Source organism: Proteus hauseri (assembly GCF_004116975.1).
GTDB classification, from domain to species: Bacteria; Pseudomonadota; Gammaproteobacteria; order Enterobacterales; family Enterobacteriaceae; genus Proteus; species Proteus hauseri.
The window spans coordinates 1,960,829-2,018,499 of record NZ_CP026364.1 but is presented as its reverse complement, the minus strand read 5'-3'; the positions used below and the strand labels follow the sequence as shown (position 1 = coordinate 2,018,499).

Annotated in this window: 46 protein-coding genes, 1 tRNA gene and 3 rRNA genes (2 of these 50 running past the window's edge); 10 read left to right on the top strand and 40 right to left on the bottom strand. The window is 39.8% G+C overall.

Translation table 11 applies throughout. The features are described 5' to 3' along the window. Window positions 1–705 carry the 3' portion of a kdo(2)-lipid A phosphoethanolamine 7''-transferase gene (gene eptB, locus PH4a_RS09260; protein ID WP_129039322.1) on the top strand. Its footprint begins 987 nt before the window's first position, so only the last 705 of its 1,692 coding nucleotides appear in the window; its start codon lies beyond the left edge, outside the window; it ends in the stop codon at window positions 703–705. Between the two features lie 536 nt (window positions 706–1,241). Here the strand turns inward: eptB and PH4a_RS09255 are convergent. The 7 genes from PH4a_RS09255 to PH4a_RS09225 all read right to left on the bottom strand — a co-directional run bounded on the left by PH4a_RS09255 (window position 1,242) and on the right by PH4a_RS09225 (window position 11,732). Continuing rightward, on the bottom strand, window positions 1,242–2,435 hold the full coding sequence (locus PH4a_RS09255) for a lactate oxidase (RefSeq protein WP_129039320.1): 1,194 nt from the start codon (window positions 2,433–2,435) through the stop codon (window positions 1,242–1,244). Window positions 2,436–2,557: 122 nt separating this feature from the next. Then, the gene (gene ycaC, locus PH4a_RS09250) at window positions 2,558–3,181 is read right to left on the bottom strand and encodes an isochorismate family cysteine hydrolase YcaC (protein WP_064718779.1); all 624 of its coding nucleotides are present in this window, start codon (window positions 3,179–3,181) and stop codon (window positions 2,558–2,560) included. 390 nt (window positions 3,182–3,571) lie between these two features. Beyond that, on the bottom strand, window positions 3,572–4,249 hold the full coding sequence (narI, locus tag PH4a_RS09245) for a respiratory nitrate reductase subunit gamma (RefSeq protein ID WP_064718778.1): 678 nt from the start codon (window positions 4,247–4,249) through the stop codon (window positions 3,572–3,574). Then, complete coding sequence (gene narJ, locus PH4a_RS09240) at window positions 4,246–4,971, bottom strand: nitrate reductase molybdenum cofactor assembly chaperone (protein WP_164971537.1); 726 nt, start codon at window positions 4,969–4,971, stop codon at window positions 4,246–4,248. Before narJ ends, narI begins: the two co-directional genes overlap by 4 nt. After that, window positions 4,971–6,524, bottom strand: coding sequence for a nitrate reductase subunit beta (gene narH / locus PH4a_RS09235; protein WP_129039316.1), 1,554 nt, complete (start codon window positions 6,522–6,524; stop codon window positions 4,971–4,973). Before narH ends, narJ begins: the two co-directional genes overlap by 1 nt. Then, window positions 6,524–10,285 carry a nitrate reductase subunit alpha gene (locus PH4a_RS09230; RefSeq protein WP_129039314.1) on the bottom strand — a complete coding sequence of 1,254 codons (3,762 nt, stop codon included), beginning with the start codon at window positions 10,283–10,285 and terminating at the stop codon, window positions 6,524–6,526. Before PH4a_RS09230 ends, narH begins: the two co-directional genes overlap by 1 nt. Before the next feature lie 52 nt (window positions 10,286–10,337). After that, window positions 10,338–11,732 carry a NarK family nitrate/nitrite MFS transporter gene (locus tag PH4a_RS09225; RefSeq protein ID WP_064718773.1) on the bottom strand — a complete coding sequence of 465 codons (1,395 nt, stop codon included), beginning with the start codon at window positions 11,730–11,732 and terminating at the stop codon, window positions 10,338–10,340. 283 nt (window positions 11,733–12,015) lie between these two features. Here PH4a_RS09225 and narX point away from each other — a divergent pair, with 283 nt between their 5' ends. Beyond that, a complete protein-coding gene (narX, locus tag PH4a_RS09220) occupies window positions 12,016–13,860 on the top strand; it encodes a nitrate/nitrite two-component system sensor histidine kinase NarX (protein WP_425273732.1) in 1,845 nt (614 codons plus the stop codon). A gap of 1 nt (window position 13,861) precedes the next feature. Then, the gene (narL, locus tag PH4a_RS09215; RefSeq protein ID WP_109406178.1) at window positions 13,862–14,515 is read left to right on the top strand and encodes a two-component system response regulator NarL; all 654 of its coding nucleotides are present in this window, start codon (window positions 13,862–13,864) and stop codon (window positions 14,513–14,515) included. On the opposite strand, the gene PH4a_RS09210 is transcribed toward narL, so the two are convergent. Continuing rightward, entirely contained in the window at window positions 14,512–15,414 is a 903-nt protein-coding gene (locus tag PH4a_RS09210; RefSeq protein WP_064718767.1) for a LysR family transcriptional regulator, read from the bottom strand. The genes narL and PH4a_RS09210 overlap by 4 nt on opposite strands. A gap of 110 nt (window positions 15,415–15,524) precedes the next feature. Here PH4a_RS09210 and PH4a_RS09205 point away from each other — a divergent pair, with 110 nt between their 5' ends. Then, the gene (locus PH4a_RS09205) at window positions 15,525–15,965 is read left to right on the top strand and encodes a PACE efflux transporter (RefSeq protein ID WP_129039312.1); all 441 of its coding nucleotides are present in this window, start codon (window positions 15,525–15,527) and stop codon (window positions 15,963–15,965) included. Between the two features lie 38 nt (window positions 15,966–16,003). On the opposite strand, the gene PH4a_RS09200 is transcribed toward PH4a_RS09205, so the two are convergent. From PH4a_RS09200 to PH4a_RS09170, 7 genes are all read right to left on the bottom strand, one after another. Next, entirely contained in the window at window positions 16,004–16,234 is a 231-nt protein-coding gene (locus tag PH4a_RS09200) for a hypothetical protein (RefSeq protein WP_129039310.1), read from the bottom strand. Between the two features lie 104 nt (window positions 16,235–16,338). After that, the gene (locus PH4a_RS09195; protein WP_129039308.1) at window positions 16,339–17,133 is read right to left on the bottom strand and encodes a sulfite exporter TauE/SafE family protein; all 795 of its coding nucleotides are present in this window, start codon (window positions 17,131–17,133) and stop codon (window positions 16,339–16,341) included. A 199-nt stretch (window positions 17,134–17,332) separates the two neighbouring features. Continuing rightward, window positions 17,333–19,078, bottom strand: coding sequence for an acetyl/propionyl/methylcrotonyl-CoA carboxylase subunit alpha (locus PH4a_RS09190; protein ID WP_129039306.1), 1,746 nt, complete (start codon window positions 19,076–19,078; stop codon window positions 17,333–17,335). 16 nt (window positions 19,079–19,094) lie between these two features. After that, window positions 19,095–20,672: a 5-oxoprolinase subunit B/C family protein gene (locus tag PH4a_RS09185; RefSeq protein WP_129039304.1), complete on the bottom strand. Its 1,578-nt coding sequence runs from the start codon at window positions 20,670–20,672 to the stop codon at window positions 19,095–19,097. 14 nt (window positions 20,673–20,686) lie between these two features. Next, a complete protein-coding gene (locus tag PH4a_RS09180) occupies window positions 20,687–21,493 on the bottom strand; it encodes a putative hydro-lyase (RefSeq protein ID WP_129041864.1) in 807 nt (268 codons plus the stop codon). 3 nt (window positions 21,494–21,496) lie between these two features. After that, the gene (locus PH4a_RS09175) at window positions 21,497–22,282 is read right to left on the bottom strand and encodes a LamB/YcsF family protein (protein WP_129039302.1); all 786 of its coding nucleotides are present in this window, start codon (window positions 22,280–22,282) and stop codon (window positions 21,497–21,499) included. 13 nt (window positions 22,283–22,295) lie between these two features. Next, window positions 22,296–23,546, bottom strand: coding sequence for an NRAMP family divalent metal transporter (locus PH4a_RS09170; protein ID WP_129039300.1), 1,251 nt, complete (start codon window positions 23,544–23,546; stop codon window positions 22,296–22,298). A gap of 468 nt (window positions 23,547–24,014) precedes the next feature. On the opposite strand from PH4a_RS09170, the gene PH4a_RS09165 reads away from it, so the two are divergent. Continuing rightward, window positions 24,015–24,677 (top strand): GntR family transcriptional regulator, encoded by a 663-nt coding sequence (locus PH4a_RS09165; protein ID WP_129039297.1) that lies wholly within the window; start codon window positions 24,015–24,017, stop codon window positions 24,675–24,677. Between the two features lie 274 nt (window positions 24,678–24,951). On the opposite strand, the gene rrf is transcribed toward PH4a_RS09165, so the two are convergent. The 8 genes from rrf to pepQ all read right to left on the bottom strand — a co-directional run bounded on the left by rrf (window position 24,952) and on the right by pepQ (window position 34,569). Continuing rightward, window positions 24,952–25,067 (bottom strand): 5S ribosomal RNA (gene rrf, locus PH4a_RS09160). A gap of 118 nt (window positions 25,068–25,185) precedes the next feature. Further along, window positions 25,186–28,090 (bottom strand): 23S ribosomal RNA (locus PH4a_RS09155). A gap of 366 nt (window positions 28,091–28,456) precedes the next feature. Then, window positions 28,457–28,532 (bottom strand) — tRNA-Glu (locus PH4a_RS09150). 84 nt (window positions 28,533–28,616) lie between these two features. After that, a 16S ribosomal RNA gene (locus PH4a_RS09145) occupies window positions 28,617–30,159 on the bottom strand. Together the 16S, 23S and 5S rRNA genes with 1 tRNA gene alongside form the textbook arrangement of a ribosomal RNA operon. A gap of 422 nt (window positions 30,160–30,581) precedes the next feature. Next, on the bottom strand, window positions 30,582–31,112 hold the full coding sequence (gene hemG / locus PH4a_RS09140; RefSeq protein ID WP_064718748.1) for a menaquinone-dependent protoporphyrinogen IX dehydrogenase: 531 nt from the start codon (window positions 31,110–31,112) through the stop codon (window positions 30,582–30,584). Between the two features lie 19 nt (window positions 31,113–31,131). Continuing rightward, the gene (gene trkH / locus PH4a_RS09135; protein WP_064718747.1) at window positions 31,132–32,583 is read right to left on the bottom strand and encodes a Trk system potassium transporter TrkH; all 1,452 of its coding nucleotides are present in this window, start codon (window positions 32,581–32,583) and stop codon (window positions 31,132–31,134) included. 25 nt (window positions 32,584–32,608) lie between these two features. Beyond that, on the bottom strand, window positions 32,609–33,229 hold the full coding sequence (locus PH4a_RS09130; protein WP_129039295.1) for an IMPACT family protein: 621 nt from the start codon (window positions 33,227–33,229) through the stop codon (window positions 32,609–32,611). Next, window positions 33,229–34,569 carry a Xaa-Pro dipeptidase gene (gene pepQ, locus PH4a_RS09125; RefSeq protein ID WP_129039293.1) on the bottom strand — a complete coding sequence of 447 codons (1,341 nt, stop codon included), beginning with the start codon at window positions 34,567–34,569 and terminating at the stop codon, window positions 33,229–33,231. Before pepQ ends, PH4a_RS09130 begins: the two co-directional genes overlap by 1 nt. A 267-nt stretch (window positions 34,570–34,836) precedes the next feature. Between pepQ and fadB the strand changes: the two genes are divergently transcribed. Then, on the top strand, window positions 34,837–37,017 hold the full coding sequence (fadB, locus tag PH4a_RS09120; protein WP_129039291.1) for a fatty acid oxidation complex subunit alpha FadB: 2,181 nt from the start codon (window positions 34,837–34,839) through the stop codon (window positions 37,015–37,017). Window positions 37,018–37,028: 11 nt separating this feature from the next. Continuing rightward, window positions 37,029–38,192: an acetyl-CoA C-acyltransferase FadA gene (gene fadA, locus PH4a_RS09115; protein WP_129039289.1), complete on the top strand. Its 1,164-nt coding sequence runs from the start codon at window positions 37,029–37,031 to the stop codon at window positions 38,190–38,192. Between the two features lie 158 nt (window positions 38,193–38,350). On the opposite strand, the gene fre is transcribed toward fadA, so the two are convergent. From fre to pepE, 3 genes are all read right to left on the bottom strand, one after another. Next, entirely contained in the window at window positions 38,351–39,052 is a 702-nt protein-coding gene (gene fre, locus PH4a_RS09110; RefSeq protein ID WP_064718742.1) for an NAD(P)H-flavin reductase, read from the bottom strand. A gap of 15 nt (window positions 39,053–39,067) precedes the next feature. Then, window positions 39,068–40,537, bottom strand: coding sequence for a 4-hydroxy-3-polyprenylbenzoate decarboxylase (ubiD, locus tag PH4a_RS09105; RefSeq protein ID WP_064718741.1), 1,470 nt, complete (start codon window positions 40,535–40,537; stop codon window positions 39,068–39,070). A gap of 119 nt (window positions 40,538–40,656) precedes the next feature. Then, window positions 40,657–41,382, bottom strand: a complete 726-nt coding sequence (gene pepE, locus PH4a_RS09100; protein WP_064718740.1) for a dipeptidase PepE — start codon at window positions 41,380–41,382, stop codon at window positions 40,657–40,659. Between the two features lie 290 nt (window positions 41,383–41,672). Between pepE and rfaH the strand changes: the two genes are divergently transcribed. After that, window positions 41,673–42,167 carry a transcription/translation regulatory transformer protein RfaH gene (gene rfaH, locus PH4a_RS09095; RefSeq protein WP_129039287.1) on the top strand — a complete coding sequence of 165 codons (495 nt, stop codon included), beginning with the start codon at window positions 41,673–41,675 and terminating at the stop codon, window positions 42,165–42,167. Window positions 42,168–42,238: 71 nt separating this feature from the next. Here the strand turns inward: rfaH and tatC are convergent, their stop codons facing one another. The 10 genes from tatC to udp all read right to left on the bottom strand — a co-directional run bounded on the left by tatC (window position 42,239) and on the right by udp (window position 50,816). Then, on the bottom strand, window positions 42,239–43,027 hold the full coding sequence (gene tatC, locus PH4a_RS09090) for a Sec-independent protein translocase subunit TatC (RefSeq protein WP_064718738.1): 789 nt from the start codon (window positions 43,025–43,027) through the stop codon (window positions 42,239–42,241). A gap of 3 nt (window positions 43,028–43,030) precedes the next feature. After that, on the bottom strand, window positions 43,031–43,558 hold the full coding sequence (gene tatB, locus PH4a_RS09085; protein ID WP_064718737.1) for a Sec-independent protein translocase protein TatB: 528 nt from the start codon (window positions 43,556–43,558) through the stop codon (window positions 43,031–43,033). 3 nt (window positions 43,559–43,561) lie between these two features. After that, on the bottom strand, window positions 43,562–43,834 hold the full coding sequence (gene tatA / locus PH4a_RS09080; RefSeq protein ID WP_064718736.1) for a Sec-independent protein translocase subunit TatA: 273 nt from the start codon (window positions 43,832–43,834) through the stop codon (window positions 43,562–43,564). 125 nt (window positions 43,835–43,959) lie between these two features. Next, the gene (gene ubiB / locus PH4a_RS09075; protein WP_129039285.1) at window positions 43,960–45,597 is read right to left on the bottom strand and encodes a ubiquinone biosynthesis regulatory protein kinase UbiB; all 1,638 of its coding nucleotides are present in this window, start codon (window positions 45,595–45,597) and stop codon (window positions 43,960–43,962) included. Then, window positions 45,597–46,238 carry a ubiquinone biosynthesis accessory factor UbiJ gene (locus tag PH4a_RS09070; RefSeq protein WP_129039283.1) on the bottom strand — a complete coding sequence of 214 codons (642 nt, stop codon included), beginning with the start codon at window positions 46,236–46,238 and terminating at the stop codon, window positions 45,597–45,599. Before PH4a_RS09070 ends, ubiB begins: the two co-directional genes overlap by 1 nt. A gap of 1 nt (window position 46,239) precedes the next feature. Continuing rightward, window positions 46,240–46,995, bottom strand: coding sequence for a bifunctional demethylmenaquinone methyltransferase/2-methoxy-6-polyprenyl-1,4-benzoquinol methylase UbiE (ubiE, locus tag PH4a_RS09065; protein ID WP_129039281.1), 756 nt, complete (start codon window positions 46,993–46,995; stop codon window positions 46,240–46,242). A gap of 84 nt (window positions 46,996–47,079) precedes the next feature. Next, window positions 47,080–48,420 carry a DNA recombination protein RmuC gene (rmuC, locus tag PH4a_RS09060; RefSeq protein ID WP_129039279.1) on the bottom strand — a complete coding sequence of 447 codons (1,341 nt, stop codon included), beginning with the start codon at window positions 48,418–48,420 and terminating at the stop codon, window positions 47,080–47,082. Between the two features lie 102 nt (window positions 48,421–48,522). Beyond that, entirely contained in the window at window positions 48,523–49,053 is a 531-nt protein-coding gene (locus PH4a_RS09055; RefSeq protein WP_064718731.1) for a DedA family protein, read from the bottom strand. A gap of 70 nt (window positions 49,054–49,123) precedes the next feature. After that, window positions 49,124–49,906 (bottom strand): tyrosine-protein phosphatase, encoded by a 783-nt coding sequence (locus tag PH4a_RS09050; RefSeq protein ID WP_129039277.1) that lies wholly within the window; start codon window positions 49,904–49,906, stop codon window positions 49,124–49,126. Window positions 49,907–50,057: 151 nt separating this feature from the next. Further along, window positions 50,058–50,816 (bottom strand): uridine phosphorylase, encoded by a 759-nt coding sequence (gene udp / locus PH4a_RS09045; RefSeq protein WP_129039275.1) that lies wholly within the window; start codon window positions 50,814–50,816, stop codon window positions 50,058–50,060. A gap of 365 nt (window positions 50,817–51,181) precedes the next feature. On the opposite strand from udp, the gene PH4a_RS09040 reads away from it, so the two are divergent. Then, entirely contained in the window at window positions 51,182–51,574 is a 393-nt protein-coding gene (locus tag PH4a_RS09040) for a YidB family protein (protein ID WP_129039273.1), read from the top strand. Window positions 51,575–51,671: 97 nt separating this feature from the next. Here PH4a_RS09040 and PH4a_RS09035 read toward each other — a convergent pair whose 3' ends face one another. Both PH4a_RS09035 and metE read right to left on the bottom strand, forming a co-directional pair. Then, window positions 51,672–52,499: a hypothetical protein gene (locus PH4a_RS09035; protein ID WP_129039271.1), complete on the bottom strand. Its 828-nt coding sequence runs from the start codon at window positions 52,497–52,499 to the stop codon at window positions 51,672–51,674. Between the two features lie 190 nt (window positions 52,500–52,689). Beyond that, window positions 52,690–54,963, bottom strand: coding sequence for a 5-methyltetrahydropteroyltriglutamate--homocysteine S-methyltransferase (gene metE / locus PH4a_RS09030; protein WP_129039268.1), 2,274 nt, complete (start codon window positions 54,961–54,963; stop codon window positions 52,690–52,692). A 106-nt stretch (window positions 54,964–55,069) separates the two neighbouring features. On the opposite strand from metE, the gene metR reads away from it, so the two are divergent. Then, window positions 55,070–56,023 carry an HTH-type transcriptional regulator MetR gene (metR, locus tag PH4a_RS09025; RefSeq protein WP_129039266.1) on the top strand — a complete coding sequence of 318 codons (954 nt, stop codon included), beginning with the start codon at window positions 55,070–55,072 and terminating at the stop codon, window positions 56,021–56,023. Here the strand turns inward: metR and PH4a_RS09020 are convergent. Together PH4a_RS09020 and PH4a_RS09015 are read right to left on the bottom strand one after the other, a co-directional pair. Then, a complete protein-coding gene (locus PH4a_RS09020) occupies window positions 55,938–56,810 on the bottom strand; it encodes a carboxylate/amino acid/amine transporter (RefSeq protein ID WP_129039264.1) in 873 nt (290 codons plus the stop codon). The two genes, metR and PH4a_RS09020, sit on opposite strands and share 86 nt — an antisense overlap. Before the next feature lie 2 nt (window positions 56,811–56,812). Further along, window positions 56,813–57,671: the 3' portion of a Na+/H+ antiporter gene (locus tag PH4a_RS09015; RefSeq protein WP_064718723.1), read on the bottom strand. Its footprint extends 791 nt past the window's final position; 859 of the gene's 1,650 nt are visible here — the last part of the coding sequence; its start codon lies off the right edge, out of view — the gene reads right to left on this strand; its stop codon occupies window positions 56,813–56,815.

Sequence of the window (57,671 nt, the reverse complement as noted above, 5' to 3'; positions counted from 1 at the left end):
CTAGGTATGACATCTGAACTTTATTCTATGCAAAGCGAGCTTTGGTTTTACAATAAACTCGATTTAAATAATTACGCAATGAAAGAGATGATGACAGCAAAAAACAGTAATTTTGGTAAAGAATTAGATGATACATTGCTCATTGCTGAAACGGCTAATTCTGTGGCTAATTACCCTAAAGGAAACCATTTAGTTATCTTACATACTAAAGGTTCTCATTTTATGTATTCACAACGTTATCCTGAATCATTTAAAAAATACCAACCAGAATGTTTAAATGTCGATGATGAGTGCACTAAAGAACAATTAGTTAATGCTTATGATAATTCTATCCTTTATACGGACTATTTTATTGATGGTGTATTAGATACATTGCGCGATAAAAAAGCGATAGTGTTTTATACCTCTGATCATGGTGAATCAATTTCTGAAAATGGCGGCTTACACGGTACACCAAAAGAAATTGCACCAGAAGAGCAATTTAAAGTGCCATTCTTAGTATGGATGTCTGATAGCTATTTAGCTGAACCAGAAAACAAAAAACTATTTGATAATTTAAAACGTAACCAAGAACAAGAACGCGTTTTTTATCATCACAATATTTTTGATTCAATGCTAGGTTGTTTAGGTTATACCTCTACTGATGGGGGGATAAATAACAAAAATAACCTCTGTTTTGGTGATACACCATCGGCCAAAGAATAAATATTTTAAATTGAAAACATTTTTTAAATAGATAAATAAAAACCACACTCAATATTCAGTGTGGTTTTTTTATTATTTAATAAAATAAGCTCTTTCTGTTTATTTTTTACAACCATAAATTATCCTCATTATAAATAGAATTATTGGTTCGAGTAATAAGACCTTAGCTGGGCCATTCTCTTTAGTATCATCAACCATCTCCCAACCAATTGATTTACTTTTAAATCCCATCCAAATATGTCCAAATGTAGATTCCTTTGATTTCTCATTATTTCAGGAATAAAATGTACCCGACGGAGCCATTTTTACTGTGATTTTTTCTCTAATTGTATAATTTTTTCCTTTTATTTCATCTCGCGCTATAAGACCAAAATCTTTTCCAATATTATTATTCATAACATAATCTATCATAAGAATAGTGAAGTAAAAATATGACGATATGCTTGGTGTTTTGACTTTTACATAAAAGAAAAACCTCACTTAATTTATTTATAAAATGAGGTTTTTAATGAATTAAATAAACGATAACAGAAGGATTATTTAAAATCAGCCTCTGTATAAAGTTGAGTGGCTTGAATATCTTTCACTGTTTTAGTACCACCTAACATCATATTAATTTTCAATTCTTTATTTAATTGTTGGATAACTGAATTTACACCTTCAGCACCCCCTAAATTTAAGCCATAAAGAATTGGACGACCTATCGCAACAACATCAGCACCACTTGCTAATGCTTTAAATACGTGAGAGCCACGACGTACACCACTATCGAAAACGATAGGTACACGCTTGTTCACAACTTTTGCAATAGCAGGTAATACATCAATCGTTGCTGGCGCACTATCTAATTGACGACCACCATGATTTGATACCCAAATTGCATCTGCACCGGCTTTAATTGCAGTGTCAGCATCTTCTGGTGATTCGATACCTTTCACAATAACAGGTAAACCAGACATTTTTTTCACATACTGAATATCTGCTGGGGTAAATGCTTGCTTAGCTTGCGCGTAAATTTCGCTAATACCCGCACCTTTACCCGTTTTCGATTTATCATCACTAATTTTGGCAAATGCTTCTAAGTTGGCAAAACCTAATGGGAATTGAAAATTATTTTTCACATCATCCTCACGATAACCACCCACTGAAGAGTCGATAGTCATAATGATCCCTTTAGCACCATACTGTTTCGCTTGAGACAAAATATATTCATTAAAAGCGTCGTTCTTACTCATATAAAGTTGGAAGAAGAACGGATATCCTGGCTTAGCATCAGCCACTTCTTTAATGGTTTTATTACCATAAGTACTTAATGAGAAAATAGAACCTGCTTTAGCCATACCTTTTGCTGTGGCGACTTCGCCTTGTTGATGAGCAAGCCCTTGAGCTGCCATCGGTGCCTGAATAATAGGCGTATCTAATTTAATACCTAAGAATTCTGTTTTTAAATCTAAATCAGAAAATTCGATGCCTTGTAGTGCGCGTGGCATTATATATTTTTTATCAAATGCTTTTGTGTTGGCACGTAAATTATTTTCATCTTCAGCACCACCGCGAATATAACCAAAGGCGCCTTTTTCCATATTTCCTTTAACTTGATTTTCCATTGCATTCAAGTTAACTATTTTTATTGGACCTTCAGCTGTACTTGCTTTATATTCCGCAGCTTGTGCAACGCCAATGCTTAATGCCATTGCAATAGCCGTTGTCTTTAATATTTTGTTTTTCATTTCTTATCCAGCGTATTATAAATAAAGGGCTTACACTTATTAATTAATAAAATAGTTTTATTAACTAACATCTGTAGTGATAAATATAAGCCCTATTTTTACGGCGAACTTAAATTAATCGCTTATTTTTTTGTTAAAGCATCATAGCTTGTCATTAAATTACGATAGTCAGGAATATGATTTGCAAATAGCGTTCCTAACCCTTCAACATCATTACGCCAATCACGGTGTAATTCACAGGCTAAACCAAACCAGTTAATCAGTTGAGCCCCCGCTTTTGACATTCTGTCCCATGCTGAATCGCGAGCTATTGAGTTAAAAGTACCTGAAGCATCGGTGACAACAAAAACCTCAAAACCTTCTTCAAGTGCTGATAACGCTGGAAATGCAACACAAACCTCAGTAACGACACCAGCAATAATCAGTTGCTTTTTACCTGTTGCTTTTACTGCTTTGACAAAGTCTTCGTTATCCCATGCATTAATTTGACCTGGACGGGCAATATAAGGTGCATCAGGAAACATCGCTTTAAGTTGAGGCATTAATGGACCGTTAGGGCCATTCTCAAAAGAGGTAGTTAAGATAGTTGGTAAATTAAAATATTTTGCAGCATCGGCTAATGCTAAAACATTATTATTAAATTTATCAGGCTCGATATCTCTTACTAAAGAAAGTAATCCAGCTTGATGGTCTACCAAAAGAACGGCGGCATTATCTTTATCAATACGATGATATTTATAGCTCATAATAATCTCCGATAGTTTAATAGGGTAAGACTCAAATAAATGATAGCAGAAAATCTATATTCAAATACTCCTCAAATATTAAGATTAATTTAAATTTATATGTAAATTTACTTTCTTATTAATTAATAAGAGATTTATCAATCTTTAATTTTAATTAAATATCACGATATTTAATTAAATATTTATTTGGTTTATATACATTTTCTTGTTTCGTTGAAAATAATTATAGTGCAATAATTGTTAAATGAATCTAAAGATTATTGTTTTAACCCTTCAAATTTTTTGTTCAAGATTTTTAGGTAATGAAGCATAAAAAAACCCCCGGCGGGCGGGGGGGAGATAAGCGCAATTAAAAGGTCTCTAAATTACTATCAGGAGATGGGTCGTTGCTTAATGACGATTACGCACGATTTGATAGCGGCGAGTTAAATATTCAACAGGTACGCTCCAAATATGTACTAAGCGGCAGAATGGAAATAATAAGAAAATCGTCATTCCTAAGAAGATATGCAATTTAAACACTAATGCCACACCTTCTAAATTGGCTGATGCACCACCGTGGAATGTCACAATAGATTGTGCCCAAGCCACCAGCTTCATCATTTCGCTGCCATCCATATGCTGAGCAGAAAATGGAATTGTGAGCAATCCTAACGCTACTTGAATAACCAAGAGTGTTAAGATCATGATGTCACCAAATGACGATGTCGCACGCACTCGTGGATTGGTTAAACGGCGCTTTAGTAGCATTACACCACCTATTAGCATTAACACACCACAAGTACCGCCCCCAACCATAGCCATTATCTGTTTGTATTCTATCGGTAAGAAAGATTCATACATCCAATGAGGCGTTAACATACCGAGAAAGTGACCAGCAAAAATACCAATGATCCCAATATGAAACAGGTTAGACGCTAAACGCATGTTTTTCTTATCTAACATCTGGCTAGAGCCAGCACGCCATGTGTATTGTCCGTAGTCGTAACGTAACCAACTACCAATAATAAACACCGCACCTGCAATATAAGGATATATATCAAACAATATCATATTGATGTAATTCATTTTTGTGCTCCCGTATCCAATGAACTCCCAAGATTGAGATATTGCACTGTCGTCTCTTTTGCAAAGCGACGTTGATGTTGGCTGATATCACTACTGCCACACTGAGCGCCCTCACCAAGGAAGGTAACTTGTTCTTCTTCCCAAACTGCATCTAAAGCGGCTGGCGTATCATCTTGAGGTTCATTTTCTACCTGACCTGCCAGTTGAGATGCTTCTAATCCACTTTCCGATAAGCATAGCAACACATCAAACAGCACATGATAATCACTGCCGCGCTGTGTTAAACGTTGCCCTAGCAGAGCCAAAATAGGGGCAATATTATTTAAGCCTTCAATACCTTCTTTGGCTGGCAGCAAAGTTAAGTATTCAAGGTAAGTTGGTAAGTAATCGGGTAATTCACGGCTATTTAGGGTGATCCCTGCTTGTTGATATTGATTTAACAGATCAACCATTGCCTGACCTCGGGAGCGAGATTCACCATGAACATGTTCAAATAGCAGCAAAGATCTTGCTCTGCCTCTATCAAATAATTCGCTGTAACTAGATTGTGCATCTAATAATTCTTGTTGCGTTAAAGTGCGAATAAACGCCATTAATTTTGCAACCTGAGTCACAGGAAGCTCATCAGCTTCCTGTAATGCATCAATCAATTCATTGCGATTTTCCCATAAATCTTCTGTGGGATAATCCAACAAGTGAGAGATAACTTTCAGAGAGATCATTATATTTTCTCCTCTGAACGACGTTCGTCTTGTGGTGTTTTCGACGTAATATCGATAGCATCAATACGATGGCTATTAAACAAATTAAATTTACTGTCGCTACCATGACAACCATCGCCAAAGCTAAAACCACAGCCATTACGTTCAGGGAATGCTTCTCTTGCTAATTCACGATGACTTGATGGAATAACAAAGCGATCTTCATAATTAGCTATCGCAAGGTAACGATACATCTCTTGAGCTTGAGCTTCAGTTAACCCAACTTGCTCTAATGCGCTCAGATCTGTAATACCTTCAACGGTTTCAGCGCGTTTATAATGACGCATTGCCAACATACGTTTTAATGCTAATAAAACAGGTTCCGTATCACCCGCAGTGAGTAAATTCGCTAAGTATTGAACCGGAATACGTAAGCTTTCAACATCAGGCAATACACCTGTATGAGGTAATACACCCGCGTCTGCCGCTGATTGAATCGGTGACAAAGGTGGCACATACCACACCATAGGGAGGGTGCGATATTCAGGGTGAAGCGGTAATGCTAATTTCCAATCTACCGCCATTTTATAAACAGGTGAACGCTGTGCCGCATCTATCACACTAAGTGGGATCCCTTGTTCTTCCGCTGCTGCAATAACTTCAGGATCAAAGGGATCTAAGAAGATATCTAATTGGCTTTGGTACAGATCTTTCTCATTATCAGCACTTGCTGCTTGTGAGATCTTATCCGCGTCATAGAGCATGACACCAAGATAACGAATACGACCCACACAGGTTTCAGAACAGAGAGTCGGCTGACCGGCTTCAATACGTGGATAACAGAAAATACATTTTTCTGATTTACCGCTTTTCCAGTTGAAGTAGATTTTTTTGTATGGGCATCCGGTTAAACACATGCGCCAACCACGACATTTATCTTGGTCGATAAGCACAATGCCATCTTCAGCGCGTTTATAAATCGCGCCACTTGGGCAAGTTGCAACACAAGCCGGATTCAGACAGTGTTCACATAAACGTGGCAAATACATCATAAATGTATTTTCAAACTGTCCATACATCTCTTTTTGCATATTAGCAAAGTTAGTATCCGCTGCACGTTTGCTAAATTCGCCGCCTAAATCATCTTCCCAGTTAGGGCCTCTTTCGATTTTAGTCATGCGCTGACCTGTTATCAGCGAACGTGGTCGTGCTGTTGGTAATGAGCCTTCTGGCGCATTTTTCAGATGCTCGTAGTCATAATCAAATGGCTCGTAATAATCATCTAATGCAGGTACATCTGGGTTTGCGAAGATTTTAGACAATAGACCAACACGGTTACCCATTCTTGGTACTAATTGGCCTTTGATATTTTTGATCCAGCCACCCTTCCACTTTTCTTGGTCTTCCCAATTTTGTGGATACCCTATACCCGGTTTGGTTTCAACGTTATTAAACCAAGCGTATTCAACACCCTCACGACTAGTCCAAACGTTTTTACAGGTAACAGAACAGGTATGGCAACCGATACATTTGTCGAGGTTCAGTACCATGCCGACTTGTGAACGAATTTTCATTATGCCTTCTCCTGTCCATTCAGGGTTTGTTGATAAGCATCGCCTTCACCATCAAGCCAATCAATCTGTTTCATCTTACGTACCACAACAAATTCATCGCGGTTAGAACCCACAGTGCCATAATAGTTAAAGCTATAAGAAAGCTGCGCGTATCCACCAATCATATGAGTTGGTTTTGGACATACACGCGTTACCGAGTTATGGATCCCACCACGCATGCCGGTTATTTCAGAACCAGGTAAATTAATTTGGCGCTCTTGCGCGTGATACATATAAATCATGCCATCTGGAATACGCTGGCTGACTATCGCTCTCGCCGTTAATGCACCATTACTGTTATAAGCTTCAACCCAATCGTTATCACGAATTCCCATCTCTTTAGCATCATCTTCACTTAGCCAAACTACAGGGCCACCACGACCTAGCGTTAACATTAATAAATTGTCGCTATAAGTAGAGTGAATACCCCATTTTTGGTGAGGAGTCAGGAAATTCAGTGCTTTTTCAGGGAAACCATTTGGTTTTTTACCTTTTACTGAATCTATTGCTTTAGTATCAATAGGTGGACGATAAACTACTAGGCTCTCGCCGTAAGCACGCATCCACTCATGATCTTGATACAATTGCTGACGACCACTAATGGTACGCCAAGGGATCATTTCATGAACGTTGGTATAACAAGCGTTATAAGAGACATGTTCATCTTCTAAACCAGACCATGTTGGGCTAGAGATAATTTTGCGTGGTTGAGCAACAATATCGCGGAAACGAATTTTTTCATCTTCTTTAGCGCTCGCCAAATGAGTATGGTCACGCCCTGTGACTTTACTCAGCGCATCCCATGCTTTTACGGCAACTTGACCGTTAGTTTCAGGGGCTAAAGAAAGGATCACTTCGGCAGCATCAATAGCGGTTTCTATCGCAGGACGTCCTTTGGCGACGCCATCATGACGTACACGATTGAGTTTCTTCAGGAAATCAACTTCAGTTTGTGTATTCCAACTAATACCTTTACCGCCATTACCTAATTTATCCATCAATGGACCCAATGAGGTAAATCGCGCATAAGTATTTGGATAATCACGCTCTACAGGAATAAGGTGCGGCGCTGTTTTACCCGGAATAAGTTCACACTCACCTTTTTTCCAATCTTTGACATCAAAAGGTTGCGCCATTTCAGCAGCAGAGTCATGCTGAATAGGCAGTGTCACTAAGTCTGTTTCCACACCTAAATGACCGACACATAATTCAGAGAAAGATTTCGCTATCCCTTTATAGATTTCCCAGTCTGTTTTTGATTCCCAAGCGGGATCTACAGCGGCAGTTAATGGATGAATAAATGGATGCATATCCGATGTATTCATATCGTCTTTTTCATACCATGTTGCCGTTGGTAACACGATATCAGAGAACAAGCAGGTGCTTGACATACGGAAGTCCAAAGTCACCACTAAATCGACTTTACCCTCGCCACCTTTGTCTTGCCATTCCACTTCTTCTGGTTTGACTTGGCCTTGCTCGCCTAAATCTTTACCTTGTAATCCATTTTCTGTACCCAGCAGATACTTCAGCAAATACTCATGCCCTTTACCGGCTGAACCCAACAAGTTTGAACGCCAAATAAATAAGTTTCGAGGGAAGTTCTGTGGATTATCGGGTTGTTCAGAAGCAAAGCGAATTTCGCCTGATTTCAGAGCATTAACAGTATAGTCAGCCGCACTCACGCCCGCTTGTTGCGCTTTTTTCGCAATCGATAATGGGTTTAAATTTAATTGTGGTGCAGAAGGCAACCAGCCCATACGTTCAGAGCGCACATTCATATCTACCAAGCTGCCGCTAAAGCGTGATTTATCTGCTAACGGCGATAATAATTCAGTTGGTGATACCGTTTCATAACGCCACTGACTTGAGTGGTTATAAAAAAACGAAGTACTATTCATATGACGAGGAGGACGCTGCCAATCTAGACCAAAAGCTAATGGCAACCAACCTGTTTGTGGACGCAGCTTTTCTTGTCCAACATAATGTGCCCAACCACCACCACTTTGACCGACACAACCACAGAAAATCAGCATATTGATAATGCCGCGATAGGTCATATCCATGTGGTACCAATGGTTAATACCAGCCCCCACAATCACCATTGAGCGACCGTGTGTTTTTTCTGCATTATCAGCAAACTCGCGCGCAATACGGGTGATATCTTGACGGCTAACACCTGTTACTTTTTCAGCCCATGCTGGGGAATAAGCTTTTACTTCATCATAAGTGGCTGCACAATTTTCATCATTTAAACCACGATCAACGCCATAGTTTGCTAACAATAAATCATAAACAGTGGTGACATACTTCTCTTCACCATTTGCAAGCGTGATACGTTTCGCTGGCAGTTTATGAACTAACACATCATCAAGAGCAACACCTTCAAAGTATTCACTTTTAATGCCACCAAAATAAGGAAAAGCGACCTCAACAACATCATCGTGGTTATCTAATAACCCCAATTGGAATGTGATTTTTTCGCCTGTTTTGCCATCTTTAGGTTCGAGATCCCATTTAGCTGCACCTTCCCAACGAAAACCCATAGAACCTTGAGGAACCACTAATTGCTGAGTTTTTTCATCAATGGCGATAGTTTTCCACTCAGGGTTTTTCTCTTGCTCGAGATTATTCACTAAATCAGAGGCACGCAGCATACGACCTGCAACTAAATTGCCAGAGTCATGTTTGTCTAACATCACCAACATTGGCATATCAGTGTAAGTGCGCACATAGTTGCGGAAATACTCCGCTTGGCGCTTAACGTGGAATTCGTTAAGAATAACGTGTCCCATCGCCATCGCCATTGCACTGTCTGTACCTTGTTTTGGATTTAACCATTGGTCACAAAGCTTAGCGATTTCAGCGTAATCCGGCGTTACTGCAACTGTTTTAGTTCCTTTATAACGCACTTCTGTGAAGAAATGCGCATCCGGCGTACGTGTTTGTGGAACGTTAGAACCCCAAGCAATTAAATAAGAAGAGTTGTACCAATCAGCCGATTCAGGAACGTCAGTTTGCTCACCCCAAGTCATTGGTGATGCAGGTGGTAAGTCGCAATACCAGTCATAGAAACTTAAGCAAGCCCCACCAATCAGTGACAAATAACGTGCACCTGCGGCATATGACACCATCGACATTGCTGGAATTGGCGAGAAACCGATAATACGGTCAGGGCCAAACTCTTTTGCCGTAAATACGTTAGAAGCAGCAATGATCTCATTAACTTCAGACCATGAGGAGCGAACAAAACCACCACGGCCACGCGCTTGTTTATAGCTTTTTGTTTTTTCAGGTGAGCTAACAATAGAAGCCCAAGCATCAACAGGATCACGGTGCTCTGCTTTTGCTTCACGCCATAATTTAATTAGGCGTTTACGCACCATTGGGTATTTAACGCGGTTAGCACTATATAAATACCAAGAATAACTTGCACCACGAGGACAACCGCGAGGCTCATGATCTGGCAGATCAGGGCGTGTACGTGGATAATCCGTTTGTTGCGTTTCCCATGTCACCAAGCCGTTTTTAACATAGATTTTCCAGCTACATGAGCCGGTACAGTTTACACCATGCGTAGAACGCACAATTTTGTCATGTTGCCAGCGGCTACGATAACCATCTTCCCAATCGCGATTAACATTTAACTCTTGCCCGTGATCCTTAGAAAAAGTATCACCAAGCTGCTTAAAATAGCGAAATCTATCGAGAAACTTACTCATCAGATGCTCTCCCAATGCGCACGATAGCGCTCACATTGCATATAATTTGTCATTATTTTTTGTTGTGATTGCGTCCGTAGACCAACCAAGTAATCAGAACGCAGGCGATATAAAACAGGACAAAAATTTTCATTGCCCCAGCAGGTGAGCCTGTCATTGCTAACGAAGTACCAAATGCTTTTGGAATAAAGAAACCGCCTATCGCACCAATGGCTGAGATAAAACCAAGGGCAGCAGCACTTTCTGTTACTGCTTCTTTTTGAGCAGCCTCATCTGTTGCACCTTGTGCTTTCATACGGTCAACAGTGATCTTGCGAAATACGACAGCAATCATTTGGAAAGTAGAGCCACTGCCTAAACCTGCGGTTAAAAACAGCACCATAAATACGCCATAGAAAGCGATAAAAGAGCCACCAGCACCGTGTTCAGGTAAGGTTAAGAAAAGCAGAGCGGAGAAAATAGCCATAAGAATAAAGTTAATCAGCGTGACTCTAATACCACCAAACTTATCAGATAACGCGCCGCCAACCGGGCGTGCCAAAGCACCTAATAAAGGTCCAAAGAACGCATAGTGCAAAATCACCACATCAGGAAATTGGGTTTTTGATAACATGGCAAAACCGGCAGAGAACCCAATAAACGAACCAAATGAACATAAATATAAAATGCTCAATAACCACAAGTGACCACGTTTCAGTACCGGTAATTGTTGGCTTAATGAGGCTTTATTTGCGGCTAAATCATTCATGCCAAACCAAGCAGCAAAGGTGAAAATTAATAAAAAGGGTACCCAAACCCATGCTGCATTTTCTAGCCATAAACGAGAACCATCTGGCTGTAGAACACCAGGGCCACTAAACATAGCAAAAACACCCACACCAATAACTAATGGTGCGATTAACTGCATAACGCTAACACCCAGATTACCTAAACCCCCATTTAAACCTAATGCACCACCTTGGCGTGCTTTAGGAAAGAAAAAGCTGATATTGGCCATACTTGATGCGAAATTTGCGCCAGCAAAACCACACAATAGTGAGATAACAATAAAGGTAGAATAAGAGGTGTTAGTATCTTGAACTGCCATGCCTAACCATAAGCAAGGAATAATCAAGAAAATGGTGCTAATTGCAGTCCAACGACGGCCACCAAAGATAGGAATAACAAAGGAATAAGGAACGCGTAAAATCGCGCCTGACACAGAAGGCAGAGCCGTCAGCATAAATAGCTGATCAGTGGTAAAATTAAAACCGACCTTGTTTAAATTAACTGCCACAGCACTAAAAAGCATCCATACGCAGAATGATAAAAGTAAACAAGGAACTGAAATCCATAAATTACGTGAAGCGATTTTTTGACCTGTTTTTTCCCAAAAAGCCTTATCTTCAGGATGCCAGTCTTCGATCACCCCTTTTCTCATTTTTTCCGGGTGTTGAGTGAGTGCCATAGCGACCTCTATTAACAATTAAATTGGCACCTTTTTACGATTAGAATTGTTAACGAGTCATGATCTGAATCAAGCAAACATTTGTTTGATTTTTAAGCTAAAATGCTAATACCCACCTAAGTATTAATAGGATTACATTAATATTTGTATTAATAATCAATAAATTAAAGTAAAGTCATTATAATTTACCAATGAAATTATTCACCTTGTCTATTAAGGGGTAATACTTTAGTAGTATGTGACTTTTAATGAGTTTTTAAGGCAAGATAGCAGCAGAATAAATATGGGAAATATAGAGATGACAGTAAACCGAGTACGATGGAATTACCGTTTTTCAATAATTAATCAAATCGCAATATTAATGCTGCTATTCACCTTATTAGGTGTCGTGGGCATGGCTATCTCTAACCATATTGTTTTAAGTGTTCAAGGAAATGCTCATGCGATAAATAAGTCTGGCTCTTTACGTATGCAGAGCTACCGCTTGTTAGCATCTTTGCCTTTAGATAAAGCTCATCGTTATTATATTGATGAATTAGAACGTGATTTAGATAGCGAAGAACTGCTTCAGGTTATTAGTACATCATCGTTAAAATCACAATACAGTACTCTGACTCACTATTGGAAAGAAACACTAAAACCTACGTTATTATCGGCTAAACAACCCCAAGATGTGCAGCAAGAGGTCATTAGTTTTGTCGCACAACTGGATAAATTAGTGCTTAGTATTGATCAGCTAACAGAGCAAAAAATTAGGCTGGTGGCTTATACTCAACTTATTTTTACTGCCCTTACCTTATTACTGCTTTTTGGCTCTGTTTGGCATTTTCGCCGTCGTTTGTTGCATCCTTGGCAACAATTAATGGCAATGGCAAATTCTATTGGCCATGGTAATTTCTCTACACGTTTTCATCAACGAACACACCATGATGAAATAGCCACATTAGGTATTGCACTGAATACGATGTCTGAGGAGCTCTCTACTCTTTACAGCGAATTAGAAAAAAGAGTAGTAGAAAAAACCCATGATTTACAACAAAAAAACCAAGTACTTTCTTATTTATATCACTCTAGTCAACAATTACACTCCCAAGCCCCTCTTTGTGCCCGTTTACGACAAATTTTACATGAATTACAAATGATTATTCCCGATGCTTATTTGCAAATTCGACTCTACGAAGATAATCATCACACTCTTTTTAATGAGATAAATTTAGCACCTCAATCACGACCAGAGCACTGCCCTGATCAACAGTGTGACCGCTGTGAAGAAAACCTGCCTATTGAGCTACAACCAAAAAGTGAGTTATTACATTGGGAATTAGCTGATCAAATCCATCGTTATGGATTATTTGTCATGCAGCTACCTGAAAATATTACGCTAACAGATGAACAGAATAATCTTATGCTATTGTTAATTAAACAAATTTCAGCGATGTTAGCGATGGAGCAACAAAATGAGCAGCAACAACAACTGTTATTAATGGACGAACGATCCGCTATTGCTCGTGAATTACATGATTCTATTGCGCAATCGCTCTCATGTTTAAAAATGCAAGTAAGCTATTTGCAGATGCAATCTGAAACCTTACCAGAGAACTGTCAAAAGCTCTTAAAAGAGATGCGAGAAGAGTTAAATGTAGCCTATCGTCAATTGCGGGAATTATTAACGACATTTCGTTTAAAACTTACTGAACCGGGGCTGTTAGCTGCATTAGAAAGTACATTAAATGAGTTTAACCAACGACTCGGTTTTTCAATTAGTTTTGATTATCAGTTACCCGCTAAATGTGTCAATTCACACCAAAGTATTCATGTGGTACAAATTGTTCGTGAAGCCTTAAACAATATTTTACAGCACGCCAATGCTAATTGGGCAGAAGTGTCTCTGAGCCTGCATGAAGGCGCTGTTGAACTAAGAATTAATGATAATGGTGAAGGGATTGCACCTAATCCTGAAAAGCTTAATCACTATGGTCTGATTATTATGCGTGAGCGCGCACATAGCCTAAATGGCTCTTATACTATCAAGGTACGTGAACAGGGCGGTACCCAAGTATTTGTTAAATTTCCATTGATAACTACTCATAAAGATCCTGTCGAAAATGGAGCAAGTCGTAATGAATAATATGGAATCTATCGCAGAGAAAGCGACTATTTTATTGATTGATGATCACCCGATGTTACGCAATGGCGTAAAGCAGTTATTAAGCCTTGATAATACTCTCACTGTTGTTGGTGAAGCAGGCGATGGTATTCAGGGCGTTAAATTAGCTGAAGAGCTCGATCCTGATTTAATCTTGCTTGATCTTAATATGCCAGGAATGAATGGATTTGAAACACTGGATCAACTGAGATTAAGATCATTATCAGGGCGGATCGTAGTATTTAGTGTTTCTAATTACAGTGACGATCTGGTGACGGCATTAAAACGCGGAGCCGATGGTTACTTGCTAAAAGATATGGAGCCAGAGGAACTACTCTCTTCACTCAAACAAGCTGCGGCAGGAAAAATGGTATTAAGCCCGGCGCTTACACCTATTTTAGCAGAGTCATTACGCGAAGATAGATCTGAAGGTGAGCGTGATATCGAGCAACTCACTCCACGCGAGCGCGATATTTTAAAATTAATCGCTCAAGGGCTATCGAATAAAATGATCGCTCGTAAGCTTGATATCACAGAAAGCACCGTTAAAGTGCATGTAAAACATTTACTGAAAAAAATGAAATTAAAATCACGTGTTGAAGTGGCGGTTTGGGTTCATCAACAACGCGTTGATTAATTAATATTAGGCATAGTGGGCTGATGAATATTCATTAGCTCAACTAATTCTTTTGCTCCTTTTTGCAATGACTCCCCTTTTAACCACATTGCATGAATAGGCAAACGTAACTCATTTTTTGTATTCTTAAATTGAAGCTGTTTTAATTTACCTTTTTGCAGCTGAGTATAAATCAGTGAATAAGGCAAATTACCCCATCCCATACCTGCTTCAACCATACCTAATGCCATTTGGAAGCTGTCAGTTTGCCAATAGTTGGTCGCGACTAAAGAGCGTACATCTCGTAATTCTTGAGTATGGCTAGCAATAATAATTTGGCGAACATTCACTAAATCTTCAATAAATACACCTGCTGGATGAGCAAGAGCTATGTGGCTCGCTGATATTGTGGCAACAAGTGATTCAGAACCTAAATATTGAAATTGCTCATCACCATTAACGTACATTCCCCCATACACCAAACAGAGCTGTATTTTGCGCAAATGAAGCATTTCAATAATATCATCTTGCGCTGCCGTTATTACATTGACATTGAGTAGTGGGTAACGCTGAGTCAATTCTGATAATGCAGGTAATAAATAATCTGGGTTAATATCAGCAGCAACACCGATATTTAACACACTCTCAAGATCCATCGATAATTCCTGAGCATGTGCCTGTAATAATTTTAATTGCTCGGCAATCATTCTTGCATGAGGTTCAAGCGCTTTGGCTTTTTCTGTTGGTTGTGGCTCACGCGATGATCGTTCAAAAAGCGCATAACCTAACTCTGCTTCCATATTAGCAATTGCCATACTGACTGCCGATGGAACGCGTTTTAACGAACGTGCAGCCGCAGAGAAAGAACCTTTGTCCATCACTGCTAAAAATAACGCAATATGTTCACTAGAGAACTGCATGTTCACTCCTGATGTTTCAGTTAAATTGATACTAGCTGACTTTTTCTGTCATTTTTGTTGATTTATCTTACGATGCTTAACGTCACTTATCCATAGAAAAAGAGAGCAAGATGCAAGGAATTAAACGAAAAATTATTTACGTTACCGCTTATGAAATTTTTGGCTGGATAATTTCTTCGGTGGGATTAGCCTTGCTTGCAGATAGCTCAACCGCAGTAACAGGGCCATTGGCATTAGTGATAACAACAATTGCAGTAAGCTGGAACTTTATTTATAACTGTCTGTTTGAATATTGGGAAAGCCGCCAGATTTCAAGAATTCGAACGTTTAGACGTCGACTGGCTCATGCTATCGGATTTCAATTAACGCTGGTGCTTTATTTAATCCCATTAATTGCATGGTGGTTAAATGTTTCATTATGGCAAGCATTAGTGATGGATTTTGCACTGATTATTATTATTCCTTGCTATACCTTTGTTTATAATTGGATTTTTGACAAAGTATTTGGATTACCCAAATCGGCATTACCTGAAAATGCGCCAGTAGCCTAACGTGTTGAATAGTATAAATAGAGTGATCCTTTATAGGATCACTTTTCAACCGCATAAATATCTTCTAACGCAAATTGCTCAATCCCGCCTTCTAACTCACAACGACCTAACCCCATATTTTTATCATCTGCTGTTGTTCTTTTTAGCAATTTACCTGTTACTTGTCCTAAATCTTTATCAAGCTCAATAACACGGTAATACTCTTTCATATAGCTCTCTTCACCTAATGCCATATAAACTAAAAATTCATCACCCATTTTGATGTTCATACTTTTAGTTACTCACACTTAATCGTTAATCGAAATAAAATAGTGAGGTTCAGTCTAACTAAAGCTTCTCTAAGATAAATTGACTCACTCGATATTACATTAAGTTAGTTTATCAATTTCCAACTCATCATTATGATGCTGATCAGAATAAATGAGAGCGTAAGATACTGAAAAAAGCGTTCAGATAAATAAACCAAAAGATAACGCGCTAAAGGAATAGAAAAAAGAGAACCTAAACAGAGGATCAGTGCTGTATGAACATCGGTATATCCACCAGCACTATAAGCAATTGCAGAGCCGCCAGAAAGGATCGTGGTAATAAAAATAGAGGTACCTATTGCCTCTTTAATTCCCATTTGAGCAAAACGCATTAATACAGGTAACACCACTAATCCTCCTCCAACGCCAGTCGCACCTAATACAAAACCGGCACTCATTCCCGGAACAAGTAGTGATGAAACAGTTATCGCACTAGGTGGTGTTAATAATGTTAAGGGATCAATAGAAGATTTTCTTATCATTCGTTGTAAAAAAAGGATGAGTGAAAAAACGATAGCCACGATCATCAAGATATTTATGCCCGATTCTACTCGCGCATAATATTGGGGTTGGTTACCTAACCATGTTACGCCATAGCTGGCTAAAAAAGTGGCCGGAAACATAATACCTAAAATAAGTAGCGCCGGTTTTAGCGGGATATTGCCTAAACGAAAATGAATATAAGAAGATGATAATTTCATTAGCATCGAGAGCAAATTAGCGGTTGCAACAGCCGCTAATGCATTCATACCAAAAAGATAAATAAGTACAGGCAATAAAATAACACCACCACCAACACCTGTTGTTGTAATAACTAAACCAATCACAGAACCAATGAGGAGTTGTGTTACTAACAGCATCTTATTCCCTTTTCACCATGCTCTAAATATGGATAGATTATAAGCAATATAACTTATAACCAAAAGGAATTAGATATAACAAATAGAAATATGAATTACGTTATTATAAAAAAGCATCTTAGCTTGCTGAAAAACAAAACCAAGATGCTTTATAATTAAAATTAATATCAATATTAATCAATGAATTACTGATATTGGATTAATTAATTTCAGCTAAAACAGCTTCTGCTGAGAAATATTCACCCGTTTTGGCTTTTTGCTGTAAAACACCATTACGAGAAGCAATAACCTGTACTTCCATTTTCATTGCTTCCATTATTGCAATTACATCACCTTCATTCACATTTTCACCATCAGACAAAATCCAGCTATGTAATACACCTGAAATTGGCGCAGTTACTGCTTTTTCATTTTCTTCTTTCTCATCACTCATGCTTATTGCTGTTGGTATTAGCGCAGATAAAGACAAAAGTTGCGCTGGTAATGCAAGCTGATGACGACGGCCATCAATTTCAATAAAGGTACGTACTAACTCCTCATTTTTTGCTGCTGTACTACGTGGAAATTGAGAATTAGTGCTATTAAAATCAGTTTCTATCCAACGAGTATGCACTTTAAATTCATCTGTAAAATCATGCTGTTCCAACATTGCTTGATGAAAAGGTAATACACTTGCCACGCCTTCTATTTTAAATTCAGCCAATGCGCGACGAGCACGAGAGATAGCCTGCTCACGCGTTGCCCCCGTTACAATCAATTTTGCCATCATCGAATCAAACTGGCGCGATACTTGATTATTTTCAACTACCCCACTATCAACTCGCACACCGGGGCCTGAAGGCTGAGTAAAATGCGTAATTAATCCTGGTGTAGGTAAAAATCCTTTAGCCGGATCTTCCGCATTAATTCTAAATTCAAAGGAATGGCCACGAGGTACCGGTGTTTTATCAATACTTAATGGCAAACCTTCTGCAATACGTAGCTGCTCGATAACTAAATCAATGCCAGCAGTCTCTTCAGTAACTGGATGTTCAACTTGTAGCCGCGTATTCACTTCAAGAAATGAAATAGTGCCATTCGCACTTAATAAAAACTCTACAGTTCCAGCACCAACATAGTTTGCTTTAGCGCAGATATCTTTTGCTGATTGATGAATGCGTTGGCGTTGTTCATCACTTAAATAAGGTGCTGGAGCTTCTTCAACTAATTTCTGATTACGACGCTGTAAAGAGCAATCTCGCGTACCAACAACGACGACATTACCCAATTTATCCGCAATAATTTGTGCTTCAATATGGCGAGGTTTATCTAAAAATTGTTCGACATAGCATTCACCACGACCAAATGCTGTTACCGCTTCTCGTACTGCTGAATGATAAAGTTCTTCAATCTCATCCATTTTATAAGCAATTTTTAACCCTCTTCCACCACCACCAAATGCGGCTTTTATCGCAACGGGTAAACCATATTGTTTAGCGAAGTCGAAGACTTCTTTGGCATCATTAACCGGATCAGCTGTACCATTTACTAATGGTGCTCCAACAGATTGGGCAATTTTACGCGCCTGTACTTTATCACCCAGTACTTCTATTGTTTCAGGATTAGGGCCGACCCAAATAAATCCTGCATCTTGAACTGCTTTTGCAAAGTCAGATCGTTCAGAAAGAAAACCATAACCGGGGTGGATCATGGTTGCTTTAGCCTTCTGAGCAATAGCGATAATTTTCTCAATATCGAGATAACTCTCTTTGGGTAAATTACCCTTTAATCCATAAGCTTCATCGGCAAGGCGAACATGTAACGCATCAATATCGTCATTAGCATAAACTGCTATCGAAGTGGCACCATAGTCTTGGCAAGCACGAATAATACGAACAGCGATTTCACCTCTGTTAGCAATAAGTACCCGATGCTTCACTCTGCTATTTTGGTTAGTTATTGTCATGAGTGATATGCTCCTATCAATATTCCTGAAATGGGGTGATGGGGTTAAAACGAATTTTTGCATTAACAGGAATTTGCCCTGCTAGTGGTAAATGGTATTCAGCAACAGCGCCAATAACAGGGTAACCACCCGTTAATGGGTGATCATTAAGGAATAAAACGGGTTGACCATTGATTGGTACCTGAATTGCACCAATACAAGTCCCTTCACTTGAAAGTTCTTGTTTTTGCTCTCGTTCTAAAGGTGTGTTCCCTAATAAACGTAATCCTATACGATTAGATTGCGGAGTCACTTGCCACAATTGCGAGGTTAACGTTTTTATTGCATCAGTAGTAAACCAATCAGCGCGAGGCCCTAAAATAACGTCAAGCGTAACGGTATCACCTGGTTTAGGTAATTCAGTTAATGGCTGTTCTTCAACAATTATGCCACTTAGCTCAGTTTCACTATTTAGATGTAATACATCCCCTTCTCGTAATGCATTTGGGCCAATTTGCGCTAATGTATCAAACGCGTGACTACCTAGTATTTTTGATAGAGAAAAACCCCCTCTAACCGCCAAATAGCTGCGTACGCCAGCAATAGGTACACCAATAGTAAGCTCATCACCACAGCGAATATCTAGCGGTTGATATCCACTAAAGCGCTCAATATCACCTGTTTCATGCTTTAAGCTAATAACACAATCTGCGCCTGTTAATGCCATTACACAATCTTGTCGTGCTTTGAGTGTTAACCCACCTTGCGTAATTTCAAGCGCAGCTAAAGTTGGGGGATTTCCTACTAAACGATTCGCAGCATGTAATGCGGGTTTGTCTAATGCACCTGAAGCTGAAACCCCCATTGATGCAGCCCCAATACGTCCTTCATCTTGAAATAGTGTTTGTAATCCCGCTGAAATAACATAAAGCCCTTGAGTACTAAATAAGGGGGATAAATGAGTATTTTGCGTTTTTTCTGGCAGTGAAATAGTTGTTGGTACTTTTTTTGTATCCACAAAATGAACTTCATTACCAGGTAATAATAATGCGGGTTGTTCACGAGAAAGATCCCACATTTTTATTTCGGTAGTACCAATTAACTGCCAACCACCGGGGCTTTGTTGTGGATAAACACCACTAAATTCGCCAGCAAGCCCCACTGAGCCAGCGGGGATACGTGTGCGAGGTGTTTTTTTACGAGGAACATACAGCGGCGTTTCTTCAGAAATAAGGTAAGCAAATCCCGGAGCAAATCCGGTAAATGCAACTTGGTAAGTTTGTTCTGTATGTTTACGGATCACATCACTAACGCTGATCCCTAATAATTCGGCGACCTCATTAAGATCTTCCCCTTGATAATCAACAGGGATCGTTAATGATCGAGTTTGTCGAGATAACACGGCTTTTATTTCTAACTTTCGCACCATTAACACAAGTTCTTCGGCACTTATTAGCCACGGTATATAGTGAATTAACAGTGTTTTAGCTGCGGGGACCATGTCTTGTATCGCAGGAATATCCGCCTGTTTTATTGATTCATATAACGCCAGAGTCTCTTTTAAAGATGAAAGCTCAACAAGTAAGTGAGATAAATTAACCGGCAAAAAACGCATAAGATATCTCCTTTTTAAACATGGTAAGCAGCATCAGGCACATCCGTAATAAACATATGTCCTGGTGCGTGGCTTAATGCAAAAGGAACACCTGAGCGCATAACAGCTGCTTGTGGTGTTACCCCACAAGCCCAAAATACAGGTATTTCACCTTTTTCTATTCTGACGGGCGAACCAAAATCAGGTGACATAATATCGCTAATTCCCAATGCGAGAGGCTCACCAATATGCACAGGTGCACCATGAACAGAGGGAAAACGGCCACTTATCATCACAGCATCAGCGACACGATCTGCTGGGATAGGACGCATCGAAACAACTAATTCCCCTTCTAAGCGCCCTGCGGGACGACATAAACGATTTGTTTTATACATCGGTACATTGCAATTATCAGTGATATGACGAATTTCAATACCCGCGTCTAGCATGGGTGTTTCAAACGTAAAACTACAGCCAATCAGAAAAGTGACTAAATCAGGATGCTGTGCCCAAATATCTGTCGCATCGGTTATTTCATTAACTAATTTGCCATTTTCCCAAACCCGATACAGCGGAATATCAGTCCGTAAATCAGCACCTTCAGCTAAAATAGTGTGATAACTTCCTGCTTCACAAACATCTAAAATAGGGCAACTTTTGGGGTTACGCTGCGCATAAAGTAGAAAATCAAATGCCCAATCGCGAGGCAGGCTTATCATATTAGCTTGTGTCATTCCTTTCGCCATTCCCGCTGTAGGTATGGCTAAACCATTGCGAATGGCTAATCTGGCTTCTTGCGCTTGCATCACTGCATCAGCTGTTGCTTTCATTAATATCGTCATCATTTACACCTTTTTTACCATTAAAGAAGGTGCAAATGGCTTAATTTCTACACCATGATGAACTAAAAGTTCTTTGACGCTTTTTGCTAAATTAACCGCATCTGGGCTATCGCCATGAACACAAATCGAATCTGCTTGTATTGGTGTAAATATGCCTTCAATTGATTCAACCCCACCTTCTTGCACCAGTCGCAACATACGTTGTGCAACAAGTTTTGAGTCATGTAAGACAGATCCTTCTTTTTTTCGTGAAACCAATGTGCCATCTGAATGATAAGCCCTGTCCGCAAAAGCCTCTGCTATAACCCGAAGCCCTTTTTCTTTCGCTAAAGCGATTAATGGTGATCCTGCCAATGCAACTAGCACTAACTGAGGATCAACAGCGAGTATTCCTTCAATTACAGCTAATGCTTGGCGTTTATCATGGACAATAGTGTTGTAAAGTGCGCCATGAGGTTTGACATAAGTGACTGTCATATCTGCGGCTTTAGCTAAACCTTGTAAGGCACCTATTTGATAAATCACATCAGCGATTAATTCATCACTGGCAATATCCATATTACGACGACCAAATCCCACTAAATCGGGATAAGCAACGTGAGCACCAATGGCTGTGTTGTGTCGCTTGGCTGCTTTTAATGTTTTTAAAATACCTTCAGGAGAACCCGCATGAAACCCACAAGCAATATTAGCGCTGCTAACAATTTCTAATACTGCGGCATCATTACCCATTGTCCATTGACCAAAGCTTTCACCTAAATCACTGTTTAAATCTATCGCCTTTATCATCGTTGTTATTCCCTTAAGCAATATTGAGGTAATTGAAGATAGCGCTTACTGACATAACACCCATATACCATGTTAATGCACAAACAATGATGCCTGACCATAACAGCCATGCAGGGTATTTATAGCCATTCATTAAATCTTTACGACGCCATGCAACGAAAATAAATAACGTCATACCAATAGGTAAAATTAAACCATTAAAACCGCCAGCAAAAACTAATAACGCCGCAGGCGCCGTGCCCATAACCATATAAATAACTAATGATACAGCGATGAAAATAATGGTTGCGATATTACGTTGACGTTCAGTAACACCTTTTTTAAATACAGTAATAAATGACATCGAGGTATAAGCTGCACCAATAACACTTGTTAGTGCTGCGGCCCATAAGATCAAACCAAAGACACGTAATCCAGTAAGCCCTGCAGCATGTTGAAATGCTTGAGATGCTGGATTAGCGGCATGGCTAGAGATATCAAGCGTTACACCGCTAGAAACAACACCAAGGATCGCAAGGAATAAAATGTAGCGCATCAAACCAACGACTAAAATACCTTTAGTTGCTGCACTCGAAACCACCTCAATGTTCTCAATACCAGTTGTGCCTTTATCAAGCAGTCGATGAGCTCCGGCATAACAGATATAACCCCCGACAGTTCCCCCAACAATAGTTGTGATAGTGGCGAAGTTAATTTCATCAGGCAAAACAGTTTGTCTTAGTGCTTCGCCTATAGGTGGATTTGAGGCAATCATGACAAATACAGTCAGTAAAATCATAACTACACCAAGAATAATAATCATCCGGTCAATAAAATTACTGGCTTTACGTGATGAGAAAATATAAATCGCAAGCAAGGCACTTAAAATCCCTCCCCATTTAGGATCAAGCCCAACCATGGCATTTAATCCCAATCCTGCCCCCGCAATATTACCAACGTTAAAAACCAATCCACCAAAGATAACTAATACGGCTAATAAATAACCACTTCCCGGAATGGCTTTATTTGCAATATCAGATGCGCGCATATTAGTGACGGTAATAACTCGCCATATGCTTTGCTGCACAATGTAATCAATAACAATAGAAGCGAGGATCCCAAAAGCAAAAGCTGCACCCATTGTCGCGGTAAATGTTGCTGTTTGAGTAATAAACCCAGGACCAATTGCAGAGGTCGCCATTAAAAAAATGGCAGCAATTAATGAAGAGCGCCTATTTTTTATAAACGAAGTTGGAGCTGTATTTGCAGTATCTTGTGTAGCCATCGGCTACCCCCTTTATCATCATTATTTTAATTATTATCACTTAGGCAATTAACGTGCCATTGTTGAGCACAACATCTATATTGTTAATCATATGATATTAGATTGTTGAACAATTAATAATAATAGATGAATAAATAAGCAAATAGATTTAAATATGAGATTGTAAAAGTGCAAACAAGATCACTTTTTTAACATTTTTATGACATTTAATCGTGCTTAATAAGTGATAAAAATGCACTCAAATAAAGCATCAAAATTTAACATGATCAAAAATGGTGCATTTTATTGATAGCTGATTTAGCTTAATTATTAAAATTTTCGAAGAAAGAGACTAATGATCGTTGATAAAAATAGAAATAAATAGGGAACTCTATCAGTGAGAAATGCGACATACTGACACAATAGAGGTTATATATTTTAGAACTCGCTGGTAGAATGAGCACTTCTATCGAGGATCTATAGCAAAAGATGACGCAAAAAAAAATCTCACCACAAATTCTTTCCCAAAAAGTTGCTGATATTATTCGGCAAAAAATCACTATTGGAGAATTACCTCCTGGTGAGAAGCTTTCTGAAACCGCCTTAAGTGAAACTTTAGAAATTTCGCGTAACACATTAAGAGAGGTTTTTCGCATACTCACAGAAGAAGGTCTTCTTACTTATAAACCTAATCGTGGCGTGTTTGTTTCTGTACCAGATATGGCAACTATTATGGATATTTATCGGGTAAGACGATTAATTGAATGCGATGCTTTGCGCCATTCTTATCCTATGCATCCTGCAATAAACAAGATGATAGATAAAGTTAACGAAGCTAAAATTTTTCAAAATCAACAAGATTGGAATGGTGTTGGAACATGTAATATGCATTTTCATACCGCGATTGTTGAGCTTTCTGATAGCCCTCGATTATTTAAGCAATATCAGTTAATTTCTGCTGAATTACGTCTAGCTTTTGGTTTGTTAAACGATCCCCAACTTCTTCATGCCCCGTATATTGAAAAAAATAGGTATATTTTAAAGCTGTTGATGGATGGAAAAGCACAAGAAGCAGCATCTGCAATGGAAGAGTATTTAGATATTTCAGAACGAACTGTTCTAGCGGCATTTTCTCGCCAAAATCTCTGCTAAAAATGCCCTAAATTAGGGCTACTTTTATTGTTGTAACCCTTATTATAACTGTAGTTTTAACAATAAATATTCAGATTGTTTTTTAGTCACGTTTAAAAGTAAATAACTTATTACACGTTGGAGCCAAGGTATTATTTAATAATTATCTTTAAATAAATTATAAAATAATCCAAGATTGCAGAGTGATAACGATTATTTCTCACTTTTTAAAAAATACTAAAATTTAAACGCAAAAAAGCCAACCCAGTGGGTTGGCTTTCTCGTCTTATTTAATGCCTGGCAGTTCCCTACTCTCACATGGGGAGACCCCACACTACCATCGGCGCTACAACGTTTCACTTCTGAGTTCGGCATGGGATCAGGTGGGACCGCTGCGCTATGGCCGCCAAGCAAATTCTGTTATTACCCGTTACGCCAATCTCTCCACGTAACCAGTAATTCAATCTTAAAACAAGCTTACTTTATTGATGTTAGTCTCTTCTCTCAGACAAAACACCTTCGGTGTTGTCAGGTTAAGCCTCACGGTTCATTAGTACTGGTTAGCTCAACGTATCGCTACGCTTACACACCCAGCCTATCAACGTCTTAGTCTTAAACGTTCCTTTAGGTCACTCAAGGTGACAGGGAAGACTCATCTCGAGGCAAGTTTCCCGCTTAGATGCTTTCAGCGGTTATCTCTTCCGCACTTAGCTACCGGGCAATGCCATTGGCATGACAACCCGAACACCAGTGGTGCGTTCACTCCGGTCCTCTCGTACTAGGAGCAACCCCTCTCAATCTTCCAACGCCCACGGCAGATAGGGACCGAACTGTCTCACGACGTTCTAAACCCAGCTCGCGTACCACTTTAAATGGCGAACAGCCATACCCTTGGGACCTACTTCAGCCCCAGGATGTGATGAGCCGACATCGAGGTGCCAAACACCGCCGTCGATATGAACTCTTGGGCGGTATCAGCCTGTTATCCCCGGAGTACCTTTTATCCGTTGAGCGATGGCCCTTCCATTCAGAACCACCGGATCACTAAGACCTACTTTCGTACCTGCTCGAGCCGTCACTCTCACAGTCAAGCTGGCTTATGCCTTTGCACTAACCGCATGATGTCCGACCATGCTTAGCCAACCTTCGTGCTCCTCCGTTACTCTTTAGGAGGAGACCGCCCCAGTCAAACTACCCACCAGACACGGTCCCCGATCCAGATTATGGACCTAGGTTAGAACATCAAACGTTAAAGGGTGGTATTTCAAGGTTGACTCCATGCAGACTGGCGTCCACACTTCAAAGTCTCCCACCTATCCTACACATCAAGGCTCAATGTTCAGTGTCAAGCTATAGTAAAGGTTCACGGGGTCTTTCCGTCTTGCCGCGGGTACACTGCATCTTCACAGCGAGTTCAATTTCACTGAGTCTCGGGTGGAGACAGCCTGGCCATCATTACGCCATTCGTGCAGGTCGGAACTTACCCGACAAGGAATTTCGCTACCTTAGGACCGTTATAGTTACGGCCGCCGTTTACTGGGGCTTCGATCAAGAGCTTCTCCCTAAGGATAACCCCATCAATTAACCTTCCAGCACCGGGCAGGCGTCACACCGTATACGTCCACTTTCGTGTTTGCACAGTGCTGTGTTTTTAATAAACAGTTGCAGCCAGCTGGTATCTTCGACTGGCTTGGGCTCCGTCCGCGAGGGACTTCACTTACCGCCAGCGTGCCTTCTCCCGAAGTTACGGCACCATTTTGCCTAGTTCCTTCACCCGAGTTCTCTCAAGCGCCTGAGTATTCTCTACCTGACCACCTGTGTCGGTTTGGGGTACGATTGTTGGTAACCTGAAGCTTAGAGGCTTTTCCTGGAAGCAGGGCATCAATTGCTTCACCACCTTAGTGGTTCGTCATCACACCTCAGCATTAAGTGACCGGATTTGCCTAATCACTCTGCCTACATGCTTGAACCGGGACGACCGTCGCCCGGACAACCTAGCCTTCTCCGTTCCCCCATCGCAGTTACCACCAGTACGGGAATATTAACCCGTTTCCCATCGACTACGCTTTTCAGCCTCGCCTTAGGGGTCGACTCACCCTGCCCCGATTAACGTTGGACAGGAACCCTTGGTCTTCCGGCGTGCGGGTTTTTCACCCGCATTATCGTTACTTATGTCAGCATTCGCACTTCTGATACCTCCAGCATGCCTCACAGCACACCTTCGCAGGCTTACAGAACGCTCCCCTACCCAACAACACCTAAGTGTCGCTGCCGCAGCTTCGGTGCATGGTTTAGCCCCGTTACATCTTCCGCGCGGGCCGACTCGACCAGTGAGCTATTACGCTTTCTTTAAATGATGGCTGCTTCTAAGCCAACATCCTGGCTGTCTGAGCCTTCCCACTTCGTTTCCCACTTAACCATGACTTTGGGACCTTAGCTGGCGGTCTGGGTTGTTTCCCTCTTCACGACGGACGTTAGCACCCGCCGTGTGTCTCCCGTGATAACATTCTTCGGTATTCGCAGTTTGCATCGAGTTGGTAAGTCGGGATGACCCCCTAGTCGAAACAGTGCTCTACCCCCGAAGATGAGTTCACGAGGCGCTACCTAAATAGCTTTCGGGGAGAACCAGCTATCTCCCGGTTTGATTGGCCTTTCACCCCCATCCACAAGTCATCCGCTAATTTTTCAACATTAGTCGGTTCGGTCCTCCAGTTAGTGTTACCCAACCTTCAACCTGCCCATGGATAGATCACCGGGTTTCGGGTCTATACCCTGCAACTCATTCGCCCAGTTAAGACTCGGTTTCCCTACGGCTCCCCTATACGGTTAACCTTGCTACAGAATATAAGTCGCTGACCCATTATACAAAAGGTACGCAGTCACCCCATAAAAGAGGCTCCTACTGCTTGTACGTACACGGTTTCAGGTTCTTTTTCACTCCCCTCGCCGGGGTTCTTTTCGCCTTTCCCTCACGGTACTGGTTCACTATCGGTCAATCAGGAGTATTTAGCCTTGGAGGATGGTCCCCCCATATTCAGACAGGATAACACGTGTCCCGCCCTACTCGTCGAGTTCACAATAACAGCATCTTCAGATACGGGGCTATCACCCTTTACTGCCGGACTTTCCAGACCGTTCTCCTGATGCTGCTATTGATTAAGACTCTGGGCTGTTCCCCGTTCGCTCGCCGCTACTAGGGGAATCTCGGTTGATTTCTTTTCCTCGGGGTACTGAGATGTTTCAGTTCTCCCGGTTCGCTTCATTACGCTATGTATTCACGTAATGATAATATCCATTGGATATTGGGTTTCCCCATTCGGAAATCGTCGGTTATAACGGTTCATATCACCTTACCGACGCTTATCGCAGATTAGCACGTCCTTCATCGCCTCTGATTGCCTAGGCATCCACCGTGTACGCTTATTCGCTTAACCTCACAACCCGAAGGTGTCTTTTTCGAAGATAATCTTGGTGGTGATGGCTGTGCAGATTACATTTCGTCGTTGGGCAGTGCTCGCCATGCTCACATACTTATGTATGTTGCGCTGGCTGCGCGCTGTCCGCCTCGAACTGTAAATTGCTCGCGCATCCCACTTTGATGTCAAAAACACATTCAAAGTTTGAGATTTTGAGAGACTCATCAATATACCTCGGTGATATATTGATTTGTTTTCAATTTTTCAGCTTGTTCCAGATTGTTAAAGAGCATAAATAGTTAAAATAACTTACTTAAATTATTTTAACTATTTTCTGATTTTCATCAGACATAGTGTGGTACGCCTTTCACTCATACCGCGCATTGGCGTCCCCTAGGGGATTCGAACCCCTGTTACCGCCGTGAAAGGGCGGTGTCCTAGGCCTCTAGACGAAGGGGACTCTTGTCAGCTTCGCAGACGCGCTTTTGCTCGTTCTTCATCAGACAATCTGTGTGAGCACTACACATAACACGTATCTCTTAGGTAAGGAGGTGATCCAACCGCAGGTTCCCCTACGGTTACCTTGTTACGACTTCACCCCAGTCATGAATCACAAAGTGGTAAGCGCCCTCCCGAAGGTTAAGCTACCTACTTCTTTTGCAACCCACTCCCATGGTGTGACGGGCGGTGTGTACAAGGCCCGGGAACGTATTCACCGTAGCATTCTGATCTACGATTACTAGCGATTCCGACTTCATGGAGTCGAGTTGCAGACTCCAATCCGGACTACGACAGACTTTATGAGTTCCGCTTGCTCTCGCGAGGTCGCTTCTCTTTGTATCTGCCATTGTAGCACGTGTGTAGCCCTACTCGTAAGGGCCATGATGACTTGACGTCATCCCCACCTTCCTCCGGTTTATCACCGGCAGTCTCCTTTGAGTTCCCGCCATTACGCGCTGGCAACAAAGGATAAGGGTTGCGCTCGTTGCGGGACTTAACCCAACATTTCACAACACGAGCTGACGACAGCCATGCAGCACCTGTCTCAGAGTTCCCGAAGGCACTCCTCTATCTCTAAAGGATTCTCTGGATGTCAAGAGTAGGTAAGGTTCTTCGCGTTGCATCGAATTAAACCACATGCTCCACCGCTTGTGCGGGCCCCCGTCAATTCATTTGAGTTTTAACCTTGCGGCCGTACTCCCCAGGCGGTCGATTTAACGCGTTAGCTCCGGAAGCCACGCCTCAAGGGCACAACCTCCAAATCGACATCGTTTACAGCGTGGACTACCAGGGTATCTAATCCTGTTTGCTCCCCACGCTTTCGCACCTGAGCGTCAGTCTTTGTCCAGGGGGCCGCCTTCGCCACCGGTATTCCTCCACATCTCTACGCATTTCACCGCTACACGTGGAATTCTACCCCCCTCTACAAGACTCTAGCCAACCAGTTTCAGATGCAATTCCCAAGTTAAGCTCGGGGCTTTCACATCTGACTTAATTGACCGCCTGCGTGCGCTTTACGCCCAGTAATTCCGATTAACGCTTGCACCCTCCGTATTACCGCGGCTGCTGGCACGGAGTTAGCCGGTGCTTCTTCTGCGGGTAACGTCAATTGCTAAGAGTATTAATCTTAACACCTTCCTCCCCGCTGAAAGTACTTTACAACCCTAAGGCCTTCTTCATACACGCGGCATGGCTGCATCAGGCTTGCGCCCATTGTGCAATATTCCCCACTGCTGCCTCCCGTAGGAGTCTGGGCCGTGTCTCAGTCCCAGTGTGGCTGATCATCCTCTCAGACCAGCTAGAGATCGTCGCCTAGGTGAGCCATTACCTCACCTACTAGCTAATCCCATATGGGTTCATCCGATAGCGCAAGGTCCGAAGAGCCCCTGCTTTGGTCCGTAGACGTCATGCGGTATTAGCTACCGTTTCCAGTAGTTATCCCCCTCTATCGGGCAGATCCCCATACATTACTCACCCGTCCGCCGCTCGTCAGCAAGAAAGCAAGCTTTCCTCTGTTACCGCTCGACTTGCATGTGTTAGGCCTGCCGCCAGCGTTCAATCTGAGCCATGATCAAACTCTTCAATTAAAAGTGTTTGATGCTCAAAGAAATCGAATACTTAGCTTCATTCATAAATGAATTTTACTTTTGTAAACACTCTTTAAGACTTATATACATCTAAATATTTTAGAAGATATCGTCTCTGCGAGTGCCCACACAGATTGTCTGATAATTTGTTAAAGAGCAGTGCAACATTCGCTGCCGTTTCCGGTCTTCTGCGTTGTTGCGAGGAGGCGTATATTACGTTATTCCTCTGAAGAGTCAAGAGTTTTTTCAAACTTTTTTCTTTTCTCTTCGCTGTCCCTCGCGGCTGTTGTTAGCTCATCGTGGGTCAGTGGATGCGCATTATAGGGACATCTGAGATTAGCGCAAGTGTTTATTTGAAATTAATTACTGTTCGACTAAAACTCCAACAATACGCATAAAAACAGTACAACCGAGCCTAAAAATCAACCTATTTTGGCAAAATTAGTAGCAAACTCACTAACTTTATTCCAATCCGTATATTCAATTTCTTTTGTTGGGTCTGTTTCCCCCTTTGTCATTTTCATAATAAGTTGGATCATCACTCTATCAATCCATTTGTAGCGAGGGTAAAAAAGCGCACCAGCAAATACACCTGTTAATGTTGGCTTCCAAGGTGTCTTATCTAAAAACTTGCATATATAAGAATTAGTCTCTGGCGTACTCTTTTCTTCTTTTCGTGCAGTAAGATTAACACCAAAGAATGCTGAAGGCATATTATTGAGTTGAGAAAGATGTCGAGTTATAAATTTATCCAAGGCTTTATTAAAGTAACCATAACGAATAGAAGCACCGACCAATACCTTATTATAAGCAGATAGATTTAAGTTCTGCTGAACAGAAGTTAAATCTCTCACATCACATTCATAGCCATGCTGCCTTAATTCATTCGCAATTTGAGTCATTATTTTTTTTGTTTGACCATCAGTACTACAATAAAGCAATAGCGCGCTCATACATCACTCCTTTATTTGGTTAATCACGCCAAAATGTTGGGGTAAATAAAACCAATAATGTGAAAACTTCTAATCGACCAAATAGCATGGTCACAACAAGTATCCATTTTGCGGCAGGGTTCATCGTTGTAAAGTTGTCAGCAACGATACCTAAACCTGGCCCTAAGTTATTTAATGTCGTCGCAATAGCAGAAAATGCAGAGAACTCATCAACCCCTGTTGCTATCAGTAACATTAAGCTAATAATAAAAACCAACGCATAAGCAGAGAAAAATCCCCACACCGCTTCAATGATCCTTTCAGGAAGAGCTCGGTGCCCAAGCTTGATGGTATAAACAGCATTTGGGTGAACAAGACGTTTTAATTCTCGATTACCTTGTAAGAATAAAAGCAAAATACGAATAACTTTAAGTCCACCACCAGTTGATCCAGCACATCCACCAATAAAAGCTGAACATAATAATAGAAGAGGTAAAAATGCAGGCCATTGAGCAAAGCTGTCTGTCGCAAATCCTGCGGTTGTTGCCATAGAAACAACTTGGAAAAATGCCTGATTTATTGTTGTCCATCCCGAATCATAAACAGAATAAAGCCAAAGTATTCCGCTACAAATAATGACTAATCCTATTTGAATAGAGATAAACATACGAAATTCAGGATCACGCCAATAAATATTAAGGCTTCGTCCAGTTAATACTGCAAAGTGCAGACCAAAGTTACAACCAGAAATTAATAAGAAGACCCCAATAATCACATTAATTGTTGGGCTATTAAAATAACCAATACTGGCATCGTGCGTTGAGAACCCCCCAATAGCAATAGTTGAAAAGCTATGAGATATGGCATCAAACACATCCATTCCAGCTATCCATAATGCTAAAGCGCAAACAATAGTAAGCAGAACATAGATAAGCCAAAGCGCTTTAGCTGTTTCAGCAATTCGAGGTCGCATTTTATTATCTTTTAGCGGTCCTGGCATTTCAGCTCGATAAAGCTGCATTCCCCCAACCCCTAACAGCGGAAGTATTGCTACGGCTAATACGATGATCCCCATACCACCAAGCCATTGTAACATTTGCCGGTAAAATAGAATTGCTTTAGGCAACGAGTCTAGACCAACAAGTGTTGTAGCGCCTGTGGTTGTTAGTCCTGAAAATGATTCAAAAAAGGCATCGGTAACGGATAAATGAGGTTGTTCGGAGAAAATAAATGGCAATGCCCCAACACTGCCAAGTACAGTCCAAAATAAAACAACGATGAGAAAACCTTCTTTGGGTTTTAGCTCACTTTTTTTATTTCGATTGGGGATCCACAGCATCAATCCAATAATCAATGCCACAATAAATGTTTGGCTAAATGCACGCCCAGCACCATCTCGATAAATAAGAGCGACGATACCAGGAATTATCATCGTGACAGAAAATAAGATAACGAGAAGTCCGACGATACGGGTTATTGAACGAAAATGCATTTAGCGATTTCCTTGATAGCAAAGATTATTCATTTCTGTCTAATGGTTTTAATTGCATACTACCGCGACTTATATCACGTAGTTTTATTTCAACTTCATCACAACTTGTTGCTGGAAGTGAGAGTGTAAATGTCACTTTATCAGTATATTCGCTTGATAAAATTTGCCCTTGATACTGCTCTATAACTTGCTCAAGCAACGAAACCAGTGAATACTCACACTCTACAATAAAGAACGACTGCGGCACTTTTATTTTTGTTGGCAAAAGTTTTAATGCTTGCTGAACACCACTGCCATAAGCACGCACCAAGCCGCCTGTACCTAATTTGATCCCACCGAAATAACGCACAACTACAGCAGTTACCTCTCCCATGCCACTCCCTAAAAGCGGTGCAAGAATAGGTTTCCCCGCAGTTCCTGTTGGCTCGCCATCATCAGAAAAACCTAATTGCTGAGAATCATCAGGCCTTCCGGCCACAAATGCCCAGCAATGGTGTCGAGCATCAGGAAATTGCAATTTAATAGATTGAATGTACGCTTTTGCCTCATCAATACCATCAGTGTGAGCAATAAATGTAATAAAACGGCTTTTCTTTATTTCTTCACTGAATTCAACCGTTTCAGCTGGGATCAAATAGGCTTTCATCAGGCTAAGTGTAAATCTCTTGTCATATTTTCGATTTTATTATCATGGATAATAATATTGTCTTCAATGCGAATGCCACCGAATGGTTTAAAGTGTTCGATAAGTTTCCAGTCGAAGTTTGCGTTGTACTTACCTTCGCGCCAAGGTTCAAGCAATGAATCAATAAAATAGAATCCAGGTTCAATGGTTAATACCATGCCTGGTTCAACAACACGAGTGCAGCGTAAGAATGGATACATTGCTGGTGCAGCAAGGTGTGTCCCTTTATCGTCTTGCATAAATCCCGCGGCATCATGAACTTGTAGACCTAATGCATGACCTAAACCATGAGGAAAAAATGGTGTTGTTAAGCCTTCACTTACCATTTCTTCTTCGCTCACACCTTTTACAATGCCATATTTATGTAATAACCCAGCAATACGCTGATGCATTTGAAGATGATATTCAGTGTAACGAACGCCTGCTTTCATCGTACCAATAAGTGCTTGCTGTGCCTCATTCATATCTTTGACTAAAGCTGTAAACTCATGGTTTTCTTTAGCTGAAGCTGAATAAGTACGCGTAATATCGGCAGCATAACCATTATATTCAGCTCCTGCATCAATCAAGAAGCTGCGATACTCATCAGGTGATTGATGATCAAGTTTTGTATAGTGCAATACGGCTGCATGTTCATTTAAAGCGACAATATTTCCATAAGGTACATCTGTATCGCGATGCCCCGTTGCCATTAAATACGCCATATTAATATCAAATTCGCTCAATCCCGCTTGAAATGCTTCGCGAGCGGCGATATGCCCATTAACAGCCATTTTTTGCGCTTCACGCATACAGGCTAATTCATAGTTTGTTTTATAAGCACGATAATAATGATAATAATTAATAAGTGACTGATTATTAGTATTATCGATACTAATACCTAATGATTCAGCACGTTGCGTATTCGGCCCAATATAAGCGGTATTTTTATTAATATAAGGTGTTAACTCTTTTGGAATATCATCGACATTTTTTAAATGAATTAACTCAATTTCATGAGTCCAGTAGCTATTAGGCAGAGCTTCAACACTATGCCAATAATCGACTGGAGAATAAAACCAAAGCTTTGGTTTATTAATTCCATCAACTAATAGCCAGCAATGTGCCACATCGGTCACTGGTACCCAGGCTTTGAAGTGAGCATTAACTTTAAAAGGGTAATCACAATCATCTAGAAAAACACGAATGGGCTCACCAGAATGAATCAATAAGGCATCAATATTGTGTTTGGATAAAGCATCACGAGTACGACTTTGTAGGGTTTTGATGTGTTCTTGATAGAGAGAGAGCAATTTTTCCATTATTAATCACCTTATCTTATTTATTGTTAATAAGTCAGCTTAACACGCCAGCTCTTTCGCTGGCTAACACCACAACTAAAACAGATTATCACCATTTTAGCAGGTTTGTTTTTCTCTATTAGAGAGATAGCATGAAATTCAATTAGTTAAATATTTTCGCTGTGATCTTCTTTGCATTTTTTTAATTATATATTTGCATTTTGTTAACATTATATTCACACTTAAAATATCTGGTCATACCAGTTTATACTTTTAGGGAGAATACAAATGCTCTATCAAAGCGAAAATATTCATGCCAATTGGGTGAAACAAGGTATTGTTGAACTCGTTTTCAGCGCCAATGGTTCAATTAATAAATTAGATACAAAAACTGTTGCTATGCTAAGCGAAGCTTTAACGTTATTAGAGAAAACCCCTGACCTAAAAGGAGTTATCTTACGCTCAGACAAACCCGCATTTATTGTTGGTGCTGATATTACTGAATTCTTATCGCTCTTTGATGCACCCGTTGAAGAATTAACTCAATGGCTACAGTTTGCCAACCAGATTTTTAATCGACTAGAAGACTTACCTGTTCCCACCGTCTCAGCAATCAATGGCTATGCCCTTGGTGGCGGCTGTGAATGTGTACTTGCCACCGATTTTCGTATCGCTTCTGCTGATTTACGGATTGGCTTGCCCGAAACCAAATTAGGCATTATGCCCGGTTTTGGTGGTTCAGTTCGCCTTCCTCGTCTTATTGGCGTCGATAATGCATTAGAGATAATTACTGCAGGTAAAGATATAGATGCTGAAACGGCCTTAAAAAATGGCCTCATTCAAGCAATTGTTCCAGTAGAAAATCTAAAAGAGAGTGCTATCGCTTTAATAGAACAAGCAATTGCTGGCAATATAGATTGGAAAAAAGCGCGACACCCAAAAAAAGAACCACTAAGACTAACTTCTCTTGAGCATAAAATGTCTTTTGGTGTTGCTAAAGGTATGGTGATGAAAGTCGCTGGACCTCATTATCCTGCACCAATGACTGCTGTTAATACTATTGAAGAAGCTGCTTTTTTTCATCGCGAAGAAGCTCTTGCTCTCGAAACTAAAAATTTTGTAAAACTAACACGTACTGATGTGGCTAAAGCATTGGTAGGTATATTCCTCAACGATCAATATGTAAAAAGCGTCACTAAAAAACGCCATGCAGAACTGCCAAAACAAGCGGCTGTCCTTGGCGCAGGCATTATGGGTGGCGGAATTTCCTATCAGTCAGCGTTAAAAGGTATTCCTGTTGTTATGAAAGATATCAACCAGAAATCCCTTGAACTTGGTATGAATGAAGCTCTGAGTTTATTACAAAAACGACAAGAAAAAGGTAGAATGAGCGCCGTTGATATGGCAAAAACATTAGCATCCATTCAACCGACACTCAATTATGCCTCAATTTCTGATGCTGATGTGGTTGTTGAAGCCGTAGTCGAAAATCCTAAAATTAAATCTGCCGTTCTTGCTGAAACAGAAGCTTTACTTTCTGAAACAGCAATATTAGCCTCAAATACATCAACAATTCCTATTTCATTACTCGCAAAATCACTCCAGCGACCTGAAAATTTCTGTGGTATGCATTTTTTTAATCCAGTACACCGAATGCCTCTTGTAGAAATTATTAAAGGTGAAAAAACCAGTGACGAAACCATTAATCGTATTGTTAGTTACGCTAGCAAAATGGGTAAAACTCCCATTATTGTAAATGATTGCCCTGGATTTTTTGTTAATCGCGTGCTCTTCCCTTATTTTGCTGGTTTTTCTTTATTACTAAGAGATGGTGCTGATTTTATCACTGTGGATAAAGTGATGGAGAAAGTATTTGGCTGGCCAATGGGTCCCGCTTATTTACTTGATGTTGTAGGTATTGATACGGCAAATCATGCTCAGGCTGTTATGGCTCAAGGTTTTCCAGACAGAATGAGCATAATAGAACGCGATATCATTGCTCTTTTATACGAGCAACAACGTTATGGACAGAAAAATAATCAAGGTTTCTATCATTATTCTGTTGATAAACGAGGTAAAAAACAAAAAACGCTAGATAACCAAGTTCAGAGTTTAATCCAACAACATGTAGGAAAAACGCAAGAGTTTAGCCAAGAAGCCGTCATTTCACGCATGATGATCCCAATGATCAATGAAGTTATTCGCTGTTTAGATGAAGGCATTATTGCAACGCCGGCTGAAGCGGATATTGCACTTGTTTATGGCTTGGGCTTTCCTCCTTTCCGTGGTGGTGTTTTCCGTTATATCGATACCATTGGTTTAGCTCAGTTTGTTAAAAATGCTGAACAATACACATCGTTAGGATCACTTTATCAAATCCCTGACAGCTTAAAACAAAAAGCATTGCGTAACGAAACCTATTATCCAAAGCCCAAAAAAGTTGATGTTAACATCAGAGAACTCGCTTAAGGAGAGATGAAATGGAAAAGGTTGTCATTATTGATGGTGTTCGTACTCCTATGGGGCGCTCAAAAGGTGGCGTTTTTCGCCACGTTAGAGCGGAAAATCTCTCTGCTCAGTTAATGCAAGCACTACTAAAACGCAATCCTAATATTGATCCAAATGATATTGGTGATGTGATTTGGGGATGTGTGCAACAAACATTAGAACAAGGTTTTAATATTGCACGTAATGCCGCATTACTGGCTGAATTACCACATAAAGTTCCTGCGGTTACTGTGAATCGCTTATGTGGCTCATCAATGCAAGCATTACATGATGGGGCTCGCCAAATTATGTTAGGTGATAGCCAAGTTGCTTTAATTGGCGGTGTTGAACATATGGGTCATGTTCCCATGACCTATAATGCAGATTTTAACCCTGAGCTGAATCTCTCTGTTGCCAAAGCTTCATTTTCAATGGGATTAACTGCTGAGATGCTGGCCAAATCATTTCAAGTAACTCGATCAGAACAAGATCAATTTGCTTATCGCTCTCACCATTTAGCCGCATTAGCTACAAAACAAGGTTATTTTGATAACGAAATTATTGCGATTAATGGGCATGACGGAGTTGGCAACTTTATCAATATGAAAAATGATGAAGTGATTCGCTATAACCCAAGTATCGATGAGCTCTCACAACTAAGGCCCGTATTTGATCCCGTTTCCGGTTCAGTAACTGCCGGTAACTCATCTGCGGTATCTGATGGTGCATCGGCCATGTTTATCACCAGTGAGCGTTATGCCAAAGAACACAATTTAAAACCGAGAGCCGTTATTCGTGCTATGTCAGTTACAGGCTGTGATCCTGCAATTATGGGTTATGGCCCTGTTCCTGCGACTGAAATTGCATTAAAAAAAGCGGGTTTAACACTAAATGATATTGATATTTTTGAGTTAAATGAAGCTTTTGCAGCGCAATCTTTGGCTTGCATGAAAAAGATGAATTTGCTTGATAGCATTGAAGATAAGATTAACTTAAATGGTGGGGCTATTGCGTTAGGGCACCCATTAGGTTGCTCGGGTTCAAGAATAACAACGTCTTTGCTAAATATCATGGAGCGCAAAGATGCTCAATTTGGTCTCGCGACAATGTGTATCGGATTAGGACAAGGAATAGCGACTATTATCGAACGCGTTTAATGCCATGTTTGTATTATCCTCATGATTTATATCACCTGACTGATAGATTTTTCGATTGCATGGTTAAACCAACCATTTTCCCGCCGTCAGGGGCGGGCTTTTTATAGGTTTGAGTGATACATGCAATATCTGAGGAGAAATAACCGAAGACTTATTAATTAAATAAACTCAAAGGCATCACTAAATAGTCGCGTCTCATCAGCATTGCGTTCGTTACAAAAACGATCTCTCGCAATTTTTGCCATTTCAAAACGCCCCGCGATGTAGATATCGTATTCTGATAAATCACCAAAATCTTCACACACCGCGCCCAATACTGTACCTTTTCGCCCACGCCAAGCATCATCCGGTTGCTCGACAACAGGGATAACCGATAATGAAGGATATTTTTCTGATAATTCTTGTAATTCATTAAGATCGTAAAGATGAAGGCTTTCTCGGCCTCCCCAATAAATCGTGACTGAACGTTGTGGGTTTTCAGTTAAAGCAGCGAGCAGCACAGAATGGGTATAAGAAAATCCCGTTCCTCCAGCAATTAATAATAAAGGACGTTGGCTTTCTTTTCTAAACCATGCTTGCCCATGAGGCATATCAATCTTAATTTGTTGTGTTTCCAAAATAAGATCTAATACAGCCATTGCATAGAGATTAAGCTCAGATGCACCGATATGAAGCTCAATAAAGTCTTTATTCTCAGGGATAGAAGCAATAGAAAATGGACGCTTATCACGCTCATCCATTATCGCTAAAAGATATTGCCCAGCCTGAAAATCAAATGCGTCATCAGGTAATAATTTTACCCGATAAACCGTATCTGTCATCGGCTCAACAAGTGAGACTTTACAGTTCAAGATTGCCATATCGTTCCTCTGTTATTATTTAAGAATATCGAGCTGTTCCCAAATAGTATCTACTCGCTGTTTTATTTCTTCTGTCATTACTATAGGTCTGCCCCACTCTCTATCCGTTTCACCCGGCCATTTGTTAGTGGCATCAAGCCCCATTTTTGAACCTAAACCTGAAACGGGTGAAGCAAAATCAAGATAATCGATAGGTGTATTTTCCATCATAATGGTATCTCTTGCGGGATCCATTCGTGTGGTGATTGCCCAAATAACATCTTTCCAGTCTCTTGCATTAACGTCATCATCGCAAACTATCACAAATTTTGTGTACATAAATTGCCGTAAATAGGACCAAACACCCATCATTACGCGTTTTGCGTGACCGGCGTATTGTTTTTTCATTGTCACAACAGCTAAGCGATAAGAACAACCTTCAGGAGGTAGATAAAAATCGACAATTTCTGGAAATTGTTTTTGTAATATCGGGACTAAAACTTCATTTAACGCTACGCCTAAAACAGCTGGCTCATCTGGCGGACGACCTGTATAAGTCGAATGATAAATAGCATCTTTACGACGCGTTAAATGTGTAATGGTAAACACGGGGAAAGAGTCAATTTCATTATAATAACCCGTATGATCACCATAAGGTCCTTCAGGTGCCAGTTCGCCAGGTTCAATATAGCCTTCAAGAATAATTTCTGCACTTGCAGGAACTTCAAGATCATTAGAAATACATTTGACGACTTCCGTTTTATTACCTCGTAATAAACCAGCAAATGCATATTCAGATAATGTATCTGGCACAGGTGTTACTGCCCCCAAAATAGTGGCAGGATCAGCACCTAATGCAACTGCAACAGGAAAGCGTTCGCCAGGATGTTTTTGACACCATTCTTGGAAATCTAAAGCACCACCACGATGCGAAAGCCAGCGCATAATAACTTTATTTTTACCTAACACTTGTTGGCGATAAATACCGAGATTTTGGCGTTCTTTTAATGGACCTCGGGTAACAGTTAATCCCCAAGTAATAAGGGGTGCCGCATCTTCAGGCCAACAATGCATAACTGGGATTTTAGTTAAATCAACATCATCACCTGTTAAAACAACCTCTTGACAAGGCGCTTTACTCAGGCGTTTTGTTGGCATATTTAATACTTGTTTAAACTTAGGTAACTTATCAAATAAGTCACGAAAACCTTTTGGTGGATCGGGTTCTTTTAAAAACGCTAGCAATTTACCAACTTCATGCAGTGCTTTTACATCTTCTTGGCCCATTCCCATTGCGACACGTTCTGGTGTACCAAATAAGTTACAAAGCACTGGCATATCAAAACCTTTTGGATTTTCAAACAGCAGTGCTGGCCCACCCGCCCGTAAAGTTCTGTCCGCTATTTCGGTCATTTCAAGGTAAGGATCTATTTCAAAGGTGATACGTTTTAATTCACCTTTTTCTTCTAGTAATGAAAGAAAATCTCTTAAATCGCGGTATTTCATCATAATCTTACGAGCCAGTGAGTGAAAGAAAAGAGGGCTTAGCCCTCTTTGAGACACTATAAGCTAAACGCATAACTCACTAAAAAGCAATGCTTTTTATTTAAAATCGTTGAGTAAACTTATAGACAACGGAATGGAACCCATTCTGCGAGCATTTTAGTATCAAACTGCTCAGGGAATGTTTTTCCATGTTGGAAAATTTTAAACCCTTCATTTTTAGCACTAAAATAATGCAGTTCATCCCCTTGGATATGCAAATAGCTGCCTTCACGGATTGCGACAACAATTTCTTCTGGGTTAATTGCACAAAATTCCGCAATCCGCTCGTCACGAGTTTCGCCCATATGCCCGCTAATAGTGGCATCAATATAGTGAGGGTTAATTTGAACAGGGAATAGACCCAGTGAAGGCATAATAACAGAAGAGCGAACAGGCATATCATTGGTTGTACGAATAGTTGGTGTTGCTACATTACAACCAGCACTCCAACCAATATAGGGAATATTACGTTCGCGCACAGCACGTTGAATAGGAACAACTAATCCTTTCTCATGAAGCATTTGGTTTAATAGCCAAGTATTACCACCGCTGACTAAAATGCATTCTGCATTATTAATAGCTTCAACTTCCGAATCAAAATGTTCAATACAAGTGACTTCGATACCTAAGACGTCTGATAAATCACGAGCACGTTGGTCGTGATCTGAGCGGATAACCGCATAAGCAATCAGCACTGCTGAACGAATACCGCGTTTTTTAATCATGCTATCGATAGGATCTTTAGCATAACTTAACCATTGTGGATCCCCAGCGATTTTTCCGTTACTTAATAAAAAAACTTCCATTTCAGAACCTCTTTATAATTATGGATCAAAATCTAAGATAATTATCTTGGAAGTTTTTTCTTCATTTTACCATCACTTTTTTGTCAACTTGTTATCTCTATCTGAGATCCTATTAAAACTAATAAAAACAGCGACATTTATTGCGTATGCACACAGTTTTTATTCGTTTTTTTCAGTATAAAACAACATTGTTTTCTTTTTCTTTTCTGCTGATAGTAATACTCTGTCCCCCTAATCATATATTTGTTATCATCGACAATATTAAAATTAACTAACCTATTGTCTCTATTATGAAAAACTGGCATTTACTGTATTGTAAACGAGGGCAAATCCCTCGTGCTATCGAACACTTAGAACGTCAGCAAGTGGCATGTTTTACGCCTATGGTTGCAATAGAAAAGTTGATTAGAGGTAAACGTTCAATAGTAACAGAACCTCTATTTCCTAATTATCTGTTTATCCAATTTGATCCGGAAGTGATTCATACAACAACCATTAATTCGACACGAGGCGTTAACTCATTTGTTCGTTTTGGCCAATACCCCGTAACAGTGCCACAAGATGTGATTGAAACATTACAAATACCTCAGCTTTCGCCCATTATTTATAGTGAGGAAAATGTGCCACATAGTGGGGATCGTGTCTTAATTACAGAAGGGATTTTTCAAGGGATCAAAGCGATATATCAAGAGCCTGATGGCGAAGCTCGTTCAATTTTGCTTTTAAATATATTAAATAGCGAAGTTAAAAAATCATTAGATAATAAAGAATTTAAAAAACAGTAGCCCAATAAAAAGTTAACCCAGCAAACGCTGGGTTAATCATAAAGTGTTTCAGAAAAATATTATTTCTGAGATTATTTTTGCTCTTCAGCTTCTGCTGCTTCTTGCGCTTCTTCGGCTTCTTCTTCTGGTGTTTTTCTTCTGCCATTTCCCACATAGAAACGCGATACCATGACACCAACTTCAAATAAAAGGTACATTGGTACTGCAAGTAATATTTGAGAAAAAACATCAGGAGGCGTCAATAGCATCCCAACAACAAAAGCGCCAACTAAAATATAAGGGCGTTTTTTCTTTAAAGCTTCTGGCGTTGTTACCCCACTCCAACACAGTAAAATAATCGCTATAGGTACTTCAAATGCAGCACCAAAAGCCATAAAAAGCGTCATAACGAAGCTTAAATATTTACTGATATCTGGAATAAAATTAACCCCTTCAGGGGTGGTATTAACAAAGAAACCAAATGCAAGAGGGAACACAACAAAATAAGCAAACGCCATACCGATGTAAAACAGTAACGTACTTGAAACAAGTAGCGGTAGCATCAAACGGCGTTCGTGTTTATACAATGCTGGTGCGATAAAGGCCCATACCTGATAAAGGATAACAGGCACAGAAGCAAAAATTGATACCATTATTGTCAATTTAATCGGAGTCAAAAACGTTGATGCGACATCTGTCGCACTCATATTTGACCCTTTTGGCAGCTTATCCAGTAATGGCGCTGAGACTAATTGATAGATATCGTTAGAAAAATAAACCAGTCCTAAAAAGACCACCAGAACAGATATTAAGCTATACATTAAACGCTTACGCAATTCTATCAGGTGGCTGATCAGGGGTTGGGTATCATTTACTGCCATCTTTTAATGCTCACCATTTGCCTGATCAGTTGTTTTTTTCTCTGTTACTACTGCTGCTACTGGCGTAACAGGAGCAGGAACCTCTGGTTTTATAACTTTTTCAGCTACAGGTTTATCACTGTTAGCATCATCGTTAACATCATTAGCCTCAGCAATAGCGGCTAAATCAGAAGGAGAGGGTTCCGCAGAGTCGGTTTTTACAGACTGCTCTTTTGTTAAGTCTGGCGTTGTCGGTGCTTGATAAGTTTGCTTTAAAGACTGTGCAGCCTCTTTTAACTCATCCATCGACGCTTTAAGCTCTGGCGATAAACTTTGCAAATTCGCTTTCTCTTCAACTTTCTTCAGGCTCTCTTGAAGCTCTTGAAGTTTTAATTCTTGAGTTAGCTCATTTTGCACATTCGCAGCCAGAGAGCGAAGCGCTCTCACCCAGCCAGCAATTGTTTTTACTGCTACGGGCAATCGTTCCGGCCCCAGAAAAACAAGACCGATCACCATGACCAATAGCAGCTGACTAAAACCAATGTCAAACACGGTTTACACCTGCTCTTTGTTTTTGCTCTCAGTTGTAGACTTCTGTTCTGTTGAAGTCTTCTCAGCTAAATTTTTTGTTTCAAAATCTGCATCGTTATTTGTTTTTTCAGCGCTGTTGGCTTCTTTATCGTTACTATTTTCGTCACCAATAGCTTTTTTGAAACCTTTTACAGAAGCACCTAAATCGGAGCCCAATGTACGCAGTTTATTTGTACCAAATAATAAAACAACGATGACAGCGATGATGAGTAATTGCCAAATGCTAATACCGCCCATTTTATGTTCCTCAACTATTTTCGGGGTTATACTTAATAACAGTGCTCATTATATACAACGAATTCAATCTTCGGGAATCTCGAATTCATCTTTTAACTTGCTCAAAGACAAACTTTGATGTGTTTTTATTGTGCATTACCAGATTTGAACCAACCCCAAATCCATGCGAGAAGACCTAAACTGATAAAAACACTAAATAATGTTTTAAAACCAGATACAAAAAATAGGCTACCGCATAAAAACAGTGTCGTACCTATACCCAATAAAAATAACGACTGTCTTTGTTTGACTCTTTGTGAACCTATTCGTTCCGTCAATTTATCCAGCGTTAACTTCATATTTTTATGTTGTTTCAGACTATCATAAATCAATTCGGGGATCTCTGGCATCTTTTCAATCCAGTAAGGTGCCTTACTTTTTATGCCATTAACTAATGCGGTTAATCCAATTTGACTATGTAGCCAATCTTCTAAAAATGGTTTGGCGGTTTTCCACAAATCGAGCTGAGGATAAAGCTGACGTCCTAGACCTTCAACATAGAGTAATGTTTTTTGTAACAACACTAATTGTGGCTGCACTTCCATATTAAAGCGGCGTGCAGTATTGAAAAGATTAAGTAATACATGACCAAAAGAGATCTCTGAAAGCGGTTTTTCAAAGATGGGCTCACATACTGTACGAATAGCAAATTCAAAATCTTCAACATTAGTATCCGCAGGAACCCAACCAGAATCAACGTGTAACTCAGCAACTTTACGATAATCGCGATTAAAAAAAGCCAAGAAATTCTCAGCAAGATAGCGTTTATCCTCTTTATTTAATGAGCCGACAATACCACAATCAATACCGATATAATATGGGTTTTCAGGATGATCATAACTAATAAAAACATTACCAGGATGCATATCTGCGTGGAAGAAACTGTCTCTAAACACTTGAGTAAAAAAGACTTTAACACCCCGTTCTGCCAATAGTTTCATGTTGGTTTTTTGGGCATTCAACGCATCGATATCAGAAACGGGGATACCATAAATACGTTCCATCACCATCACATTTTCATGGCAATAATCTGAATAGACTTCTGGAATATACAACATTGAGCTATTTTCAAAATTACGACGTAATTGAATAGCATTCGCAGCTTCTCGTAATAAATTTAGCTCATCAAGTAATGTTTTTTCATATTCGCGAATCACTTCTTTTGGTCGTAAACGACGTCCATCGGGTAAGAATGGCAGTAAATTCGCTAAACGGTACATTAATCGAATATCCGCTTTAATAATTGGCTGAATATCAGGACGGATGACTTTTAAAACGACTTCTTTGCCATTTTCTTTGAGTTTCGCGGTATGGACTTGTGCGATAGATGCCGAAGCTAATGGCGTTTCATCAAAATCATCAAACCATTTATCTATCGGGCCACCAAATGATGCTTCTATATATTGGCGTGCTTTTTTTCCATCAAACGGAGCAACTTTATCTTGTAATAATGCGAGTTGGTCTGCAATTTGAGGTGGGAAAAGATCGCGTCGTGTTGATAACATTTGACCCAGTTTTATCCAAACTGGCCCTAATGTTTGCAATGCAAGTCGTAAGCGTTCACCTAAAGGTTTATCTGTGTGTTGATTTTTTATCCAAAATAGTGCTCGACGCCCTATTCTTATAGGTAATGTAATTCGATGTTTAGGGATAAGCTCATCAAGCCCATAAGATAAAAATACCTGAATAATATGATAAAGGCGCTTTAACTCGCTAAGGAGCATTATTTTTTCTCCAGTGTGCTTAACCGTTTTTCAAACTCGGCAGTTTGTTGTTCGAGTTGTTCTATTTCATCATAAAAATGAACAGTCTCTAATGTTGAGGGCGCTGTTTTCCACTCTTCAATTAAAGTATCACGTAAATAATCTTTTTGCCGACTAAACAGCGTTGTAAGCACCTGCACACTCTTTCCTGCAACCATAGAAAGCCCTTGCGCAGCTAGGTCACCAATATAAGGTGCCAAATATTGCGCGGGATCCCATTCAGCCATATCCAGTAATGCAGACCAATGTTGAACTACCTGCATATCACCTTCAATAACGATGTCACCACGATTAATTAGCGCAGACATCTTCTGACGATCTGTCAGTTTTACCAACGTCAATAGCTTAGTTTTAATCGTACAATCGGTTTCATCATCCCACTGACTTAATACATCGACTTGCTGTTCGCTGAAAATTAAGTAAATGGAATGAGGAAACTCATCAATAGAAAGCGCTAATACTTTGCCCACAAGACGATTGCGGGCAGGTTTAAGCACATTTTCCTGATACAAAACATGGTTAAGTGCCGTTTCCATTGATGCTGTTAACAGTGGATAGAGCACTTGTGATGCAATGTCATGAGAAAAAGAGGCTTTTTCCATATTAGAATTTAAATCCTTTGTGTAATGCGACTATACCCCCAGTCATATTGGTATAGGTAACTTGATCAAATCCAGCTTCTTCCATCATACCTTTCAAGGTTTCTTGGTCGGGGTGCATACGGATAGATTCTGTTAAATAACGATAGCTTTCCGCGTCATTAACAATCACTTGACCAATTTTTGGCAGAATATAAAAAGAATAAGCATCATAAATCTTGCTTAAAGGATCTAAAACAGGTTTAGAGAATTCAAGCACCAATAGCCGTCCACCCGGTTTTAATACACGGAACATTGAGCGTAATGCTTTGTTTTTATCTGTTACGTTACGTAAACCAAAAGAGATTGTAATACAATCAAAGTGGTTATCTGGGAAAGGAAGTTCTTCGGCGTTGGCCTGCACATAATTAACATTACCCACAATACCGTGGTCACGCAATTTTTCGCGTCCCATTTTCAGCATCGAGTCGTTAATATCAGCAAGAACAACTTCACCATTTTCACCGACAAGGCGAGAGAATTTAGCAGTTAAATCCCCAGTACCCCCTGCAAGATCAAGTACACGCTGGTTACGTCTAACACCACTTGCTTCAATGGTATAGCGTTTCCAGATGCGGTGAACACCAAAAGACATCAGGTCGTTCATTAAGTCATATTTAGAAGCGACAGAGTGAAAAACACGTGCAACCATCGTTTGTTTATCATCTTTGTCAACGGTTTGGAAACCAAAATCTGTTGTTTCCTTTGATTGTTGAGTCATAGTATTTGCCCGCTAATTAATCAAAATTTAGTAAGTCAGTACAGATCTTTATTTGGAAACTTTATGTCTATTTATTTTTAAAAATCAATCAGAAGCAGATTTTTCAACGAGATCATTATCTATCGTTTTCTTTATCTCAACCCCTAAGGATTTAAAGCTTTCTGCTTGGCTAATAAGGTTTCCACGACCTTCAGAGAGTTTTTTCATCGCTAATAGATAGCCAGACTGCGCTTTTTGAATACTGTTTCCTAGCCCTTGCATATCATCAACGAAAAGTCTTAATTTGTCATACATTTTAGCCGCTCTGTCAGCAATTTCTTGTGCGTTTTGGCTTTGATATTCATAACGCCATAATGCAGCTATTGTACGCAAAGCAACAAGTAATGTAGATGGTCCAACTAACATTATATTATTTTTTAATGCTTCTTCTAACAGGTCTGGCGAATGCCCAATAGCAACAAGATAAGCTGGTTCTATTGGTATAAACATTAAAACATAATCTAACGATGTGACGCCTGGAAGCTTATGATAATCCTTGATACTCAATCCACGAATATGCGTTTTAATTGAATTTACATGAGCATTAAGCGCTTGTTTACGCTCATTATCATCATGACTATTAAAGTACTTTTCATAAGCCACCAGCGACATTTTAGCGTCAATAATGACATCTCTACCATGAGGTAAGTGAACAATTACATCAGGTTGATAGCGCCCACCACTTTCATGCCGAATACTGACTTGCGTTTCAAATTCATGCCCTTCACGTAATCCTGAGGATTCTAATATCCGGGCAAGAACAGTTTCGCCCCAATTTCCTTGTATTTTATTGTCGCCTTTTAAAGCATTAGTCAGGTTCACTGCTTCTTGTGCCATTTTCACATTCAATTGCTGAAGTTGGCGAATTTCATGAACTAAAGTATGTCGCTCTCTTGCCTCTTGTCCAAATCCATCTTGAACTTGTCGGCGAAAATTCTCTAATTGTTCACGAAAAGGAGAAAGTAAATGGGTTAACCCTTGTCTGTTAAGTTCTTCAGCTTTACGGCCACTTTGTTCAAAAATACGATTAGCGAGATTTTCAAACTGGGTCGCCAAACGCTGTTCGCTATTTAACAGCAAACGTTGCTTCTCTTCTGCAGATAATCGGCTTTCTTCCCAACGTGTTGTCACTTCTCGAATTTCTGCCTCTTGAGATGTAATAACTTCCCGCTGAGCTCGTAATTCCTGCTCTAATTGTTCTATATGTTGTTGTAATGAAGGAATTATCGCACTTTTTTCTTGTGCAACAGCAAGCTGCGTATAGTTTTCGCGTAACATGGTTTCTTTGTCGGATAAACGTTGTTGGATAAGCCACCAAACAAGGCCGCCCCCTACAAGTACACCACCTAATAAACCAATGATCCCATATAACAACTGAATATCCACTAAAGTGACCTTTTTACTTTCCAGCGGGCTACGTTAAAGCTCATAGATAACATTGTCTAGCAACAATTCATATCATACGTTGATTTGCGATAAAGTACGCAGTTATCCCACCCATTTCGCAAGCCATTGCAAGCCAAACGCACCGGGTGCCAAAATACCAAACGCCCATATCATTGCTGAAACGAAATTAGCCACCTGAAAATAGCGCTGTGGCATTGCACAAATACCTGCAACTAAAGGTACCACGGCACGAAAAGGGCCAAAGAATCGACCAATAAAAACGCCCCAGACTCCCCAACGGTTAAAAAAATGATGACCTCTAACTAATACTTGAGGTGAACGCGAAATAGGCCACATATTTCTTACGCCATCTTTATAATGAAAACCTATCCAATAAGAGAGCCAATCACCAAAAAAAGCGCCTAATGCAGCCGCTAGCCATATCGGCCAAAAAAATAATCCGCTTTCCCCAATTAAGGCACCTAGCCCCAATAAAATAACAGTGGCGGGTAATAACAATGAAATAAATGCCAATGACTCACCAAAAGCAAGAAAGAACACGATAGGAATAGCCCAAATTTCGTGTTCTTTTACAAAGAGAGTGATGGTATGAATAATATCTTGTACAGTCAAAATAGAGACCTTAATTCGGTTAGCCTAATTAAAATAAAAAAGTGAGATTAACCGAATATAGATCACTTTATTACTCTAGAAAATAATTTTGTAGTTTCTCTCGACTATTAGCATCCAAACCAATATCTTTTTCTAGCCAATTATCAATACTGCCATAATGGTGATTAATACTTGTTAATGCTGTTTGTAAAAATTCTTCTTGTACTGAATATACATAGGAAAATTTATCAACAATATTTTCACTAAACGTTTTTGCGTGTTCAGCTAATAAATAATCGCGATAAGGTTCCAACGTTTTATTCGTTAATAAATAATCTTCCATAACCACATCTAATGATGCGCCTAATGCAAACAACACTAAAGCTGAGCCTACACCTGTTCTATCTTTACCTACAGCGCAATGTTGCACGACTCCGCCTTTTTCTGGCTGTTGTAATAATATTGCTAATTGCTTATACGCTGGATTATTAATTGGTAACAACTCATATAGCTTGAACATAAAAGCTTGAGCATCAAACTGCTCAAGTAATTGAGGCGTTAATTTTTCTAAATCAGCAGAGACTTCTTTTGATAATGGATTAGCTGGTGAATGATAATATTGTGCACCATTCCACACTCTATCTGGTTTATCTAAAATTTCGCTGTTATCGCGATAATCAATTATCTGAAATAAATTTTTATCAATCAGCAGGGATTGGTCTGTTTCTGTTAACCTATCAAGAGAACCTGAACGAAATAACATACCTGATTTAATAATGCCGCCGTTATTAAGTTTTTTCCCTCCTAAATCACGAAAATTAATACCACCTTTTAAAGGCAATACCGAAGAATGTATTTGCAGAATATCAGTCATAACGCCTCTTTTCATTGTTGTATTGTTTAGACTCTATGACCTTAACAGAAATAATGTTCTATTGTCATTCCATATTAACCTAATGAATTCGTCCATAAAAAAAGCCCTTAATACTTCAGTATTAAGGGCTTTTAAAATTCAAGTTAAACGCTTATTTCATTAAAATACGGGCAGCTTCAATAACAATACCCAGCGCATTATTTTCTGTTTTCTTCAGTAATTCAGCATCTGGAATTTCTTGTTGAGTACGGTTTACGATAACACCAGCAACCATACCAGCACGTAAGCCTTGGCTTGCACACATTGTTAACAATGTTGCTGATTCCATTTCATAGTTCATCACACCCATTTCTTGCCACTCTTTCATAGAGCCTTTAAAACGGCGAGTTACACGGCCTGTATAAGTGTCGTAACGTTCTTGGCCTGGGTAGAAAGTATCAGAAGATGCAGTAACACCTACATGTACAGTAGAACCATTATCTTTAGCTGCTTTATAAAGTGCGTTCATGCACTCAAAATCAGATACAGCTGGGAACTCCATTGGTGCAAAATGTAAACTTGCGCCGTCTAAACGAACAGCCGCAGTAGTTACTAAAATATCACCAACATTGATATGCTCTTGAATAGCACCCGTTGTACCAATACGCAGGAAAGTGCGAATACCTAACTGAGCCAATTCTTCTACTGCAATAGAGGTTGATGGGCCACCGATACCAGTAGAACAAACAATAACTGCATTACCATCAATTTCGCCACGCCATGACGTATATTCACGTAAAGAGGCCAGATGAACAGGGTTATCCATTAATTTTGCAATTTTTTCAACACGTTTCGGGTCACCCGGAACTATTGCTAGCGTTGCACCCTGTAGGTCATTTTTAGTTAAACCTAAGTGAAATACATCAGACATATCGGACTCCTCAATGGGACAAAACCAATGTTCATTAAATTAAAACTTACTCTATCGGATCCTTTCACTTTTTTTAGTGACCAAGGTCACTTAAGGAGCACCAGATAAAGAAACAATTTCATAAAGATGTGATTAAGATCACAAACTGTCCGTGTTCAAACGTCATTTCATCAATAATGGCTGCAAAAATTAGCGGCGAAATCATTCCCTAAAAAAGCGCATATTAATAAGCTTTCTCTTTATTTGTCGTTAATTTGATAAACGATTCTTACAGTATAGATGAATATAATAACTTCACGTACACTACCCGCCTTTAAAATGAATATTTAATTGTGTGACAACATGGCCTTGTCACGGGAGTAACCATGAGCTTATTTAACCAAATCGCAAACCTTCTTGGTGGTGAAAAAATCAATCAATACAAAACAGTACTAGACTGGGTTGAATCTCAGGGAGGAATTGATGGCTTAATTAAACAATTTAACTCTGCCGGTTTAGGTGAACTTATTCAATCTTGGATAGGAACAAGTGCAAACTTACCTATCAATGCAGAGCAGATTGTTGAGATTTTCTCATTACCCGTTATTAATGAATTAGCGACAAAAATTAATATGAGTACAGGTGAGGCTTCTGAAATGGCAGCTCAATATTTACCAAAACTCATTGATAAAGTAACGCCTGATGGAGTTGTTCCTGAGAATTTAGATTTAGTTAGTGCAGGAATGGATATATTAAAAGCCAAAATTTTTGGCGGCTGATAATACACCAATGAATTAACTTATTAGTCTTATTACTGGCGTTTTCTCACCTTGTACCAAATAACTGTGAGAAAACGCACCATAAACATTAATAAAACTACAACAACCCTTCTTCTATTAATGCTTCATGAAAACGTTGTTTCTCTTCAGCTGTTGCTTGAATTCGAGCTAATGGTACATCTAACGCGTATGGAATATTTTGTTGTGGAGAGTAAACAACCAGTACATAAGTTTTACCATTTACTTCTATCACCATAGGGGGTGTTTTTTTATTACCAGAATAAGCAACAGAGATTGTTTTCCCTAACAAATTAATTTTATACGTTGCTATAAATTGCTTATTACTTGAAACAACTTTCGCGGGAATAGCAGCCAGTTTTAATGGTTTTTCACCAACTGATAATAATGCTTTTTTTACTTTACTCGTGAGTATTTGGCGATAAATAAAAAAGAACACACTAAAACCAAATAAGCCAACAAAAATAATCGTACTAATTAAACGAAGCCACATATTATCTATTGCAACATCCACCGTCATTTTACTCATATCGTTTGCATCAGCAACGGGTTCAACAAGTACATCCTTTGAACCTAAATCAAGGAAGGTAAAATTACGAGAAACCTGGTTGCCTTTATAACTCAAATCAACACTACAATTAGTGATGATCAGAAGTTGAGAACGACAGGAGCCTTTAATATTAGCATCTACAGGTACAGCATTTTCACTAATTTTATAATCATAAAGAATATTAGGAATTTGGTAGGCACTGAATAGAGTCATTACTAGCATCGTAATAACTAAAAATAAGGTGCGAAATAGTCCGCCATCGCCTCTTAACGGTGTGAGTTTTAATGCTCTAGTGGGGAAAGCGTCTAATACTTTATCCGAAAGTTTAATGCTATCTTGCACAAGAATAATATCCATAAAATTAAATAGTATTCGCAGTATAGCAACTGTTTATAATATCAATAATAAGATTCAATCTTATTTTTACTTTCTATATATTTTCTCAACATGCTGTTTAATAGATAATTAATAATAAAAAAGCTCACTTTATAAATATTTAATTTTACCTAAAAAAGTGAGCTAATTTAAATGAAATAATTACTACATATTATGCATTTTGACGTAAATATTTAGCAGCTTCGACCATATTAGCTAATGCGGCACGTGTTTCTACCCACCCTCTTGTTTTTAAACCACAATCTGGATTTACCCATAAGCGTTCTGCTGGAATTCTTGATTGTGCTTTTCTTAATAAAGCAATAATCCACTCTACATTAGGGACATTTGGCGAGTGAATATCGTAAACACCTGGCCCAATTTCATTTGGATAATCAAAATGTTCAAATGCTTCAAGTAATTCCATATCTGAGCGCGATGTTTCAATAGTAATAACATCCGCATCCAAGGCCGCTATTGAATCCATAATGTCATTGAACTCGCAATAACACATATGAGTATGAATTTGTGTTTCATCATCAGCGATAGCAGCACTTAACTTAAAGGCATCAACCGCCCAGTTAAGATAAGCTTGCCAATCTTCACGACGCAATGGCAGCCCTTCACGTAAAGCAGGCTCATCAATTTGGATAATACCAATACCTGCTTTTTGTAAGTCATCGACTTCATCACGTAGTGCTAAAGCAATCTGTTTTGCAATAGTTTCACGACTGACATCTTCACGAGGGAATGACCAACATAAAATAGTGACAGGCCCTGTTAGCATTCCTTTTACTGGTTTTTCCGTTAATGTTTGTGCATAAGTAGCCCAATCAACAGTAATGGCTTCAGGACGGCTAATATCACCAATAATAACAGGCGGTTTTACACAACGAGAACCATAGCTTTGAACCCAGCCATTTTGTGTAAACACATAGCCATCAAAATGCTCACCAAAATACTCCACCATGTCATTACGTTCTGCTTCACCATGCACTAATACATCAAGGCCAAGGCTTTCTTGCTCTGCTATAGCTTGTTTAATATGCTCACTAATATTTGTACGATAAGCCGCGGTATCAATGCGCCCTTTTTTAAAGTCTAAACGTACAGTACGAATTTCCGTTGTTTGTGGAAATGAACCGATAGTCGTTGTTGGCCATAATGGTAGGTTAAAACGAGCACGCTGCACTTGTGCACGCTCTGTATAAGGTGAGTTTCTTTCACTATCTTGAGCATTAATGGCGGCTAAACGAGCTGCAACTTGCGCGTTATTTACACGTGCCGAATGTTTACGTTGGCGGATAGGTGCACTATATTGCTCCAGTTGTTTATCATATTCACCCTGTGGGGCATTTAACGCGTTAGCCAGTAAAGCAAGCTCTTCACATTTTTGAATAGCAAAGGCAAACCAGCTTTTAACTTCCTCATCTAATTTCGTTTCTGCATTTAAATCAATTGGGCTATGCAGTAGCGAGCATGATGTACCTACCCACAGTGGACGCAGATCTTTCAATGTAACAACTTGCTGATAACGCTGTGCTAAATCCGCTTTCCAAACATTTCGACCATTAATCACTCCTAACGAGAGCACCCAGTTTTCAGGTAGTGTTTGGTGTAAATGTTGAATATCATCTTGCCCTGCTGAAATATCAACATGAAGTCCATCTACAGGTAACTTTTTAATAATATCAAGATGATGAGAAATACCATCAAAATACGTTGTTAATAGCAGTTTTACTTGTCCTGATAATGCTTGATATGCAATTTGATACGCATTTTGCCATTCTACTGGTAAATCAAGGACTAATGCGGGTTCATCAATTTGTACCCACTCAATACCTTTTTCTTTTAATGCAGTAAGAACTTGTTGATAGATAGGCAAGATCTCTTTTAAAAGCGTTAATCTATCAAATTCAGGGCCTTTAACTTTACCAAGCCATAAATAGGTTACAGGACCTAATAGAACAGGTTTTATTTTATGGCCTAAAGCTAACGCTTCGTCTACTTCATCTAATAACTCTTTCCATGCCAGCGTGAAAGATTGTCCTTGTTGAAACTCAGGAACTATATAGTGATAGTTAGTATTAAACCATTTGGTCATTTCAGATGCAGCAGCCGGCTCGCCAGAAGGCGCTCTACCTCTAGCAACTCTAAATAAGGTATCAAGATCTAATGTACCTTCTTTATTACGGTGACGAGGAGGTACATTACCCAGTAATAGGCTAGTTCCTAATACTTGGTCATACCAAGCAAAGTCCCCTACGGGTAATAATTCAACACCCGCTTTAGCTTGTTGTTCCCAATGACGGGCACGTAGTGTTTTACCAACTTCAATTAATTCTGCTTGAGAAATTTTACCTGCCCAATAATTTTCTTGCGCCTTTTTTAGCTCTCTATCTAAGCCGATACGCGGGAATCCAAGTGTGTGATTGCGAATTGTCATAATTAAAATCCTATTTTTAGCCGTCTAGATGTTTACACATCCATAATCTACAGGTAGTGTATAAATCACAAGCGCAAATTTTTCATCAACAACCTGAAGGTTTCTCATGATAGAAATAAAACATTTAAAAACGATACTGACTCTTAAGCAAACAGGCTCTCTGGCCAATGCTGCTAATCAGCTACACCAAACACAATCAGCCCTTTCACATCAATTTAGTGAATTAGAACATCGTTTGGGCTATCGAATTTTTGTACGCAAAAGTCAACCTTTGCGCTTTACATCACAAGGAGAAGTGTTATTACGCTTAGCGCAAGAGGTATTGCCTATCGTGCGTAGGGCTATTGAGGAATGCAATGAACCAGGAAGTGATAATCTCAATATTGCTATTGAATGTCATAGTTGTATTCAATGGTTAACACCCGCATTACAGCAATATCGCCAAGCATGGCCTGAAGTAAATGTTGATTTTCATTCAGGTGTGACGTTCGATCCTCAACCTGCTTTATTACAGCAAGAGTTAGATGTGGTGCTCACTTCAGATATTTTAGACGATCCCCGTTTAAACTATACTCCACTGTTTGATTATGAAGTGAAACTGATTTTATCACCGGATCACCCTCTTGCTAATCGCTTACATATTCAGCCACAAGATTTAATTTCAGAAACACTGTTTATTTATCCGGTACAAAGAGAACGCTTTGATGTATGGCGTCATTTTTTGCAACCAGCAGGTATCACGCCACATTTTAAGCATGTTGATAACACACTGTTATTAATACAAATGGTTGCTGCAGGCATGGGGATCGCTGCACTACCTCATTGGGCCGTTGAGAATTTTGAAAAACAAGGACTAGTGGTGACAAAAACATTAGGTGAAGGGCTATGGAGCCGGTTATATGCTGCAAATAGAGCAGGAGAACAACATCAACCGGCAATTCGTGAATTTATACGCTCAGCGTGTCAGCATGCGATTAACAGCCTTCCTTTTGTGAAGCAGGTCGGTGGATCCAACGCCGGTGGATCCATAGAGATGCCACAATTAAGCTCGCGCCTATGATAAAACTAGGCCAATTAGGATGTTGCTGCCAAATAGAAAAATTCACTAATAATCCCGCTGGGATCATCATGTTATTCATAATAGCAAGGGTTCCAGCATCCACTTGTGTGGCGCCGTAGTTCCACATAAAGTAGCCTATTCCAGAAGCACCAATTCCCAACCAAAGTAATACACCCCATTGCAATGAAGTTGTTGGTACTTTTTGTCCATCACCAAAACATATCCACCCTACCAATGCGACCACACATGCACCAATATAAAACCATGAAAATGCATGATGTTGAGGAATAGGATGGATCTCCATTAGTCGTTTATATCCCACTTGTCCGATAGCAAAGAAAATATTAGCAAGCTGAACTAATAACAGCCCATACCAAAAATCATCACTTAAATGGTCATAACGAATAATTGCCGCGCCCAATACAGCAAGCAGCGAGCTAAATACATAACCCCAGCGTAGCCGCTGACGCTCTAATAAATCATAAATTAGCGTGACATAAAGAGGAGTTAGTACAGTAAAAAGCAAAAACTCGGCAACAGTTAAGTAGTTATAAGCATGAAAAACAAATAAATACATAATGCCTAGCTGACACGCGCCCACACACATATAAAGCAAAATCACTTTAGCTTTAATACCTTTCCAACGTAAAAAAGGTAAAAAAACGAAAGCGGCTAAAGAGACGCGAATAAGAACTGAAAGCCAACTATCAACCTGACCCGCAAGATATTCGCCGATCAAGCTGAAAGAGGCTGCCCATAACAGGGTTGTAATAACGAGCAGCCACATAATTAATTATCTTTCTCTACTAACAATGCTTCCATTAAATCCAACTCATGTAGCAATAATTGAAGGGTTTCATTGCTGATTTTTCTAGTTGCACGTAAATGATAAAGTTCACCACGTTCAGCACGTAATGCTGTCAAACGAAAACGTCTTTCGAGATCTTCTTCCAACATATTATGAACCATCTCATCTTGCGTGGCGGTTCGACGCCTTAAATATCCCGTTACACGAGATGCAACTTCGTTAATTTCTTCTGCATCTAATTGTTCTTCAGTACTTGCGGCTAAACGCTCTTCCATTTTATTAAGACTAACAATAGCCACTTCTGCCATTACTTTTCTGGCATAGCGCACTTCGTTTTTATCTGCTTCTTTATCTGTTGCCTGTATACCTTTTAGTAAGAAAGGCAGCGAGATAATCCCCACCAAAATAGACAGCAAAATAACCCCAGCTGCGATAAAGATAATTTGATAGCGTCCAGGGAATGTACTGCCATCAGTTAAAAATAGCGGAATAGAGAGTGCACCAGCTAATGTTATCGCCCCACGAACCCCGGCGAAAGAAGACAACCATAGCTCACGAGTAGTGTAATTTGAAAAGTCTAAAGGATGCTTTTTCATAAAGATACGGCTTATCTTTTTCATCAGCCATAACCAAGTAAAACGCAAAATGAGCAGTGCTAAGTAAATCACAAATACAGCCGCAAACAGCATCCAAACTTCCACTTCTGGATCTAAATCGGCTTGAATAACAGAGCTAGTCCAAATAACAGGAAGCTGTAGCCCCAGCATAATAAACACAAGGCCATTGAACACAAACTCTAACATTGACCAAACGCTATCAGCGCGTAAACGCATAGCTAAA

Excerpts from the sequence above, each read along its gene's own strand:
- PH4a_RS09255 (WP_129039320.1), bottom strand. The coding sequence starts at position 2,435 with ATGAAAAACAAAATATTAAAGACAACGGCTATTGCAATGGCATTAAGC.
- ycaC (WP_064718779.1), bottom strand. The coding sequence starts at position 3,181 with ATGAGCTATAAATATCATCGTATTGATAAAGATAATGCCGCCGTTCTT.
- narI (WP_064718778.1), bottom strand. The coding sequence starts at position 4,249 with ATGAATTACATCAATATGATATTGTTTGATATATATCCTTATATTGCA.
- narJ (WP_164971537.1), bottom strand. The coding sequence starts at position 4,971 with ATGATCTCTCTGAAAGTTATCTCTCACTTGTTGGATTATCCCACAGAA.
- narH (WP_129039316.1), bottom strand. The coding sequence starts at position 6,524 with ATGAAAATTCGTTCACAAGTCGGCATGGTACTGAACCTCGACAAATGT.
- PH4a_RS09230 (WP_129039314.1), bottom strand. The coding sequence starts at position 10,285 with ATGAGTAAGTTTCTCGATAGATTTCGCTATTTTAAGCAGCTTGGTGAT.
- PH4a_RS09225 (WP_064718773.1), bottom strand. The coding sequence starts at position 11,732 with ATGGCACTCACTCAACACCCGGAAAAAATGAGAAAAGGGGTGATCGAA.
- narX (WP_425273732.1), top strand. The coding sequence starts at position 12,016 with ATGGGAAATATAGAGATGACAGTAAACCGAGTACGATGGAATTACCGT.
- narL (WP_109406178.1), top strand. The coding sequence starts at position 13,862 with ATGGAATCTATCGCAGAGAAAGCGACTATTTTATTGATTGATGATCAC.
- PH4a_RS09210 (WP_064718767.1), bottom strand. The coding sequence starts at position 15,414 with ATGCAGTTCTCTAGTGAACATATTGCGTTATTTTTAGCAGTGATGGAC.
- PH4a_RS09205 (WP_129039312.1), top strand. The coding sequence starts at position 15,525 with ATGCAAGGAATTAAACGAAAAATTATTTACGTTACCGCTTATGAAATT.
- PH4a_RS09200 (WP_129039310.1), bottom strand. The coding sequence starts at position 16,234 with ATGAACATCAAAATGGGTGATGAATTTTTAGTTTATATGGCATTAGGT.
- PH4a_RS09195 (WP_129039308.1), bottom strand. The coding sequence starts at position 17,133 with ATGCTGTTAGTAACACAACTCCTCATTGGTTCTGTGATTGGTTTAGTT.
- PH4a_RS09190 (WP_129039306.1), bottom strand. The coding sequence starts at position 19,078 with ATGACAATAACTAACCAAAATAGCAGAGTGAAGCATCGGGTACTTATT.
- PH4a_RS09185 (WP_129039304.1), bottom strand. The coding sequence starts at position 20,672 with ATGCGTTTTTTGCCGGTTAATTTATCTCACTTACTTGTTGAGCTTTCA.
- PH4a_RS09180 (WP_129041864.1), bottom strand. The coding sequence starts at position 21,493 with ATGACGATATTAATGAAAGCAACAGCTGATGCAGTGATGCAAGCGCAA.
- PH4a_RS09175 (WP_129039302.1), bottom strand. The coding sequence starts at position 22,282 with ATGATAAAGGCGATAGATTTAAACAGTGATTTAGGTGAAAGCTTTGGT.
- PH4a_RS09170 (WP_129039300.1), bottom strand. The coding sequence starts at position 23,546 with ATGGCTACACAAGATACTGCAAATACAGCTCCAACTTCGTTTATAAAA.
- PH4a_RS09165 (WP_129039297.1), top strand. The coding sequence starts at position 24,015 with ATGACGCAAAAAAAAATCTCACCACAAATTCTTTCCCAAAAAGTTGCT.
- hemG (WP_064718748.1), bottom strand. The coding sequence starts at position 31,112 with ATGAGCGCGCTATTGCTTTATTGTAGTACTGATGGTCAAACAAAAAAA.
- trkH (WP_064718747.1), bottom strand. The coding sequence starts at position 32,583 with ATGCATTTTCGTTCAATAACCCGTATCGTCGGACTTCTCGTTATCTTA.
- PH4a_RS09130 (WP_129039295.1), bottom strand. The coding sequence starts at position 33,229 with ATGAAAGCCTATTTGATCCCAGCTGAAACGGTTGAATTCAGTGAAGAA.
- pepQ (WP_129039293.1), bottom strand. The coding sequence starts at position 34,569 with ATGGAAAAATTGCTCTCTCTCTATCAAGAACACATCAAAACCCTACAA.
- fadB (WP_129039291.1), top strand. The coding sequence starts at position 34,837 with ATGCTCTATCAAAGCGAAAATATTCATGCCAATTGGGTGAAACAAGGT.
- fadA (WP_129039289.1), top strand. The coding sequence starts at position 37,029 with ATGGAAAAGGTTGTCATTATTGATGGTGTTCGTACTCCTATGGGGCGC.
- fre (WP_064718742.1), bottom strand. The coding sequence starts at position 39,052 with ATGGCAATCTTGAACTGTAAAGTCTCACTTGTTGAGCCGATGACAGAT.
- ubiD (WP_064718741.1), bottom strand. The coding sequence starts at position 40,537 with ATGAAATACCGCGATTTAAGAGATTTTCTTTCATTACTAGAAGAAAAA.
- pepE (WP_064718740.1), bottom strand. The coding sequence starts at position 41,382 with ATGGAAGTTTTTTTATTAAGTAACGGAAAAATCGCTGGGGATCCACAA.
- rfaH (WP_129039287.1), top strand. The coding sequence starts at position 41,673 with ATGAAAAACTGGCATTTACTGTATTGTAAACGAGGGCAAATCCCTCGT.
- tatC (WP_064718738.1), bottom strand. The coding sequence starts at position 43,027 with ATGGCAGTAAATGATACCCAACCCCTGATCAGCCACCTGATAGAATTG.
- tatA (WP_064718736.1), bottom strand. The coding sequence starts at position 43,834 with ATGGGCGGTATTAGCATTTGGCAATTACTCATCATCGCTGTCATCGTT.
- ubiB (WP_129039285.1), bottom strand. The coding sequence starts at position 45,597 with ATGCTCCTTAGCGAGTTAAAGCGCCTTTATCATATTATTCAGGTATTT.
- PH4a_RS09070 (WP_129039283.1), bottom strand. The coding sequence starts at position 46,238 with ATGGAAAAAGCCTCTTTTTCTCATGACATTGCATCACAAGTGCTCTAT.
- ubiE (WP_129039281.1), bottom strand. The coding sequence starts at position 46,995 with ATGACTCAACAATCAAAGGAAACAACAGATTTTGGTTTCCAAACCGTT.
- PH4a_RS09050 (WP_129039277.1), bottom strand. The coding sequence starts at position 49,906 with ATGACTGATATTCTGCAAATACATTCTTCGGTATTGCCTTTAAAAGGT.
- udp (WP_129039275.1), bottom strand. The coding sequence starts at position 50,816 with ATGTCTGATGTATTTCACTTAGGTTTAACTAAAAATGACCTACAGGGT.
- PH4a_RS09040 (WP_129039273.1), top strand. The coding sequence starts at position 51,182 with ATGAGCTTATTTAACCAAATCGCAAACCTTCTTGGTGGTGAAAAAATC.
- PH4a_RS09035 (WP_129039271.1), bottom strand. The coding sequence starts at position 52,499 with ATGGATATTATTCTTGTGCAAGATAGCATTAAACTTTCGGATAAAGTA.
- metE (WP_129039268.1), bottom strand. The coding sequence starts at position 54,963 with ATGACAATTCGCAATCACACACTTGGATTCCCGCGTATCGGCTTAGAT.
- metR (WP_129039266.1), top strand. The coding sequence starts at position 55,070 with ATGATAGAAATAAAACATTTAAAAACGATACTGACTCTTAAGCAAACA.
- PH4a_RS09020 (WP_129039264.1), bottom strand. The coding sequence starts at position 56,810 with ATGTGGCTGCTCGTTATTACAACCCTGTTATGGGCAGCCTCTTTCAGC.